This is a genomic window from Streptomyces sp. ISL-87 (assembly GCF_018614095.1).
Lineage (GTDB): Bacteria > Actinomycetota > Actinomycetes > Streptomycetales > Streptomycetaceae > Streptomyces.
The window spans coordinates 1-55,946 of the sequence record NZ_JAGGOY010000048.1 but is presented as its reverse complement, the minus strand read 5'-3'; the positions used below and the strand labels follow the sequence as shown (position 1 = coordinate 55,946).

Below are 55,946 nucleotides of genomic sequence, written 5' to 3'. Positions count from 1 at the left end.
GTCCGTGGCCATGGGGCTGCTCGCCTTGGAGCGGGGGGTCTCGACGCTGGTCCAGCAGATCGGGTTCGCGGCGGAGCTGGAGCGGGTGCTCGCCGTGTATGCGGGGGCGGGGGCGGGGGCGGGGTCGGGGGCAGGGTCTGGCGCGGGGTCGGGGCCGGGGTCGGGCGCGGGGGATCCCGTACTGGAGGACCGCCTGGTACGGCTGTGGGCCGAGCTGCGCACGATGCGGTGGAACGCGCTGCGGACGCTGGGCACTTCCGGCGATCCGGGCGCCGCCTTCGGTGGCGACGGCGCGCCGAGCGTGGCGAAGCTGCTGTGGGGCGGGTGGCACCGGCGGCTCGGGGAGCTGGCGGTGGCCGTGCGCGGCGCGGCCGCCTCGGCCGGGCCGGCGGACTGGTCGCCCGGTCTCCCGTACGAACTCGGGCTCGACGAGGAGCAGCGCCTGTTCCTGTTCACCCGTGCCGACACGATCTACGGCGGCTCGGACGAGATCCAGCGGAACATCATCGCCGAGCGTGTGCTCGGCCTGCCCAGAGAGTCGCGGTGAAGGTATGAGGGGCGTCGTGTTCGACGGCAAGCAGGCCCAGGTGGTCGACGATCTGGAGATCCGGGACCCGGGGCCGGGGGAGGTGCTGGTCGCGATAGCGGCGGCCGGACTGTGCCACAGCGACCTGTCGGTGCTGGACGGGACGATTCCGTTCCCGCCGCCGGTGGTGCTGGGGCACGAGGGCGCGGGGGTGGTGGAGGCGGTCGGCTCGGGGGTCACGCATGTCGTGCCCGGTGACCACGTATCCCTGTCCACCCTCGCCAACTGCGGGGCGTGCGCGGACTGCGACCGGGGGCGGCCGACGATGTGCCGCAAGGCGATCGGGATGCCGGGTCAGCCGTTCTCGCGGGGCGGGAAGCCGCTGTTCCAGTTCGCGTCCAATTCGGCCTTCGCGGAGCGGACGATCGTCAAGGCCGTGCAGGCGGTGAAGATCCCGCAGGACATCCCGCTGACGTCGGCGGCGCTGATCGGGTGCGGGGTCCTGACGGGGGTGGGCGCCGTACTGAACCGGGCGCGGGTCGACCGCGGGGAGTCGGTGGTCGTCATCGGCACGGGCGGCATCGGGCTGAACGTGCTCCAGGGCGCGCGGATCGCGGGCGCGACGACCATCGTGGCGGTGGACGCGAACCCGGCGAAGGAGGCGGTGGCCCGGCAGTTCGGGGCCACGCACTTCATCGACGCCTCGGCCGTCCCCGACTCCTCGGCGGCGGTCCGCGAGATCCTCCCGACGGGCGCGGACCACGCCTTCGAGTGCGTGGGCAACGTGAAACTGATCCGCCAGGCCATCGACCTACTGGACCGGCACGGGCAGGCGATCCTGCTCGGCGTGCCCGGATTCAAGGAGGAGGCGTCCTTCATGGTCTCGTCCATGTACCTGGACAAGACCATCATGGGCTGCCGCTACGGCTCCTCGCGGCCGCAGCGCGACATCGCGATGTACGCGGAGCTGTACGGGCGGGGGAAGCTGCTGCTGGACGAACTGGTGACGCAGGTCTACCCGATCGAGGACTTCGCGAAGGCTGCGGACGACGCCCATCAGGGGCGGGTGGCGCGGGGGGTGCTGACCTTCTGACGGGGGGCCTGACGCGGTGCTGGGCTCTGCCTGGTGGGCCGGCTGGCTGGCTGGCTGGCTGGCTGGGGCGGGGCCCGGCTGCGTGTCGCTCGCCGAGGCGCGGGTGTGGGTGTGTCTTCAGCTTCCGACGATCAGGACGGTGCACACGACCGCGATCAGCAAGCCTGCGCGCACCCGCTGCCGGTGGCCCAGACGGTGGCGAGGAACCGCGTGAGCTGCGCCTCCCGGCCCTGCGCGGGGCCCAGGCGAGCCCGGCTCGGAGAGGTAGAAGGGCCCAGGCAGACGAAGAACAGTGCCTCCATCGCGAATCCAGCAGATGGCGAAGAGCGCGGAGCTGCCGCCGAGCGCGACTTCGGCCGTCAGCGGCGGGTACGGAGGCACTCCGATCAGCGTGCAGAAGACCGCGCCGCGTCTCTCCGTCAGTCGGCCAGCCGCCCGAAGCGGCCCTTGTGGAACAGGAGCGGCTCGCCCTCGCCGGCCGCGCCCATGGCCTCGACCCGCCCGACCACGATGAGGTGGTCCCCGCCGGTGTGCACGGCGTGGATCCGGCAGTCGATCCAGGCGGGCACGGCGTCGAGCTGCGGTGAGCCGGTGGCGGGGGCGGGGGTGTGGGCGACTCCGGCGAACTTGTCGGCACCGCTGACCGCGAAGGACCGGCACAGCTCGCCCTGTTCGGCGCCGAGGATGTTGACGCAGAAGACCCCGGCGCGGGCGATGCGCGGCCATGTGGTCGACGTACGGGCCACCATGAAGGTCACCAGCGGCGGGTCGAGCGACAGCGAGGCGAAGGACTGGCAGGCGAACCCGGCCGGGCCGTCCTCCCCCTCGCCGGGTGGCGCGGTGATCACGGTGACCCCGCTGGCGAAGTTCCCGAGCACGGCCCGGAATTCCGCGGGGCTGACGGGCGCACGCTCATCCTCGCCGACGGCCCGCAACTCGGGACGCGGCAGCGTGGCGTCGAGCACTGGATCCGGCTCCGGCCCGGCGGAGGTGGGGGAGCCGACTGACCTGAGGTATCGGACGACGGTGGCCGCCATCCCTGCGTGTCCCATCACAGGACCGATTGAAGCTGACGGTACGTCAGATAGGAAGGGGCGGAGCGACTGTTCTCCCGACCAGCCGCGGAGGCGGGGGCGAGGTGGAGTCGGAGGCTGAGGCGACGGGACCGGCCGCGCCGACCCGGAGCGGCAGCATGCCCCGTCCCTTCTCCTGCCCCTACTTCGGGTCCGGGTCCGCCAAACGGGTGAAACGCCGTGCCCGACAGGGCCCGTACGCCAGGCTGCCCCGCAGGGGGTCGGCATTGTGGCCCCCGGCCAGATCGCCCCGTCCGTCCCCCAGGAGGACCCTCATGCTCGGCACCGACTTCCGTACCGGCTCGCCCAACTGGCTCGACCTCGGGAGCCCCGACACCACCGCGGCCGCCGCCTTCTACGAGGCGCTCTTCGGCTGGAAATTCGTCTCCGCGGGGCCCGAGGCGGGCGGCTACGGCTTCTTCCAGAAGGCGGGCAAGACCGTTGCCGCACTCGGGCCGCTCACCGAGGAGGGCGCGAAGTCCGCCTGGATGGTGCACTTCCAGGCCGAGGACATCCAGGCCACCGTCAAGGCGCTCAAGGACGGCGGCGGGAAGATCCGGATGGAGCCGATGGACGTCATGGGGGAGGGCTGGCTGGCCCAGGCCACCGACCCGCAGGGCGCCGAGTTCGCCCTCTGGCAGCCGGGGAAGACGGCCGGGCTGGGGATCGCCTCCGCCGAGAACACGCTGTTGTGGGTGGAGCTCCACGTACCGGACCCCGCTGCGGCCATCGCGTTCTACAAGGGGCTCTTCGGGTGGCGACACCAGGAGATGGAGGCGCCCGGGATGACGTACCGCGTGCTGAGCATCGCCGAGGGCGACCAGCAGGAGGGCTCCTTCGGCGGGGTCGCGCCGCTGAGCGGCGAGGGTGAGGAGGCGCGCTGGGTTCCGTACTTCAACGTGACGGACGTCGATGCCACGGTGAGGACGGCCGGGGAGAACGGCGGATCGGTGCTCATGCCGGCCGCGGACGTACCGGACGTCGGCCGCATCGCCTGGCTGGCCGACCCGTCGGGCGCGGTGTTCGCCCTGCTGAAGCCGGCCCCGCGGATGTCGTGACGACGGCCTTGCCGGGGCGGGCCGGGGGCACGGGGTGGCGCGACCCCGGCCCGGCCCGGCCCGGCCCCGGGTTCGGGTTCGGGTTCGGGGTGATTCGGCTTGGTCAGGCGCGACCGGGACTGGTGCGACGTAGCGCCCCGCCCGTCCCTCAGGCCCCCCGGTACTTCGGCGTGCGGCGCTCCACGAAGCTCGCCACGCCCTCGTTCGCGTCGGCCGTGCTCATGTTGATCTCCTGCGCGGTGGCCTCCGCGGCCAGGGCGGTCGCCCGGTCGCTGTCCAGCGAGGCGTTGACCAGTTGCTTCGTCATGGCAAGGGCGCGTGTCGGGCCCTGGGCGAGGCGTTCCGCCCACTCCCGGGCGGTGGTCTCCAAGGCCTCCGCCGGGACCACCTTGTTGACCAGCCCGAGCCGCTCGGCCTCCGACGCCGGAACGGCGTCCCCGAAGAACATCAGCTCCTTGGCCTTCTGCGGGCCGACCAGCCGGGGCAGCAGATACGCGCCCCCGCCGTCCGGGACCAGCCCACGGCGGACGAACACCTCGATGAACCGCGCCGGTTCGGCGGCTATGACCAGGTCGCAGGCGAGCGCGAGGTGGACCCCGATACCGGCAGCCGTGCCGTTGACGGCGGCGATGACCGGCTTCTCGCAATCCAGCACCGCAGTGATGAGGCGCTGCGCGCCGAGCCGGATCATCCGGGCCACGTCCCCGGCGACCCGCTCGCCGGCGGAGGCGGAGGCGGAGGCGGGCGCGCCGCGCAGGTCGGCGCCGGCGCAGAAGCCCTTACCGGTGGCGGTGATGACGACGGCCCGGACGGCGGGGTCGGCGGACGCGTCGGCGAGCAGCGCGATGACGCGTTCGCGCTGATCCCAGGTGACGGCGTTCATGGCCTCGGGGCGGTTGAGGGTGATCCACGAGACGCCGTTGTCAGTGCGGTGCAGTACCAATGAGTGGAGGTCTGGTTCGGCTTGGGGGGAGTCGGTCATGGGGGTTCAGCTCCAGTTCAGGTGGGGTTCGTTGGTGGGCATGGCGCGGCCGGCCGCAGGCGCGGTGTCGCGGGCCGGGCCCCGAAGGCCCTCCGCAGGCCCCTTACGTCCCCCACGCCCCGCATCCCCGCCCAGGGAGCGGGGTGTGGTCCGGGGTCTGGGTGCGTGCCGGGGTCGGCGCCTGGATCGAGTTCCGGGGCGGGGCTGGGGGGAAGCCCGGGGGGTGGCCCAAGGGCTGGGTGTGGGGCCGGGCCGGGGGCCGGATCCCGGTGCGGGGGGTGTGTGCCCAGCGGCAGCGTCATCGGCAGATGGCCAGCGCGTCCAGCGCCACCGCGCCCTGACCGCGGGGGAGGACCATCAGGGGGTTGATGTCCAGCTCCGAGAGTTCGTCGCCCAGTTCCAGGGCCATCCGCTGGACCCGGAGGATGACCTCGACCAGCGCGTCGACATCGGCCGGCGGGGCGCCCCGTACTCCCTCCAGCAGCGCGTGGCCCCGCAGTTCGGTCAGCATCGCCCGCGCCTGGTCCTCGCCGAACGGCGGCACCCGCACCGCCGCGTCGTGCAGCACCTCGACCAGGACCCCGCCCAGGCCCACCGTCACCGTCGGGCCGAAGAGGTCGTCCTGGGTGACGCCGACGACCATCTCCACACCCCGCTCCACCATCTGGCAGACCAGGATGCCGTCCAGCGGGACGTTCTCGCAGCGCGCGATGTCCGTCAACTCCCGGTACGCGTCCCGGATCTGGCTCGCCGAGGTCAGGCCGACCTTGACCAGGCCCAGCTCGGTCTTGTGGGCCAGCTGCGGGCCCGACGCCTTCATCACCACCGGGTAGCCCACCAGTCCCGCCGCCCGCACGGCCGCCGCCGCGCTGGTCACCAGTTGCTCCCTCGGCACCCGGATCCCGTAGGCCCGCAGCAGCTGTTTCGCCGCGTGCTCGCTCAGCTGCTGGCCCGGGCGCATGAGCGCCTGCGCCTTGCGGTACGAGGGCGAGGGCGTCCGCGGCGCGTCCTCGAAGGGGGAGCGGTAGGCCGCGGTGAAGCGGTGGTGGCCGAGGTAGGCGCGTACGGCGGTGATGCAGTTGCCGAAGGTGCGGAAGGTGGCCAGTCGGGAGGAGCCGAGCAGGGTGGTGCGGTAGGCCTCCTCCGTGCCGACCGGGGAGCCCCAGATCACGCAGACCAGCTTGTCGCTCCGCTCGGCCGCGTCCACCAGGTCCTGCGCGAGTTTGTCGCTCATGGGCGGGAAGGGCCCGGTGATCGGGCAGATCAGGACGCCCACCGACGGGTCGGCGAGGATCGCATCGATGATCTTGCGGCCGCGCCAGTCGCCGACCGGGTGGCCGCCGTTGTCGACGGGGTTGGCGACGTTCAGGTACTGCGGTATCCACTGGTGGAGTTCGTCCTGCTTGGCCTGGGAGAGGGTGGGGAGGGAGAGTCCCGCCTCCGTCGCCAGGTCGGAGAAGTGGGCGCCGGTGCCGCCGGAGATGGAGTAGACGACGACCCCGTCGGCCTGGGGCTTACGGGCCCGCGCGAGCAGGGCGGCCGTGTCCTGGAGCTCGTCCAGCCCGTCGACGCGGATGACCCCGAACTGCCGCATGGCGGCGTCCACGACGGTGTCGGCGCCGGTCAGCTTCCCGGTGTGGGAGGCGGCCATCCGCGCGCCGGTCTCGGTGCGGCCGACCTTGACGGCGACGACCGGGACCCCGTTGCGGGCCGCCCGGTCGGCGGCCAGCAGGAAGGACCGGCCGTCCTTGAGGCCTTCCACGTAGCAGGCGATGGCCCCGACCTCGGGCTGCTCGGCGAAGTAGGAGATGAAGTCCGAGGTCTCGAGGTCGGCCTCGTTGCCCGTGGGAGCCCAGTGGGAGAGCCGGATGCCCAGCTCCTGGAGGGTGTAGACGGGCCGGCCCTGGTGGCCGGACTGGGTGATCAGCGCGATCGCCGGGCCGTCGAGGTCGTCCCGGAACTTCTCGAAGGCGTTGAGGTTGGTGTTCGGTCCGAGGAGGCGAAGGCCCGATCGCCTGACCGCGGCGGCCAGCCGGGCCTGGGCGGCCGCGCCCGCGTCACCGGTCTCGGCGAAGCCGGAGGCGAAGGCGACGGCGAACTTCACCTTGGCCTCGGCCAGTTCCTCGATGACGGGAAGCGGGTCCCCTACGAGCAGCACCGCGAGATCCACCTGTTCGGGCAGGCCGGCCACGGAGGTGTGGCACGGCAGCCCGAAGACGGTGGGGCGGGTGGGGTGCACGGGGTGGATCCGGGCGCCGACGCGCTCCGCCCAGGCGATGAGCTGCCGGGTGATGCCGGTGTTGGGTCTGCCCTCGGCGTCGGAGGCGCCGATGACGGCCACGGACTCGGGCCGGAAGAACCGGTCCAGGTCGGGCACGTCGGAGTGCAGGGGCCGTCCGCTGACGTCCAGCGCGGCCGTGTCCTCGGCGGATGGTGCCGCCGTGGAGTGGACCGCCGTCCTGGGGCTTTCCCCGCAGGCCTCGACACGTGCGCGGAAGTCGGTGGTGAGGGTGCCGTGAGTAGATCCAAGCATCGTTCCGCCCGCTCCTGCTCGAAGATCTCCGTGAACTCCATAACTGACGCGTAGTCAGATTACTGAACTGACGCGCCGTCAGGAACAGGCCTGCGCAGGAAAGCTGGTGGAGGTGATGTGGTGAACGGTGTCAGATTCCTCCGAGGGTGGTCCAGGGTGGGATTTCGGCCGAGGGTGCGATCAGGCCTCGGCGGATTGGTGAAGGCGGCGTGCCACCGCCTTGGCGATCTTCTCGGCGTCCAGCGCCATCTCCCGGAACATCCCGCTGATGGGGTTGGTGAAGCCGGTGAAGTACAGGTCGGGGGCCTGTGCCGGGGTGCGGCCGCCGTGCGCGAGGGGCCGCCCGCGCTCGTCGAGTACGTCGAGGTGGCCGACCAGGCCCTCCAGGGCGCGGCGGTAACCGGTGGCCGCGACCACCGCGTCCGGGGTGATCCGCGAGCCGTCGGCGAGAACCACCTCGGCGCCGTCGAAAGACACGACGGCGGCGACGGGCTCGACCTTGCCCGTACGCACGGCCTCGATCAGGCCTACGTCCTGGACGGGGATCGCGCCCTCCTTGACCCTGCTGTACAGGCCGGTCTGCGGGCGCGGGAGCCCGTACGGGGACAGGTCGGGGACGGAGGCCCTGGCGACGAGCGCCCCGAGCCGGTCCACGAGCCGCACGGGCAGCCGCCGTACCAGGATTCCGGTGCGCTGGGCCGGCCATCCGGCGGTGGAGCGGCGAACGATGTGCGGGGCGGTGCGCATGGCCAGCCGTACCCGCGCGGCCCCGCCCTCGGCGAGGTCCACGGCTATCTCGGCGCCGGTGTTGCCGGTGCCGACGACCAGCACGTCCCGGCCCTCGTACGGCGCGGGGTCGCGATAGGCGGCGGCGTGCGTGAGCTCCCCGGTGTACGTCTCCTGCCCGGGCCACTCCGGCAGCCTCGGCGTGTGGTTGAAGCCGGTCGCCACGACCACGGCCCCGGCGGCCAGCACCCGCCCGCCACTGGCGTGCAGCGTCCAGCCGGCCTGCCCCGGGCCTTGGTCTCCGTCGCCGGCCCCGTCTCTGGCCCCGTCTCCGTCGCCGGCCCGCTCGATCCGGGTCACCTCGACGCCGGTGACCAGCTCCAGCTCGTGGAACTCGGCGTACTTCTCCAGGTACCGCACCACGTCGTCGCGCGAGACCCACCGCCCGAACCGGCGCGGCATGGCCAGACCGGGGAGGGCGGAGAGCCGGCGGGTGGTGTGGAGACGCAGCCGGTCGTAGTGGCCTCGCCAGGAGGCGCCGACCGTGTCGGATTTCTCGACGACCACCGCGCGCACCCCGCGGGCACGCAGTGCGGCGGCGACGGCAAGGCCGCCGGGCCCGGCGCCGATCACGTACACGGGGCGGGGCTGGGTGGTCAAGTCGGGTGCTGTGAGGACTCCGGGCATGAGGTGTGAGCGTATCGACACACAGCGTTGATGGGTCTCGGACAAGGAGGGAATCGATTGCGGATCGATCACGGGCGGGGGTCGGGGGGCGCTGGGGGGGCGGGGTGAATGTCGGGGGCCTTGCGGGATCGCCCGGGATCCGCTGAACTGACGTACCGTCAGATCGGGGACCGCGAAAGGGGTGGAGGCTGCCGATGCAGACCATCTGGCTCAGTGGGGCCGAGTGGCTCGCCGTGCTCCGGATAGGCCTCGGCCTGTGGTGGCTGGAGAGCTGGCGGCACAAGGACAGGAAGGGCTGGTTCGAACGCGGCACGGGAATCGCGTGGGCGGCCGACGTCGCGGGCAAGCACCGCTGGCCGTTCGTGAAGGGCGGCTTCGAGAAGGTGGTCCAGCCGCGGCCGCGGCTGATGGCGTACATCGTCGTCTACGCGGAACTCGCGCTCGGGCTGGGCCTGGTGCTCGGCCTGCTGACCCCGGTCGCGCTGGTGGGCGGGCTGCTGCTGAACCTGCTGTACCTGGTGCTGATGATCCACGACTGGGCCGAGCAGGGCCAGAACGCGATGATGGCGCTCATCTCGCTCGTCGCGTTCTTCGCCATGAGCTGGCAGGCCTGGTCACTCGACGCGGCGATGGGACTCTTCCTGTGAGCGCGGTCCGCTACGACCTGCCCGAGGCCGACGACTTCACCCGCCCCTACTGGGACGCGGCGGCGGAGGGCCGGCTGCTGCTGCGCCGCTGCGGGCAATGCGGGAGGGCACACCACTACCCGCGGGAGTTCTGCCCGTTCTGCTGGGCGGGGGAGGACCGGGTGACGTGGGAGCCGGCGAGCGGCCGGGCGACGCTGTACACCTGGTCGGTGATCCACCGGAACGACCTCCCGCCGTTCGGGACGCGGGTCCCGTACGTCGCGGCGGTCGTCGACCTGGCGGAGGGGCCGCGGATGATGACGGAGGTCGTGGACTGCGACGCGTCCGCCCTGCGGATCGGAGCCGAGCTGGAACTGACCTTTCGCGAGGCCGGGGGCTTCGCGGTAGCCGTCTTCCGCCTGGCACCCGCCTGAGCCGCGGGCGGCCGCGATGTCTTGCGGGGGCCTCGGGGCGGCCTGGGCTCGGCCTGGCCTGGGCTATGGCCAGAGGAGGTTGTGGGTCCAGGGGCCGGTGGGGGTGCGGTGGTAGTGGAGGCGGGTGTGGCGGCGCATTGGGTCGCCCTGGAAGAACTCGACCTCGGCGGCCGCTAGGACGTACCGGGTCCACGTCGGCGCCGGGGCATCCGGCTCGGCGCCGGCGCGTTCCCAGGCGGCCGCCGAGGCCTGCGCCAGTTCCTCCGCGGAACCGAGCACCTCGCTCTGCCGCCCCGTGAGCGCAGCGGCCAGCGCCCCGCGCGAGCGGACGGCGAGGTCCGCCCGGCTCTCCTGCGGGCCCGCCGCCGTGACCCGGCCCCGGATGCGGATCTGACGTGCCACGGTCGGCCAGTAGAACCCCAGCGCGGCCTCCGGGTGTCCGGCCAGCTGCCGCCCCTTCGCGCTGGTGGAGTGCGTCGCGAAATGCCAGCCCCGCTCATCGGCGTCGTGCAGCATCAGGGTGCGTACGTCGGGGCGCCCCTCGGCGTCCACTGTCGCCAGACTCATCGTGTGCGGCTCCAACTGCCCCGCCTTGGCGGCGTGCGTGAACCAGTCCCGGAAGAGGGGGAGGGGATCGGCCGGGGCCTTCCGGGCGTCGAAGACGGGGAGCTCGGTGTCCCACACGCGCAGGGAGTGCAGGGTGGTGTGGAACTCGGCTTCGCTGGTAGCCCCGTTGCCCGCCCCGCTGCTGGCCCCGCCGCTGGTGCCGCTGGTCCGGCTTTCGGTCTCGCTGCTGAATTCGCTGGTCATGCCCCCAGGCTAGGGTGCGGGCCATGGACGTACGGATAGGCCCGGCTCGCAGGCGGGCGGCGGGTGGGCTGGTCGCCCTCGCGGGGGCGCTGGTCGGGGCCGCGATCGTGGGCCGGCTGTACGAGCGCCCGGGTGGCCTGGCCGTCCTGGCCGAGCTCAACAGCCCCCTGCTGCTCGGCTCCCTAGCCGTCCTCGCCCTCCTCGTGGCCGGCTTCCTGGCATCCCGCCGTCCCGCCGTCCGCAAGGCGTTGGGGGCGGCCCTCGTGGCGGTGGCCGTCCTCGGCGTACCGGCCGTCCCGGTGCTCCACCTCGCCCGGGACCCCTTCCCGTCCCTCCAGTACGACGTACCGGCGCCCGACGGCTCGCCCCGCCGCCTGGTGGTGGAACGCACCTCGCCGCTGGTCGACTCCGTCTGGCAGGTCTACGTGGACCAGGGCCGCTTCCCCGCGGCCCGCCGCTGGCCGGTGACGCAGTACAGGGACGACGACTGGTCCAAGGGAATCCTCGGCGCGCAGTGGGCCAACCCGGACACCATCCGGCTCATTGACCTGGACCACATGGTTCACGAGATCCCGGTCTCCGCGGAGGGGCGGCCGTTGGCGCCGATGGACTGGTAGCCGTCTCCTGCGAGGCGAGCCCGTTCATCACGCCTGGACGGCAGCCAGCCGCGCTGGCAGTACTGAGGCGGCAGCGGCAGCGGGGGCGGCAGCGGGGGCCGGGGCCGGGCCGGGGCCGGAGCCGGGGCCCGGGCCGCGGCGCCGATCTAGTCCCGACCCAGGATCACCGTGCCCGAGGAGCAGAACCAGCCTCCCGTGCCTGAGGCGAGCGCCACCTTGGGAAGGCGGCCACCGGGTTTGGTGACCTGGCCGGCGCCCGCCTCGCCGCGGAGTTGGCGGACCGCCTCCACGAGGAGGAACAGGCCGCGCATGCCGGGGTGGCAGGCGGAGAGGCCGCCTCCGTCGGTGTTGACCGGGAGTTCGCCGTCGCGCAGGAGGCGGCCCTTCTCCACGAAGGCGCCGCCCTCGCCCTTGGCGCAGAAGCCGAGGTCCTCCAGGGTGACCAGGGTCATGTACGTGAAGGCGTCGTAGATTTCGGCGATGTCCACGTCCGCCGGGGTGAGGCCGGCCCGGGCGAAGGCCTGGCGGCCCGAGACGGCTGCCGGGGACACCGTGAAGTCCTCCCACTCCGACATGGTGGTGTGGGAGACGGAGGTGCCCGAACCCAGGATCCACACGGGGGACTTGGCGGTGTCCGGTACGTAGTCTTCCGCCGCCAGGAGCACCGCGCAGCCGCCGTCCGAGCGGATGCAGCAGTGGAGCTTGGTGAAGGGGTCCGCGATCATCTCGCCGCCGAGGACGTCGTCCACGGTGATGGGGTCGCGGAACATCGCGTCCGGGTTGGTGGCGGCGTTCGCGCGGGCCTGCACGGCCACCGCGGCGAGTTGCTCCAGCGTCGTCCCGTACTCGTGCATGTGGCGGCGGGCGGCCATGGCGTACTTGGAGATCAGGGTGTGGCCGTACGGGACCTCGAACTGGAGCGGCCCGCGCGCGCCGAAGGAGAGGTTCGAGGTGCGGCGGCGCGCCTTTATGTCGGCGCGGGCGGTGGAACCGTAGACGAGGAGCACGGCGTTGGCGTGGCCGGCCGCGATGGCGTCGGCGGCGTGGGCGGCCATGACCTCCCAGGTGGAGCCGCCGACGGAGGTGGAGTCGACCCAGGTGGGGCGCAAGCCGAGGTACTCGGCCACGTCGACCGGTGCGAGTGTGCCGAGGCCGGCCGAGGCGAACCCGTCGATGACGGACCGGTCCAGGCCGGAGTCGGCGAGGGCCCGGCGGGCGGCCTGCGCGTGCAGGGCGTACGGGGTGGGTCCGTCCACCCGTCCGCAGTCCGACAGGGCGACGCCGACGACCGCGACCCTGCGGCGCGGTGGCGTGGGGGCAGATTGGGGTCCAGGCATGGGGCGACGGTATATCTGACGGTACGTCAGACGCTAGTGCGCGGAGTCGGGCGGCGGCCGAGGTTGTGCCGGTGGGTCGACGCGGGGTGGACCCTGTGGACCTGGGGGTACGGCCGGCCCTGCCCTGCGGCCGGCCCTGCCCTGCGGGCGGTCCTGCCGTGTGGCTGGTCCTGCCGTGTGGGTGGTCCTGCCCTGCGGGCGGTCCTGCCCTGCGGGCCAAGGGTGTCCGTCGGGGGCGGTGCAGGGCGGCATGGCGTGGTGCCTCGGGTGTGGCCGTGTCGTGGCCCTGGGCATATGGGCGTCGGCGCCCTAACATGACGGCCCGTCAGATACGGGGAGGAGCCCGACGATGGATGCCGCCTTCACCGCGGAGCAGGACGAGATGCGCCGCACCCTGCGCGAGATCCTGGGCAAACGCTGCGGTCCGGACGAGGTCAAGGCCGCCGTCCGGACCGCCGAAGGATACGACCGCGAGCTGTGGCAGCAGCTCTCCCGGCAGCTCGGCCTGCCGGGCATCGCCGTCGCCGAGGAGTACGGCGGTGTCGGCTGCGCCCCCGCCGACCTGGTGCTGGCCTGCGAGGAGACCGGGCGGGTGCTGCTGCCCTCGCCGCTGCTGGCCACCGCCGTGCTCGCCGTGCCGCTGATCACCGCACTCGGGACCCCGGCCCAGCGCTCCGCACTGCTGCCACCCCTCGCCGCCGGCGGGCTGACCGCCACGCTCGCGATCCCCGGCCCGGCCCTCGCCACGGCGCTCGTGCTGACCGGCGACAACATCCCCGGCGAGTGGGCCGGCGGGGGCCGCGCCGGCGGGGTGCAGGCCCGTTTGGGGGAGGGCGGCGGCTGGCGGCTCTACGGGGAGGCCGCCCAGGTGCTCGACGGGCACAGCGCCGGCCTGCTCCTCGTCGCCGCGCACACCGGCGGGTTCGCCCGCAGCCGGACCCTGCTGTTCCTCGTGCGGGAGGACGCGCCCGGCCTCGTACGCACCCGGCAGACCACCCTGGACGAGACCCGGCCGCAGTCCCGGGTCCAACTTCGGGAGGTGGAAGGCGAGTTGCTGGGCGATGGCACGGCCGACGCCATGCGGGCGCTTGCCGCCACCGGGCGTACCGCCGCCGCCGTGCTCGCCGCCGAGGCGGTCGGCGCGGCGGGGCAGGCGCTGGCCCGCACGGTGGAGTACGTACAGCAGCGCGAGCAGTTCGGCCGGGCGATCGGGTCCTTCCAGGCGGTCAAGCACCGGCTCGCCGACCTCTACGTACAGGTGCAGGCGGCGCGCTCGGCCGCCTACTACGCCGCCTGGGACCCGGAACAGGGCGGCCTCGCCCTCGCCCAGGCCCTGGAGGCGCTACGGGTGACCGCGGGCGAGGCCATCCAGCTGCACGGCGGCATCGGCTTCACCTGGGAGCACGACGCACACCTCTACTTCAAGCGGGCGGCGGCCGACGAGCTGCTGTTCGGCCCCGTGCACCGGCTGCGCGCCCACGCCGCGCACCGGGCCGGCCTGTTCGTACCCCCCGCCACACAGGAGAGGGTGGCCGTCTGATGGCTCCCGGCGTCAAGCTGATGCAGAAGGTCTCCTCGACCATGCTGTTCGCCAAGATCGCGCCGCATTTCATCCCCGCCATGGACAAGGCGGTGCACAAGCTGACCCGCGGCAAGGTCATGCTCAGCGCCCAGATGCTGCCCGGCGTGATCCTCACCGCCAAGGGCGCCAAGTCCGGCGAGCCGCGCACCACACCACTCGCCTGCATGCCGGAGGACGGCGGCGCGAGCTGGCTGCTGATCGGCTCCAACTTCGGCCGCCCCGGGCACCCGGCGTGGACCGGGAACCTGCTCAAGCATCCTGACGCGGACGTGAGTTGGAAGGGGCAGGACATCGCGGTACGGGCCCGCCTGCTGGAAGGTGAGGAGCGCGCGGCGGCGTGGCAGGCGGTGTTGAAGTTCTGGCCGCCGTACGCGACGTACCAGGCGCGCATCGAGCGGGAGATCCGGCTGTTCCGCCTGGAGCGTCGCTGATCGCGGCGGACGAACGGAGACGGTCGTACGGAGACGGTCGTACGGAAACGGTCGTACGGAAACGGTTGTACGGACGCGGCCGGGCACCGCCGAGCCGGGGCGGTGGACCCCTGGAGGAAGTCCCGGGGTCCGCCGCTACTTGGTCGGCTTCTTGCCGGTGATGCCCAGGTGGACGAGCAGGGCGAGGTTCGGCTTGAGCTCCGCCTGCTTCACCCCCCAGGTCTGGAAGCCCTTCTGGTGCGAGGCGACCGCGGCCAGCATCGCGACCAGTGAGCCCGCCATCGCCGCCGGGCTGAGGTCCTTGTCGACCTTGCCCTTGGACTGGAGCTCCTTCATGGACTCCGTGAGGGAGTTGGTGACGGAGTTGAGGATCTTCATGCGGATCTTGTAGAAGCGCTTGTCGCCCTCGGCCGCGCCGAGGTCGACCACCCGCAGGATCGCGTCGTTGCGCCGCCAGAACTCCATGAAGCCTTCGACGAGTTCCTCGGCGGCCGCCCAGCCCGCCTTGCCGACCCAGTTCCGGCCCTCGACGAGCGCCGTCAACTGCGCGCCCTCGGTGGCCATTTCCTCGGCGATCTCCAGGACGGCGCCTTCGACGTCCGGGAAGTACTGGTAGAAGGTCGCGGGGGAGGTGCCGGCCTTGCGGGCGACGTCGATCACCTTGACGTCGCGGTACGGCGAGGAGCTGAGCATCTCGCTGAGGCAGTCGAGCAGCTTCTGCCGCGTCGCCTGGCCGCGCCGGCCGGCGACACGCCCGTCGACGGTACGTACTTGTCCTGTCATGCCGTCAGCTTACCGAGGGGTGATCGGCGCGCGATTCGGCCGCCTGCAAATGGGGTTACCCCGCGGCCGGGCGGGTCTCGGAGGTGGGCCTCGGAGCTGGTCTCAGGGCTGGTCTGGGGGCTGGTCCCGGGGTTGGTCTCGGGGCTGGTTCCGGCCGGTCACCGCGCAGGCCCCCGGTCGGTCCGAAGGCGAATTCAGGCCGAGGGGCAACAAAGCACCCCACCCCCGCCCCGCCCATGCCCCCGCCCCGCCCCCGGCCCACGCCCGGCCCTCGCCCCGCCCCTGCCCGCACGCCGCCCGCATCCAGTACGTATCGTGGCGTATCCCCCGAATAGTCTTATCAACAGGCTGTGGACAAGTTTTCGGGCACATCCTGTTTCAGGGGCACAACGGAAGGAACCGGGCGATATGGCCGCATTCGCGGAAGGCGCACCCTGCTGGGTCGATGCCTCGCTTCCGGACGTCGAGGCAGGCAAGCGCTTCTACGGTGAGCTCTTCGGGTGGACCTTCGGCGACAGCGCCGGCGCCGAATACGGCCATTACACCCAGGCCTACAGCCGCGGCCGCAACGTCGCCGCCCTCGCCCCCAAACCCGACGGCCGGATGCCCACCGTCTGGGGCGTCTACCTGTACACCTCGGACGCCTACGCGTGCGCCGCCCGCATCCGCGCCGCCGGCGGCCAGATGGTGATGGACCCGCAGCCCGTGGGCCCGTACGGCACCGCCGCGCTGGCCGCCGACCCCGGCGGGGCCGTGTTCGGCCTGTGGCAGCCCGGCACCCACCACGGCTTCGACGCGCAGCAGGAGCCGTACACGTACTGCTGGGCCGAGGTCTACACCCGGGCCCGCGACGCGGTCGACGTGTTCTACGCCAAGGTCTTCGGCTACGTCCCGGAGGACCAGGACGACGCGGGCATCGAATACCGGGTCTGGTCCCCGCCCGGCAGCGCGCCCGGCTCCGACACCGCGGTCCTGGGCCGCACCTTGATCACCGACGCCTTCCCGGAGATCATGCCCGCGCACTTCCTCGTGTACTTCGCCGTCCCCGACTGCGACCAGAGCGTCGCCACGGTGCAGCGGCTGGGCGGCCGGGTGACCGCCGATCCGTTCGACACTCCGTACGGCCGGATCGCGGTCGTCGCCGACAATCAGGGGGCGGTGTTCGCCCTGCTGTCGGAGTCGCGGACGAAAGCACACCCTGACCCGGGGCCGGACCAGGCGCGAGCCTGACAGAATCGGGGTTGCGCGACCCCGGGCGGCGCCCGGGAGTGAGACGCTGCACGGGGCCGACCGCCGCGTGCCGGCGCGCGTACCGGTGGAAACGGGCCCGGCGAGGGCCCGTACGGGGAGGTGTGGAGGCGAGTGGTGGAGCAGCTGACGCAGCACGACCCGAGACGGATCGGCCCCTTCGAGGTGCTGGGACGGCTCGGCGCCGGCGGCATGGGGCTGGTCTATCTCGCACGGTCGGCGTCCGGACGCAGAGTCGCTATCAAGACGGTGCGCACCGAGCTCGCCGAGGACCAGCTGTTCCGCGTGCGCTTCACCCGCGAGGTGGAGGCGGCGCGCGCCGTGTCCGGCTTCTATACCGCGGCCGTGGTCGACGCCGACCCGCGGGCCGCCGTGCCGTGGCTGGCGACCGCGTACGTCCCGGCGCCCTCCCTGGAGGAGATCGTCAACGAGTGCGGGCCCATGCCCGCCCAGGCCGTACGGTGGCTCGCGGCCGGAATCGCCGAGGCGCTGCAGTCCATCCACGGGGCGGGCCTGGTCCACCGCGACCTGAAGCCGTCCAACGTGCTGGTGGTCGAGGACGGCCCCCGCGTGATCGACTTCGGCATCGCGAGCGGCGTCTCCAACACCCGCCTGACCATGACGAACGTCGCCGTCGGCACCCCTGCGTACATGTCACCCGAGCAGGCGAAGGACTCGCGCAGCGTCAAGGGCGCCAGCGACGTCTTCTCGCTCGGGTCGACCCTGGTCTTCGCGGCGACCGGGCACCCGCCGTACCACGGGGCGAACCCGGTGGAGACGGTGTTCATGCTGCTCCGCGAGGGTCCGAACCTGGAGGGGCTGCCGGACGAGCTGCGGCCGCTCATCGACTCCTGCATGCAGATGGACGCCACCCTGCGGCCGACCCCGGCCGACCTCCAGGCGCAGCTGGCCCCGCACCTCTTCGACGGCGGCGACGACAGCGGTACCGCCTCGGCATGGCTGCCGGGGCGGGCCGTCGCGATGATCGAGGCCCGGCGGGCGGGGCAGCGTACGCCTGCGGCGGTTCCGGCGCCGGCTTCGGGGCGGTCCTCGGGGCGGGCTTCCGGGCCGGGGGGATCGGGGCCGGGCGGATCGGGGCCGGGCGGAGGACCGGCTTCGGCGCAGGCCTCCGGGCCCGCATCCGGGCCCGCCACGCACCGCCGTCAGCGCGGGGTCGACCCCTGGGTGGACCCGCGCACCGGCCATTCCGCCCCGCCGCGCCCGCACCACCCGCCCATGGCGGCTCCCGTGCCCTCGGGCGAGCCGGTCCGCCTCGGCGGCTCCCCGGTGCCCATCGGACCCGGGCCGCGCGCGACGGCGGCGGCCCCGGCCGGGCACGCCTCGGCGGACTCCGCGTCCGGGTGGGTCCGCCCGCCGGGTGGCGCCGCGTCGGCGGTGGAACCCGTAACCCCGTCGGCGGCAGCGGTACCGTCCCCCGGCCCGTCCCCGGACAGCGGCCGCTGGCGCCCGTGGCGCTTCCGCATGTCCAACGAGGTCTGGGGCACCCCCACCGTCGCCGGGGATCTGCTGTACGTCACCTCCTTCGAAGTGCACGCCCTGGACGTGGCCAGCGGCAGGCGCCAGTTCAAGACCCGCGACGTCGCCTGGTCCATGGCCGTGGCCGACGGCCGGATCCACGCCTCCGACGGCCCCTCCCTCTACGCGCTCGACGCCACCGACGGCTCCGAGCGGTGGCGGCTGTCCACCGACGCCTGGGTGTACGCCCTGCGCGCCGAACGCGGCACGGTCATCACGGCCACGCGCGGTGGAGGCGTACAGGGCTGGGAGGCGTCCAACGGCCAGAAGCTGTGGGAGCTGACCGGCGCGCAGACCGACTTCGAGACCCCGGAGGCGGCCCCCGTCCTCCACGACGGCACGGTGTACGTGTGGCAGGACGCGCGGCTGCGCGCCCTGGACGCCCGCTCCGGCCAGGAATCCTGGTCGTACCCGGTCGGCGACGCCGGCTCCTGCGGAAACGTACCGGTCCGCGTCACCCCGGCCCCGGACGGCAACGTGTACGTGGCCGCCGGCACCCGCGTCCTGTCCGTGGACCGGGCCTCGGGCCGGGTCCGCTGGCACTTCGAGGCCCCGGCGGTCTTCCTGGCCGCGCCGGCCTTCGCGCCGGGCGCCGCCGTCACCGGCGGCGGGGTCTACCTCGCCGACTACCTGGGCACCGTCTACGCCCTGGACGCGGCCACCGGCAACGACCGCTGGCGCATCGCGACCGAGCCCCGCCCCTCGGCGGACCCGGTCCTCGTCGCCAACGGCAACGTCCACCTGGGCGCGGGCAGCGCCGTGTACACGCTCGACGCGGTCACCGGCACGCCGAAGTGGCGGTTCGCGGCGGGCGGCGAGATCACCGGCCCGCCGGCGGTCGCGGACGGCCGGGTGCACTTCGGCTCGGCGGACCACTGCCTGTACACCCTGGACGCGGCGGGCGGCCAGCTCCGCTGGAAGCTGGCCACGGGAGGGGAGATCACGGGCGCCCCGGTGGCCGAGGCGGGCGTGGTCTACGCGTGCAGCAAGGACCGCTGCGTGTACGCCCTGGACGCGGCCAAGGGGACGGGTACCCGTACGGCCGGCTGAGCGAGCCGGGGGCCCCGCCGGGTCGCGCTCCGCACCTGGAGTGACAGGATGGACCCCATGAGCAACGTCTACTTCGACATCACCATCAACGGCGAGGCCGCGGGCCGCATCGTCTTCAACCTGTTCGACGAGGTCGTCCCGAAGACGGCCCAGAACTTCCGCGAGCTGGCCACCGGCCAGCACGGCTTCGGCTACGCGGGCTCGCCGTTCCACCGCGTCATCCCGCAGTTCATGCTCCAGGGTGGCGACTTCACCAACCAGAACGGCACCGGCGGCAAGAGCATCTACGGCGAGAAGTTCGCCGACGAGAACTTCCAGCTGAAGCACGACCGCCCGTTCCTGCTGTCGATGGCGAACGCCGGCCGCAACACCAACGGCTCGCAGTTCTTCATCACCACCGTCCCGACCCCGTGGCTGGACGGCAAGCACGTCGTCTTCGGCGAGGTCGTCGAGGGCGCGGACCTGGTCACGAAGATCGAGTCCCTGGGCACCCAGTCGGGCGGCACCAAGGGCAAGATCGAGATCGCCGCCTCCGGCGTCGTCGACAAGGCCTGATCCCCACCCCGCCCGTCACGGCTGGCCGGCCCCGCCCCCTCCCCGGGGGCCGGGGCCGCCGTCATGTCCGGGCCCGTCTACACCGTGGCCACGGCGAGCATGTGCGAACTCGCGGCGAGCAGGTCCGGATGCGGCTCGGCAAGGCGCGCCGCCGTCAAGGCCGCCTCGAACATCTTCGAGTCGATCAGGCTGTCCCTGGTGTGCTGCTCGGTCGCCTTGAGCGCCGACCATGCCGGGCCTTCTACCCCGTACACCCGAGGTTCGCTCAGGCCGGCTTCGCGCATCTCGGCCGCCAGGCTCTCGCCTGTGTGGAAGTAGGCGCTGGTGAACCCCTTTCGGCCGGGCTCGTGGAGGCCGCTGACGAGGATGTCGGTGACGGCGGCGCGCACCCGGTCGACGGTGAGCATGGTGGTGGCGACGTGCTCGAAGAGGGAGGCGTACCGGCCGATCGCGGCGGCCGCGACGAGACCGCCGGGCCGGACGACGCGTGCCGCTTCGCGCAGGGCCTGGAGGCGGTCGCCGTGTTCGAGCAGGTGGTAGAGCGGCCCGAGGACGAGCGCGACATCGTAGGTGTCGTCGGCGGCCGCCAGAGCGCGGGCATCGCCGAGAGCACTGTGGAACCCGGCGGCGGCAGCTTCCTCGACATGGCGCGGCACCGGGTCGACCAGGTCGACCTCGTACCCGTCCTTGGCGAGCCACCGTGCATGGGCGCCGGGTCCCGAGCCGATGTCGATGACCCGGGCGGGCGCGCCCGGGAGATGGCGCCGCAGCAGCTCTTGGGTGCGAACCATCTCCAGCACCCCGTCCGCGCTGCTGCTCAGCCGGTCGGATTCGCTGATCGTCTCGCTGTAGAAGGCGATGATCTCTGGGCCTACGGAATGTGTCGGCATGGCTCCGATTCTCGGCCCTGGCCGCAGGCGGCGGTACCCCCTAGCCTGACCGGTCAACCGGTCAGCCTCTTGCTTCAAGGAACTCACATGGCACTTCTGAAGTATGAACAGATCGCGGAGAGTCTGCGGCGTCGTATCTCTGACGCCGAGTTCGGCCCGGGAGACCTTCTGCCGTCCAGCCGTGATCTGTGTGAACAATGGGCGGTTTCGCGAGCCACCGCTATCAAGGCCATGGAAGTACTCCGTGTCGATGGCCTGGTGGTACCCCATCAGGGACGCGGCTTCGCCGTGACGGAGGTTCCGGTGGCGCGTCCGGCCGGCGGCCGGGGCTCGGGAGCGACTCGGGCGCAGGGAGGACCGTACCGTCGGCTGGGCGCGCCGGAAATGCTGGTGCCTCCTTCTCACGTTGCGGACGCCCTCGGGCTGGCCGCAGGTCGGCAGGCCCTCCACCGGGCCCGGCTGGTCCTCACGGAGGAGGGCCAGCCTCATTCGTACGTGGTCGCGTGGTTTCCGCCGGAGGTCTCGGATCTCTGCCCGCGCCTGCATCAGAACGGCCCGATCGCCGAGGGCACCACGCATTACGTGCGGCGCGTGACGGGACGCCTGTCGGTTCGGGGCATGGACGCCACATCCGTACGCCTGGCAACGAGAGTGGAGGCCGAACTCCTTCAGGTGAAACGCCCTTGCGCGGTGGCAGTGGTCCTGCACACCGCCTACGACCAGGACGGAACGGCTCTGGTCTGCGAGGAAGGCATCACGCCCGAGGGTTTGTGGGAGCGCACCGACAACTACCCCATGAATCAGCAGGGTTGACTGGACCGGTCCACCGGTCCACCGCTCCAGTCTGAAGGCATGCGTACGCGACCGGTCGCTACGCGTGGTCCTGCGTGAACGCAAAGACCCCCGCGACCGCGCGAACGGTCCGGGGGCGTGGCCAACGCTTTCTGAGGAGCGTCGACATGCTGCATTTTATCGGTCTGGTCTTGGTGCTGTTGGTGCGGTGTCTGGTGCCGCCCACCTGGTGGCGGCGTCAGGTACTCGTGCTGGCGACGTACGGGGTCGACGTCGGGCCCCGGGTCATCCACGGGCGGGCGGTGGCCCGGTGAGCGAAGTCGAAGTGGTGCGGCGGTGGCGGCGGGAGGCGCGGTCCGTGCCGCTCGCGCGGGCGGAGCTACGGAAAGCCCTGGCTGGCTGGGGCCTTTCGGAGCTGGAGGAAGACGCACTGCTCGTCGTCTCCGAGTTGGTGACCAACGCCGTGCGGCACGCGGCGGGGCCGCGGGACCGGGAGATCGAGACCAAGTACGTACGGCTGCCCGAGTGGCTCCGGATCGAGGTCCACGACGCCGGCGCGGGGTGGCCGGAGGCTACGACCCCCGAGGCGGAAGGCGAAGGCGGGCGGGGGCTGTTCCTGGTGGCGGCCGTCGCCGACCGGTGGGCCGTGGGGGAGCGGGCCGGGCCCGGGAAACGGGTCTGGGCGGAGCTGTCCGTGGGAATAGGGTCCAGGCATGGGTGACATGTACGCGGTGGATCTGGCCCTGGACCTTCGTCCCTCTGTGCTGGGCGCCGTACTCGATGATCTGCGATGGCATCTCGGGCTCACGGGCGGCGGAGCCGGCGGTGACGGTGACGGTGACTTCGAGGATGAGGCTGATGGCCCGGAGGGCGCGATGGGGGATGCGTATCCCCTGCTCGCGGAGCGGGGGCCTGCGTGGCGGATCGGCGGCGTGCTGGTGGGTGAGCTGAGCCCGACTGCCGGGGGGTGGTCCCTGACGGTGCGCCAAGAGGTGCATGCGGAGCTGCTGCCCGAGCTGGAGACTCTCGTGGAGCGGCTCGCCCGGCACTCCGGCACCGAGGGTGTCATCGGTCAGATCCGGTTCTACGAGGAATACGTGCCCGAACTCCTGCTCAACAGGGCGGGCACGCTGGTGAGAATGGCGCTCGCGTCATGTGGGTGATCGTGACGGGCGGCGCCGTTCCCGTTTAGAGGTCACGCGTCGGACTGCCGGTCGCGGTCAGGTGTGGTTCTGCGACGGAGGGGGCCCGGGTTCGGGTTCCGGGGGCCTGGGGAGGTCGCGGTCGCGGAGGCGGCGGGAGGGGCGGCCGCTCATGACGGCTGCGGCCAGCAGGATCAGGGCGCCCGCGCCGAAGGCGTTGGCGACGCCGTCGCCGAGGCCCTGGCCGTCGTCGCCGCCCACCGAGAGGCCGCCGACGGCCTGGCCCTGGCGGACCATCCACAGCACGGCGAACGCGAGGACGATGACCCCGGCGGCGGCCATGAGCACCCGCGAGCGGAGCAGGATCGCGGCCAGGGTGAGCACGGCGGTGACGAGGCAGGGGAGGAAGAGGGAGAAGAAGAGGGTGGCCCTGGCGTCGGTGATGCCGGTCCCGGTGAAGAGGTCGCCCAGGCGGTAGTCGCGTCCGTGACGGCCGTCGTACCAGGGACGGAAGGGGCTCCAGACGGCGGCCGCCGCTCCGATGAGACCCATGAGGGAGCCGAGTACGTTGCGGATCATGCCCGGCCCTTCGAGGTAGGGGTCTTGATCCCGACGCTACGCCGGGGGCCCCGGGCCCGCACGCCGGGTGGGGCGTCCGTGGTCAGGACGTGAACACGGTCAGGGCGTGAACGCCTGGAGTACCGGTTCGGCGGCCAGCAGGGACGCGGCGGCGGACCGCCGCCTCACGCCCCGGGAGGGCCTGGAGGCGGGCCCGCCGCCGTGACCGTCGACGTCGTGCCCGCCCCCGGAACCGTCGTGACGGCCGCCTCCGCCGCTACCCCCGTAACCGGCGGGGCGGACGTCACGTGCGGTCCGGCGGGCGTGCTCATCGCGCGGCCGCCTCGATCTTGGTCTTCAGGGCGCCGAGCAGGTCCTGGAGCAGGGAGATCGACGTCTCGTCGGTGAGGTTGCCCTGCTCGTCGAAGCGCTCGTACGAACGGAAGAGGTGCACCTCGGGCTTCACCACCACATTGCTGTCCGTCCACACGAACACCTGCCGCAGCGCCAGCTGGGCCCGCACCGTGCCGAAGTTCGTCGGCGCCGCGCCCGCGATGGCGACCGGCTTGCGCAGCAGCAGCAGGCCCTCCTCGCGGGTCCAGTCGGTGCTGACCCAGTCGAGGGCGTTCTTCAGGGTGCCGGGGATGGAGTAGTTGAACTCCGGGGTGGCGATGAGCACCCCGTCCGCCTCCAGGATGCGCCGGCGCAGGTCGTTGACGGCTGCGGGGCGGTCCTGCGGGGTGTCGAGGTCCTGGTCGTAGGGCGGGATTTCGCGCAGACCCTCGTAGATCTCGATGTCCAGGCCGCCGGGCTGGTGCTTCTGCGCGGCCCGCAGCAGGGCGGTGTTGTGCGAGTCGGCGCGCAGGCTGCCGGAGATGGCGAGGATCTTGAACTCGGCGGACATGGTGTCTCCCCCTGTTGTGGCGTCAGGCCCTATGGCGTCAGGCCCGGTGTGGCGTCAGGCCGTGGCGGCTTGATCGACATGGATGACACTAAACCGTTCAGTTCAGTCATGCAACTACACCGTTTGGTTTAGTTCGCGGGGTAGGGTGGCTCCCATGAGTGACACCACCGATGACGACGGCTGTGACGGCTACGACGCCTACGGGATTCCCGTGATCGCCGAAGCCGTCAGCTCCTCCCAGGCCAAGCGGCGCGCGATCACCGAGGCCGCGATCGCCGAGTTCCTCGCCAGCGGCTATAGCGCCGCCTCCGTCGACGCCATCGCCTCCCGCGCCGCCGTCTCCAAGCCGACCGTGTACAAGCACTTCGGCAGCAAGGAGCGGCTCTTCCTCGCGGTCATCGGCGGCGTTCTCAACAGCGCCTACGCCGATCTGGAGCCCTGCGGCGCCACCCTCACCGGCGCCCCCGACCTGCGCGCCGCGCTCGTCCGCGTGCAGGGCGACTGGATGCGGCTCCAGCTCACCGACGAGCTCATGTCCCTGCGCCGGCTCGTCATCGGCGAGGTCGAGCGCTTCCCGCAGCTCGGCCGGCTCTGGTACCTGCGCAGCTACGCCGCCATGAACACCCCGCTCGTGGACGCCGTGCGCGTGCTCGTCGCGCGAGGCGTGCTGGACGTACCGGACGTTGAGCTCGCCGTACGGCAACTGGTGGCGGTCACCGTGTCCATCCCGCAGCTCGCCAAGACGTTCGACCCCGGATACGCGCCCACGGACGCGGAATTGCTCGCCCAGGCGGCCGGCGGAGTCGACCTGTTCCTGACCCGGTATGCCACGGGTGGCGCTTGATCGCCCTGATAGCGTGGCCCGCCATTGTCCAAGGGGAGGGTTCGGGCCGTGATCGCTGGACGTCGTATCAGGTTCACCGCGGTGCTCGTGGCCGTCGTGTTCGCGCTGACCGGATTCTCGTCCAGCGGCGGGAGCCACGGCGGGAAGAGCAGCGGGAAGAGTAGCGGTAAGAGCAGCGGTAAGAGCAGCGGTAAGAGCAGCGGTAAGAGCAAGAGCAGCGGCAGCAGCGGGGGCGGCTGCTCCAGTTCCAAGAGCAGCAAGCCTAAGAAGAAGAGCTACAGCGTCGGTAGTCGTAGTGGTAGCGGCAACGGCGGAGGAAACGTTCACGCCTCGCCCACCTCGACCACGACCACGCCGGCCGCGCACGCGGAGATCGTCACCTGCGCCGGCCCGGGCAGGCCGAAGGCCACCGTCAAGGTCACCTCCGACGCGGACACCGACCGAACCTTCCGGGTGCCGGTGGTCTTCGAGGGGGCGGTCGGCGGAGTCGACTCCACCTCCGTGGAGGTCAGGCTCAAGGCGCGCGGTAGCCAGACCGTCGACGTGCCGATGGAGGTCCCGGAGAAGGCCGGGGATGTCCAGCGGTGCTACGTCGCACGGATCGAGGCCCTCTCCTCCTCGGGGTCCACGGCCACGGCGACGCCCAGGGCGACCTCCACCGGCGCCCCGGACCCCAACTCCAGCCGCACCCCGGCCGCCAAGCCGAAGCCGAAGCCCACCCGCTGAACGCACCCGCCGAACGCACCCGCTGAACGCCCCCGCTGAATACCCCGCCCGCCCGCCCCCCTCAGCGCACCCGGGGGGCGTCGGGTGCCGCCCGGCGGCCCGTGAACAGCTCGGCCTGCTGCTCCGGCGGCAGATTCCCCAGCGCGATCAGCGCCGGCGCCTGGTCCAGGGCCTGCTGCAACGCGGCCCGCTTCGCCGACCACAGTGCTCGTACGGTGCCCTGCACCCCCTCCGTCGGGAACCCGGCCAGCGTCCGCGCCGCGCGCAGGGCCGCCGGGAGCAGCTCCCCAGGCGCCGTCAACTCCGAGACCAGACCGATCTCGTAGGCCCGCCGCGCCGAGAGCCGTTCCGCATTGCCCATCAGGGACATCCGGGCGACCTCGCCGAACGGCATCCGCTGCGCCATGTACACGGCCTCGTAGGCACTCACCATCCCGTACGTGGTGTGCGGGTCGAAGAACGTCGCCGTCTCCGAGGCGATCAGGAACTCCGCCTCGCCCAGTACGTAGAACGCGCCGCCGCACGCCATTCCGTTGACCGCCGCGATCACCGGCTTCCACAGGTCGTTGGCCTTCGGGCCGATCGCGATCAGCGGGTCGTCCACCGAGTACGGGGAACCCGGCTGCGGGACCTCGACGCCGCGGTCGATGCCGGTGCAGAAGGCGGCCGTCCCGGCGCCCGTCACCACCACCGCCCGTACGTCCTCCTCGTACCGGAACTCCCGCCACACCGCGGCCAGTTCTGCGGCCGTCGCCAGGTCGATCGCGTTGTGCTTGCGCTCCCGGTCCAGGGTGACGACCGCGACCCCGCTCGCCTTGTCCCGCTCCACCAGCACGGTCACGACTTCTCCAGTACCCAGCGCGGCACGGCCATCCCGCCGACCTCGGTGAAGGCGACCTGGACCCGGGCCCCGATGCGCAGCCGGGCCGGGGGCACCGAATTCAGCGGGGCGTCGGCCGAGGTGACGAGATTCCCGGCCAGGCGGATGTGCGGGGCGTCGGCGAGCTCCACGAGGATCACGTTGTACGGGGCCTGCGCGGCGTACGCGGGCAGCAGCGGCGGGTGCGGCTGTACGTAGGACCAGATGCGGCCGCGCCCGCTCATCAGGCGCCACTCGCTGTCGAAGGACTGGCAGTGCGGGCAGCAGGGGCGGGGCGGGAAGCGGAGTCTCCCGCAGGCGGCGCAGGCCTGGACGCGGAGTTCGCCTCGTGCGGCGTACTCCCAGAAGGGGGCGCCGTCCTCGTCCGGGACGGGGAGGAGGAGGTCGTTCTCGGGTGACACGGCAGTCATGATCGGCTCCTCAGGTGTAGGCGTAGGCGTAGGCGGCTCAGGCGGCTCAGGCGGCTCAGGCGGCTCAGGCGGCTCAGGCGGCTCAGGCGGCTCAGGCAGCTCAGGCAGCTCAGGCAGGGCAGGCGGCTCAGGCAGGACAGGCAGGTCAGTCGGCTCAGGCAGCTCACGGCTCAAGGCCAACGGCGTACTCAGGCCCGCAGCAGGATCGCGGACGTAGGGACGCCCTCGCCCGCCGTCACCAGGCAGGTCGCGGCGTCGGGCACCTGGGCGGTGGAGATGCCGCGCAGCTGCTTCACGCCCTCGTTGATCAGGTTGAAGCCGTGCACGTAGGCCTCGCTCAGCCCGCCGCCCCCGGTGTTGATGGGCAGCCGGCCGCCCATTTCCAGCGCCCCGCCCTCGGTAAAGGCGGCGCCCTCGCCGCGCCCGCAGAAGCCGTAGCCCTCCAGCGACAGCGGGATCAGCGGCGTGAAGGCGTCGTAGATCTGGGCGACGTCCACGTCCTGCGGCCCGAAGTCGGCCTGCTTCCACAGGTGCCGGGCGGCGGTCCAGGCGGGGCCGGACAGCGGGTCGTCGTTCCAGTAGTTGACCATGCCGTGGTGCTGGGCGGGCAGGCCCTGGGCGACGGAGTGTACGTACACCGGCTTCTGCCGGCAGTCCCGGGCCCGCTCGGCGGAGACGATCACGCAGGCCAGCGCGCCGTCGGTCTCCAGGCAGTTGTCGAAGAGGCAGAGCGGGTCGCTGATCATGCGGGAGGTCATGTACATCTCGCGGGTCAGCGGCCGCTCGTACATCATCGCGGCCGGGTTCTCGTTGGCCCGGTTGCGGCAGGCCATCGCCACGTTGAAGAGGTGGTCGCGGGTGGCCCCGTACTCGTGCATGTAGCGGCGGGCCAGCATGGCGATCTCGTCGGCCGGGCGCAGCAGGCCGAACGGGCGGGTCCACTGGCCGGGGGTGGGCAGCTGCACGGCCGTGTTCTTCCACGGTCGAGGTCCCGAGCCGCGTTTGCGCGAGCGCCAGGCGACTCCGACCGAGGCCTGCCCGGTGGCGACGGCGGCCGCGAGGTGGCCGACGGTGGCGCAGGAACCGCCGCCGCCGTAGCCGACCTTGGAGAAGAAGGTGACGTCGCCGGCGCCGATGGCTTTGGCGACCTCGACCTCGTCGGTCTCCTCCATCGTGTAGGACGCGAAGGCGTCGACCTCCGAGGGTGCGATCCCGGCGTCGGCGAGCGCTGCGAGGACGGCGCGGCAGGCGAGTTCCTTCTCGCTGCCTGGCAGCCGTTTCGCGAAGGCGGTCTGGCCTATTCCGACAATTGCCGTAGCGTCTTTGAGCGTTGTCGTCATCGCCACCTCCGAGGGGCTACCGGTACTGACAGCGGCGAAGGCTACAGCTAATCTGACGGATAGTCAGCTATTGGTGTCGCAGGGAGGGGCGGGCGATGGGCGAAGGCATCGACGGGCGCGGGGATCTGCGCTGGGGGAGCATCGCCGAACTGGTGCGCGCCGCCGCGGAGCGGTACGCCGGGCACGAGGCCGTCGTCGACGGGCGCGTCCGGATCAGCTACGCGCAGCTCGGCGAACGCGTCGAGCGGGCCGCGGCCGGCTGTCTCGCCGCCGGCGTCGAACCCGGGGACCGGGTCGCCGTCTGGGCGCCCAACACCCTGGAGTGGATCGTCTCCGCGCTCGGGGCCGTCTCGGCGGGCGCCGTGCTCGTCCCGCTCAACACCCGCTTCAAGGGCGCGGAAGCCGCGTACGTCCTCCAGCGCAGCCGGGCCAAGCTGCTGTTCATCACCGGCACCTTCCTGGGGACCTCCTACGTCGCCTCCCTGCGCCGCGCCGCCGCCGACGGGCCCGGCACCGGGCCGCTGCCCGGGCTGGAGCACCTGGAGCAGGTCGTCGTCCTCGCCGAGGACGCCCCGGAGTCCTTCCGCACCTGGAAGGACTTCCTGGCCGGCGGCGACTGCGTACCGGCCGAGGCGGTGCGCGAGCGCGCCGACTCCATACGCTCCAACGCCCCCTCCGACATCATCTTCACCTCCGGCACCACCGGCAGCCCCAAGGGCGCCGTCATCACCCACGCCCAGACACTGCGCTGCTACCAGGTGTGGAGCGAGCTCGCCGGACTGCGCGAGGGCGACCGCTACCTCATCGTGAACCCCTTCTTCCACACCTTCGGCTACAAGGCCGGGATCATCGCGTGCCTGATGCGCGGGGCCACGATGGTCCCGCAGCCCGTGTTCAACGTGGACACCGTCCTCGCCAACGTCGCCGCCGAGCGGATCTCCGTACTCCCCGGGCCGCCGACCCTGCACCAGTCGCTCCTGGACCACCCGCAGCGCGACCACCACGACCTGTCCGCCCTGCGCCTGGTCGTCACGGGCGCGGCCGTGGTCCCGCTCCAGCTCGTCGAGCGGCTCCGCAGTGAGCTGCGGATCGCCACCGTGCTCACGGCCTACGGGCTCTCGGAGGCGAGCGGCATCGTCACCATGTGCCGCCGCGGCGACCCGGCCGGGATCATCTCCTCGACCTCGGGCCGGGCCATCCCGGACACCGAGGTGATGATCGCGGACCCGGAGGGGCGGGGCCGGCCCGCCGGGCAGGCGGGCGAGGTGTGGGTGCGCGGCCACCACGTCATGCAGGGGTACTTCGAGGACCCGGCCGAGACCGCCGAGGCGATCACCGAGGAGGGCTGGCTGCGCACCGGCGACGTCGGCGTGCTCGACGCGGACGGCAACCTGCGCATCACCGACCGGATCAAGGACATGTTCATCGTCGGCGGTTTCAACGCCTACCCCGCCGAGATCGAGCAGCTCATCGGCCTGCACCCGGACATCGCGGACGTCGCGGTGGTCGGCATCCCGGACCCGCGGCTGGGCGAGGTCGGCAAGGCGTACGCGGTGCGCCGCCCCGGCTCCACGCTGACCGGCGACGACCTGATCGCGTGGTCGCGGCGGGAGATGGCCAACTACAAGGTGCCGCGGGCGGTGGAGTTCGTCGCCGAACTGCCGCGCAACGCGAGTGGCAAGGTGCTCAAGACCGAACTCCGGGCCCGCTAGGCCCGCCCGCCGGTTCCGCGGCCAGGCCCGCCGGCAGGCCGCAGACCAGGCCCGCCCCCCGGCCCGTCGGTCCCGCTAGGCCCGCCGCCCTTCCGGGCGAGGACCAGCCGCCAGCGCGGACTGCCGTCGGGGCGGCGCCCGAAGTGCTCCAGCGGGACCGTTTCCACCGTGAAGCCGGCCGCCCGCAGGTCCGCGCGGACGCCGCCCAGCGGGAAGGTCCGGTAGTACATGACGAAGGGCGGCCGCCACACCGCGTTGCGCACCCGCATCGCCGCGTCGAACCCCGCCATCGCCCACCAGGCCGGGGAGCTCAGTGGCAGCGGGGCGCCGATCGGGAAGGCGAAGAGGCCACCGTCGCGCAGGGCGGAGTGGACGCCCGAGAAGAGGGCGGGCCGCTCGGCCGGGAGGAAGTGCCCGAAGGCCCCGAAGCTCACCGCCAGGTCGTACGAGTCCCCGAGCGCGGCCGGGAGCGCCCGTGCGTCGGCCCGTACGAAGTCCACGCCATCGGGGTGGGCGCGCTCGGCCTCGGCCAGCATGCCCGCGCTGAAGTCCACCCCGGTGACCCGGCCCCGGCACAGCCGGCGCAGCATCCCGAGCCCGGCGCCGGTGCCGCAGCACACGTCCAGCCCGGCCCCGAAGGAGCCCTCCCGCTGGGCCAGGGCCTCCTCGACGGCGTCGAGCATCCGGTCCGGGGTGCGGAAGGGGGTCTGGTCGAACTTGGGCGAGAGCAGGTCGTAGCCGCGCTCGATGGAGGAGAGGGCCTGCACGGCCAGCTCGCGGACGCTCGGCCCCTGGGAGGTGAACACCCCTCCAGCTTAGGGGGCGTCCGGCGGATCATGGCCGGGCTCGGGGCCGCGGAGCGCTCCCCGGCGGCACTCGTCGCGGACGGTCCGGCGACGGACATGCGGCGGCGGCCGCGATGGCTCCCCCTCCGGGCCACCGCGACCGCCGCCTTCCCCCGTACCCGGGAACCCCCGTACCCCGGTACCCCCCCCGTGCATCCCCCGTGGTTCTGGATGTGACTCCGCTACGGAAGAGTGCCCGACGCGTGGTTGTCCAGCGTCTGGATCTCCTCGTCCGCGGCAGGGGTCTCCTGCGTCGTCAGCGGCGTACCGCCCGAGGCGTGGTTGTCGAGCGGCTTGATCTCGATGCCCGAGGCGTGGTTGTCGAGCGGCTTGATGTCGCCGTCGGTCGTCAGGATGTTCTCGTTCGTCATCGGATCTCCTGATGGATGGGTAGGGCCCGTTCGGCGATTCCCCCGCGGACCGCCGAACGGGTGGTCCTCCAGCCGACCCGCTCGCTCCCCCGAGGCGACGAGTCGATGTACACATACTGGCGCGTGGCGATAAACGAACGATGAACGTGCCGTTCATCCGTCCCCACGCGCTGCTCAGGCGGCGATCTCCGAGGCCAGCAGGGCGCGTACCTCGGCCAGTTCGGCCGAGCCCAGCTGCGTGAACACGCTCTCCGCGTCCCGCCAGCACGCCCGCGCCCGGTCCGTCTGCCCCAGCCCCCGCAGCGCCTTGCCCAGTACGGTCAGCACGGTGGCCCGGCGCCACTCGCCGCCGATCCCGCGCAGCGCGATGGCCTGTTCGGCGTGCGAGGCGGCCAGGGTGGGCCGGCGCGCCGCCAGGTGGGCCACGGCCAGCCGGAAATGCGTGACGCCCTCCCACAGCGGCTGGCGGTTGTCGTGGAACAGCGACAGCGCCTCGGCGAGCTGGGTGAGGGCCTCGCCGAGGCGGCCGGCCTGGGTGAGGGCGATGCCCAGCGCGTAGCGGCCGTTGGCAAGGCGCAGGGTCAGGCCCATCCGGTCGTAGATGGCGATGCCCTGCTGGGCGAGCTCTATGGCACTGGTGAGCCGGCCGAGCTCCGCGTGGATCCGCGAGAGGTTGCACAGGGCGCTGGCCTCACCCACGTTGTTGCCGTCGGCGCGGAAGTTCTCGATGGCCTCCAGCAGATACCGCTCGCCGTCGGCGTGCCGGCCCTCGTACAGCGCGATGATCCCGCGGTCGTTGGGTGCCCAGCAGCTGGGCAGCGGGTCGCCGGCCTCGCGGGCGAGCGCCATGGCCTGGCGGGCCTCGTCGTCGGCCTCGGTGAACCGGCCGGCGACCAGGTGCGTGTTGGTGAGCGTGGTGCGGGCCCGGCCCTCGGCGTGCGGGTCCTTCGCGGCGTGCGCGGCGTCGCGCAGGGCCAGGGCCACGGACTCGTACTGCTTGGAGTTGGCCCCGGACTCGGCGAGGTCCTTGGCCGCCCACAGCAGGTCCACGGCCCGGCGCAGCACATCCGCCTGCCCGGTGGTGCGTACGGTGGCCTGCCGGACGCACGCCAGCAGCGGGTCGGCCTCGGCGTAGAGCCAGTCGAGGGCGGCGCGCGGCTCGGCGAAGACCAGCCCGGGGTAGTGGGTGGCGGACAGGTGCGCGGGGAGCCGGTCGCCGGGGCGCTCCAGCGCGTACACCCGGGAGGCGGTGGCGAGGTAGAAGTCCAGGAGCCGGTCCAGGGCGGCGTCGCGCGAGCTCGGCGGCTGCTCGTCGCGCTCGGCGCACGCACGCGCGTAGAGGCGTACGAGGTCGTGGAAGCGGTAGCGGCCGGGTGCGGCGGATTCGAGGAGGGAGCAGTCGACTAAAGCCTCCAGGAGGTCCTCGGTGTCGTGCTCGGGCAGGTCGAGTACGGCGGCCGCGGCGGGGAGGGAGATGTCGGGCCCGTCGGCGAGGCCGAGGAGGCGGAATGCGCGCTGCTGGGCGGGCTCCAGCTGGCCGTAGCCCAGCTCGAAGGTGGCCTTGACGGCGAGGTCGCCGGACTGGAGCTCGTCCAGGCGGCGGCGCTCGTCGGCGAGTTTGGCGGCGAGGACGGAGACGGTCCAGGTGCGGCGGGCGGCGAGCCGGGAGGCGGCGATGCGGATGGCGAGCGGCAGGAAGCCGCAGGCGCCGACGACGTCGAGGGCGGCCTGGCGTTCGGCGCCGACCCGCTCGGCGCCGACGATCCGGGTGAACAGTTGCAGAGCCTCATCGGGGCTCATCACATCGAGGTCGACGAGATGGGCCCCGGCGAGGCCCGACATGCGGACCCGGCTGGTGACGAGGGCGGCGCAGCCGGAGGTGCCCGGCAGCAGCGGGCGTACCTGGGCGGCGTCGCGGGCGTTGTCGAGCAGCACCAGGACGCGGCGGCCGTCGAGGGTGGAGCGGTAGAGCGCGGCCCGTTCGGCAGGGGAGTCGGGGATGGCCGTGTCGGGTGTGCCGAGCGCCCGGAGGAAGGAGCCGAGGACCGCCTCGGGTTCGGCGGGGCGCGGCTCGGTGCCCTGGAGGTCGACGTACAGCTGCCCGTCGGGGAAGTGCGGGCGGGCGGCGTGCGCGACGTGCACGGCGAGGGTGGTCTTGCCGACGCCGCCTATGCCGGCGAGCGCGGAGACGGCCATGACCTGGCCTTCGGCACCGGCCAGGATGGCGCCGAGCTCGGCCACGAAGGGGGTGCGGCCGGTGAAGTCGGGGACCGTGGCGGGCAATTGGGCGGGCCTTACGTGGACGGCGGCGGCGGCCGGTGCGGGGTCCTCGGCGCGGGCGAGTTCGGCGTCGGCACGCAGGATGCGCTGCTGGAGGGCGGAGAGCTCGGGGCGGGGGTCGACGCCGAGTTCGTCGGCGAGGAGCCGGCGGGTGTCGGCGTAGACGGCGAGGGCCTCGGCCTGCCGCCCGCTGCGGTACAGGGCGAGCATCAGCAGTTCGCGCAGCCGCTCGCGCAGGGGGTGGGCGGCGGTCAGCGCGGTGAGTTCGGAGACGGCCTCGGCGTGGTGGCCGACCTCCAGGTCGAGGTCGAGGCGGGTCTCCAGCAGCTGGAGGCGCCACTCGGCGAGGCGGGTGCGTTCCGTCTCGGCGTGCGGGCCGGGGACGCCGGCGAGGGGTTCGCCCTCCCACAGGTCGAGGGAGCGGGCGAGCAGGGTGCGGGCGAGGGCGCGGTCACCGGCGGCGCGGGCCTGTTCGGCGTCGGCGGCCAGGGCGCGGGCGACGCCGAGGTCGAGGGCCTCCATGTGGCGCAGCCGGATGGCGTAGCCGCCGGACTCGGTGACGAGCAGCCCGGGTTCGAGGACCTTGCGCAGGCGGGAGGCGTAGGTACGGATGGTGGCGAGGGCCTGCTGGGGCGGGTCCTCGCCCCAGATGGCGTCGATGAGCTCGGGCGCGGTGGCGGTGCGGCCGTCGCGGAGCAGGAGCACGGCGAGCAGGGCGCGCTGCTGGGGGCTGCCGGAGGGCAGGGCCTCGCTGCCGCGCCAGGCGCGGATGGGGCCGAGGACGGCGAAGCGGTTGCCGCCGGGGGAGGGGGCGGGGGCGGCTTGCCGGGCGGGCTGCCGGGCGGGCTGCTCGGCGTGCTGCCGGGCGGGCGACTGGGCGGGCTGCTCGGCGTGCTGCCGGGCGACCGAGGGCGCAGGCGCGGGTTCCGGTACGGGTACTGCCGTGGGTTCCGGTACGGGCGCCGGTGCGGACATGGGTGTGGGTGCGGCCTGCCGGGCCGCACTGCCGGGGGCCGCCTTGGGGTGGTTCCGCTGCTGCGGGATGGCCGGTATGCCGTCCATCAGTCGTCCCCCCTGCCTTCCGTCGGTGTAAGGGTCAGTCTGCCCTGTCTTGCACGTGCACGTCAGCCCGCCGCTGGGCGATCCCCCGCCAACTAGCTGACGGTTCGTCAGATCAGCGCTACGGTAGACCGTATGGAGACCTTCCCGAAGATCATCTCGGTGGACGACCACACGGTTGAGCCCCCCCACGTCTGGCGGGACCGGCTCCCGTCCAAGTACCAGGACACCGGCCCCCGCGTCGTCCGCGCCCCCTTGAAGGAAATGACCTTCCTCGGAGGCAAGTTCGCCCCTGTCATGGGTGCCAAGGGCGACGACGGCCCGATAGGCGACTGGTGGGTCTACGAAGACCTGCACAGACCGCTCACCCGGCTGGACACGGCGGTCGGGTACGACCGCGACGAGATCAAACTGGAAGTCATCACCTACGAGCAGATGCGCCCGGGCTCCTTCTCGGTTCCCGACCGTCTCGCCGACATGGACGTCAACCACGTCCAGTCGGCGCTCTGCTTCCCGACCTTCCCGCGCTTTTGCGGACAGACCTTCACCGAGGCCAAGGACCGCGAGCTCGGGCTGCTCGGCGTACGCGCGTACAACGACTGGATGGTGGAGGAGTGGTGCGGCCCCGAGGCGGCGGGCCGGCTGATCCCCCTCACCCTGATCCCGCTGTGGGACGCCCGGCTGGCCGCCGCCGAGGTCCGCCGCAACGCGGCGCGGGGTGTCCGCGCGGTCGCCTTCTCGGAGATCCCGCCCCACCTCGGGCTCCCCTCCATCCACACGGACGAGTGGGACCCCTTCCTGGAGGCCTGCGACGAGACCGGCACGGTCATCGCCATGCACATCGGCTCCTCGTCGCGGATGCCGTCCACCTCGGCGGACGCCCCGCCGGCCGTCGGCTCCACCATCACCTTCGCCAACTGCTGCTTCTCGATGGTGGACTGGCTGATGAGCGGCAAGTTCGAGCGCTTCCCGAACCTCAAGATCATGTACGCGGAGGGCCAGATCGGCTGGATCCCGTACATCCTGGAGCGCGCGAACGTGGTGTGGGAGGAGAACCGTGGCTGGGGCGGGGTGGCGGACAAGGTGCTGCGCCCGCCGTCGGAGCTGTTCGCCGAGCACGTCTTCGGCTGCTTCTTCGACGACGCCTTCGGGCTGAGGAACCTGGACGCGATCGGTGTGGGCAACGTCCTGTACGAGACGGACTACCCGCACTCCGACTCCACCTGGCCCAAGTCCCGCGAGGTCGGCGAGGCCCAGATGGGCCACCTCGCGGCGGACGTGGTGGACCGCATCGTGCGCGGCAACGCGATCGACCTGCTGGGCCTGACGGCGGAGGGGCTCTGGCCGGGGGCGTAGTGGCCGGCCGTGCCGCGAATACCTGCGGCGCCGCGGCATCCGGCACCAAGCAGCACCGGGCGGGGGTGGAGCCGGGTACACCCCCGCCGGGGTGCCAGGTGCAGTGGCCGGGGCCGCCCCGACCGGCATCGTCGTCTGCGTAGGGACACGAGCAGACGGGCGGGACGGTCATGGGAACGGTGGACGGCGTGGAACCGGCGGGGCGCGGCGGGGTGTGGGGTGCGGCTGGGGTGTTCACCGCGGTGGCCTTCGTGGCGGCCGGGGCACTGGGGGCGGTGCAGCCGGGGACCGGTGTGCCCGCCGAGGTGGTGCAGCTGACCCAGTTCGGGCCGGCCGTGGGGGTGGGTGCGGTCGCGCTGCACCGGTGGCGGCGGACCCGCGAGCTGCTGCGGGGCGGGGTCGGACGGAGCCCCCGCCGCGCCGTGGCCATCCTCGGCACGGCCGCTCTGATCGTCGCGCTCACCGTCCTCGTGCACGGGGTGGCCTCCGGGGGCGCGGGCTTCACACCTCCGGGAGCCCTGCACCACCCCTTCGTGCTGATCGCGGCGGCGCAGCTGGTGGGGGCGTGCGGGGAGGAGATCGGCTGGCGCTGCTTCCTCCAGCCGCTGCTGCGGGCCCGGTTCGGGGCGCTGGTCTCGTCGGTGACGGTGGGTGCGGTGTGGGGCGCCTGGCACGTACCGGTCTTCGCGCAGGGCCCGGCCTGCGCCGCGGGATTCCTCGTCGCAACCGTGGCCATGTCGGTCGTGCTGGGCGTCGCGCTCGACGGTACGGGCGGTCCGTACCGCCTGCTGCTCGCGGGCGGCTTCCACACGCTCGTCAATCTCGGGCTGCTCCTCTTTATGGACGAGGAGTCCGGGGCCGTCCTCCCGATGCTCTGCTTCGGGCTCTCCTGCCTGGTGGTGGCCCTGGCGTGGGCCGGACGGCACGCCTCGGCACCGGCAGCGGCACCCGTACCGGCAGCGGCAGCGGCGCCCGTACCCGCCCCGACTACCCTGCACGGGACATGAGTTCGATCACCTCGCGCGCCCGTAAGGCGTCCTTCCGGGGCCTGGCCGCCGTCGGCCGCTGCCAGCTGGCCGGTCTGCTGGGCCTGGCGGTGGCCGTCGTCGGGTCGGGTGTCGTAGGCGCGTTGCTGTTGCTGCCCGTCGGCCTCGGGCATCGGATGCTGCCGCCGGCCGCGGCCGCGCTGCGCCGGTGCGCTGACCGCGCCCGACAACGGGCGGCGCTGTGGTCGGGGGTGCGGATCAGCCCGCCGGATCCGCTCCCGCGGACGGCGGGGGCCCGCGCGGTCCTGGCCGACGCGGGGTTCTGGCGGGACCTGGCCTGGGCGTGGCTGGAGCCCCTGGTGGGCGGTCTGCTGGTCGCCGGACCCCCGTCCCTCGTCGTCTACGGGGTGTTCGGGGCGCTCGTCCAGCCGTTCGTGTGGCGGCTGATCGACGACGGCAACTGGTACGCGTTCGTCCCCGTGCACAGCACTGGCCTGATGGTCGCGGCGCTGGTGCTGGGCCTCGCCTTCACGGCCGCGGGCCTCCTCCTCGCACCCTGCCTCCTGCGCCTGCACGCCCGCTGGAGCCGGCTGCTCCTCACCGCGCCCCGCAGCGCCGAACTACACCGCCGCATTGAGCAGTTGACGGACACGCGGATGGACGCCCTGGACGGCCGGGCGGCCGAACTCCAACGCATCGAGCGGGATCTGCACGACGGGGCCCAGGCCCGTCTCGTCGCCCTGGGGATGCGTCTCGACAGCGCGACGCGGCTGCTGCAGCACGATCCGCCGGCCGCCCGGGCCGCGTTGCTGGAGGTGCGCGAGCTGTCCGCGCGGGCCCTGGAGGACCTGCGCGACCTGGTCCGGGGCATCCAGCCGCCGGTCCTCACCGACCGCGGTCTGGGTGACGCCGTGCGCTCCCTGGCCCTCGACAGCTTCCTCGACGTGCGCGTCGAGGCGGCTCTGGCCGGGCGGCTGCCGGCCGCGGTCGAATCTGCCGCCTATTTCGCGGTCAACGAGCTGCTGGCCAACGCGGCGAAGCACTCCGGCGCCGATCGCGTCGACGTCGTCCTCGCACACGACGGCGACGGTGTGGGCGACGGCGGCCCGCGGCTGCGCATCACGGTCACCGACGACGGGAGCGGCGGGGCGGATCCCACCCGGGGGACCGGACTGCTCGGCGTCCGGAGGCGATTGGCTACCTTCGACGGCAGCCTCGCCCTGCACAGCCCGCAGGGCGGACCGACCACAGTGACCCTGGAGATCCCGTGCGCGTCGTCCTTGCCGAAGACCTCTTCCTCCTGAGGGACGGTCTGGTCCGCACGCTCCGGGAGCACGGCTTCGACGTCGTCGCCGCCGTGGACAACGGCCCCTCCCTCCTGCGCGCCCTGCTGGAGGACGCGCCGGACGTCGCGGTCGTCGACGTACGCCTGCCGCCGTCCTTCACCGACGAGGGCCTCCAGGCCGCCCTCGAAGCCCGCCGGCACCGTCCCGGTCTGCCGGTCCTCGTCCTCTCCCAGTACGTCGACCAGCTCTACGCGAACGAGCTCCTGGCGAGCGACGACGGCGGCGTGGGCTACCTGCTCAAGGATCGGGTCACCGACACCGGCCAGTTCGTCGACGCCGTCCGCCGCGTCGCCGCCGGCGGCACCGTCCTGGACCCGCAGGTGATCGCCCGGCTGCTGTCGCGCGGCGACGCCCGGGGCACCATCTCCGCCCTCACTCCGCGCGAACGCGACGTCCTGGAACTGATGGCGGAAGGCCGCTCGAACGCCGCCATCGCGGGCACCCTCCACTTCAGCGAGAGCGCCGTCGCCAAGCACACCGCGAGCATCTTCGCCAAGCTCGGCATCGCCCCCTCCACCGAGGACAACCGCCGGGTCCTGGCCGTCCTCGCGTACCTGCGGCGCTAGGCCCCTGTCGTCAGCAGGGTTCCGTACCGGCACGGGCCACACAACGGCCCGCCACCCGCGGCTCGGCAGTCCGAGTTTCGTCAGGCGTCCAGGGGCCGCCAGGCCGGGCCGTCCCCATCCTGCTGGACGTGTCCGAACACCACGTCGGCGAAGTGGACGCCGAAGCCGATCGTGCCGGGCTCCGCCAGCTCGGCGACGAGGCGGCGGCGGTGCCCGGCGGTCCGGACGGGGTCGTGGTCGAAGGCCGAGGACCAGTCGGGGTGGTCGATCTGGATCGGCGAATGCACGGCGTCACCGAAGGCGATCAGACGCCGTCCGCCCCCGGTGATGACGTACTCGGCGTGCCCGACGGTGTGGCCGGGGGTGATCCGCACGCGGACGCCGGGGAAGATCTCCTGCCCGTCCGTGATCGTACGCACGCGCGGTGCGAGCGCCGCGACCTGCTCGGTCATGCCCTGGGCCTCCAGGAGGTCGCGCCGCTCCCACTCCGGCTCGGAGATCAGGTAGTCGGCGTGGGCGAACACGGGCCGGTCACCGCCGGGGGCGGGATGGCAGGCCCAGCCGAGGTGGTCGGAGTGCAGGTGGGTGAAGGCCACCGCTTCGATGTCCTCGGGGGTGCGACCGAGTTCGGCCAGGCTGCGCGGGAGCGCACCGCCGTGGATCACGCCGATCGGGCCGCCCGGAACCTCGAGCGTCCGCGGGCCGAAGCCCGCGTCGATCAGCAGCGCGCGGTCGCCGTGCTCCACCAGCAGACCGCCGACGCTCCCCACGAGGTGGCCCGTGGCGTCCAGGTACTCCGGGTGCGCCGCCCACACCTCGTCGGTGGTGTCCTGGAGCAGCTCCAGCGGCCGGAGCCGCACATCGCCGTCCGGTACGTACGTCACCTTCGTGCCGCCGAGCCGTATCGAGCGGATTCCCGCCGGCCGGCGCAGTCGTTCGCCCTGGTCCATCGTCAAGTCGGCCATGAGTTACCCCTTGTGAGTTGCCATCAGATCGTCGCCGGACTTCACCGTGGCGACGACGGCAACCATAAGCATCAAGTTCGAATCATTCAAGTTGTAAATATTTTGGCTTGACGGACTTGTTAGGGTGGTGGCATGACGACGTCCCCGGAGCGGCAGGCCATCGCCGAGCGACAGCTGTGCGGCCTGGTGAACGGGCTGGCCCAGCGGATCGCCGAGCACGTACGGGAGCGCGCGGCCACCCTGGGCCTCACCGCGTCCCAGGCGACCGCGCTGCGGGAGATGAGCGGGCCGATGACCATGCGGGAGCTCGCCGAACGCATGAGCTGCGAGCCCTCCAACACCACCTTCGTCGTCGACAAGCTGGAGAAGCAGAGCCTGGTCGAGCGCCACCCGCACCCCACCGACCGCCGTGCCAGGCACCTCGTCCTCACCGCCGAGGGCACCGCACTGCGCGAACGACTCCTCGGGCTGCTCGCCGTGGACTCTCCGCTGTCCGGCCTCACCCCGCAGGAGCAGCGCGTCCTGCACGGCCTGCTGGAGCAGGCCATCGCCCGTCCGTGAGCCGGTGTCGGCGCGGCAACTGGAGGCGGCCAGGAGTACGGGGTGCCGCGGCCAAGTCCTAGGCGGCGGCGATACGGGGCCGAACTCGGCCTTGCGGAGGCGGTGGCGCCACGACATGATTCGCCAGAGCAAAGCTGGAGGGGTGTTGTCTGTGGTGGACAAGCGGACCGTGGTGACCGCGGTGTTGTGTGTGGCGGCTGCGCTCGGCGCGTCCGCGGCCATGACGAAAGTGGTGCCGCCGGTGGAGGGCGGGACGTCGGCGCAGTCGAAGGCGGCACCGGGCCGGGCGGCCTCACCCAATCAGTCATCGCGATCGCAAACGCCAAAGGGCCCCCAGCTGTCGACCTCCCCGACCCCGCACCCTTCGCTGTCCCCGCCCAGCTCGCCGCCCGCCTCCGCGCCCACCTCCCCGCCCGGCCAGGGCAGCCCGGCGGCCTTCACCGGTGCGCTGTTCACGGGCGGCCTGGACGGGGGTCACTTCTGCACCGCGACGGTGGTGCGCAGCCCCGGCCGGAACCTCATCATCACCGCCGGCCACTGCCTGCTCGCCGGGCAGTCCGGCGCAGGCGGGGCGATCTTCGCACCCGCATACGCGAACGGCGTGGCCCCGTACGGCACATGGAAGCTCGACGAGGTGTACGAGGACGCCCGCTGGTCCAGCGGCGGCGACGACAACTACGACCTCGCATTCGCCCGCCTCGCCCCGGACGCCTCGGGCCGCGCCATAGAGGACGTCACCGGCGGCGCCGTCCTGGACACCTCCGGCCGCTCGGGCGAGCAGGTCACGGTCACCGGCTACCCCGCCGACCGCAAGGTCCCCCGTACGTGCAAGGCCGTCGCGGTCCGCGAGGGCGCGACGGAACAGCGCTTCGACTGCGCGGACTTCCCGGGCGGCACCAGCGGCAGTGCGTGGATAGCCGACGACGGCAAGATCATAGGAATCCTGACGGGCGGCGACTCGGACGACGTGTCCACGAGCACCATCCTGGGCGACTACGCGGCCTCCCTCTACACGAAGGCCACGTCGAGCCCGCCCCGCTAACCGGCCACCGCCACCGCCACCGCCACCGCCACCGCCACCGCCTCAGCTCACGCCAGCAGCCCCAAATGCACCGGCTCCGCCGGAGGCCTGCCCAGCAGCTCCGCCAGCCGCGGCGGCCACAGCGGCTCACCGAGCGAGACGAGGGCGTCCTGGGAGAGCCAGCGCCAGTGGGCATCCGGCGACTCCGGGACCGGCTCGCGCACTGGACCGCGGGTGACGTAGATGTGCTCGTGCTGGCGCACCGGGATGCCCTGGTGGGTGAAGTCGTGCTCCCACGTACAGAGCAGCCGCTGCGGCACGAGGTCGGTCCACCCGGTCTCCTCACGCAACTCGCGCCGCACACACTCCTCAGGCGTCTCCCCGGGATCGATCCCACCACCGGGCGGCAACCAGTGGATCCCGACCTCGACGTTGTTCTCCCGGAAGAGAAACACTGAACCGCTGGGCGAGAGGATGACAATCCGTGCTGCCTGCCGTGGAGTTCGCATCAAGGCAGGCTACGGCGGCAAGGCCGGGGCGGGGTAAGTTTTTCGAGGTCATGGCGCTCGGCGGGCGGCCCACCGTCCCCGGGCCCGGCCAGGCCGGGCCGGACAGTCGGTGTGGTGGTTGTGGGTCGCTACGCGCTCCTCACCGCTTGGGTCTGCGGCCCGGTGCAAGTACTACACCGTGTATCCCTTCCTGTCAGACGGCGCCGGCCCACTGTGTGAACGCGGTCAACGACACGGCGTCTGCACGCTTCATGCGGCGAATCCTCTCTACGTCGTCGCGCGTCACGGTGCTCCCGAACATGCTGGGGCGCCAGGCTGCAGGCCGCCTTCAGCGACTCGAATGCCGCGTCGGGCCGGCCCGCGCCGCCCGGCTACGCGGCTCCCGCCGCGAGGAACCCACACCGCCATCGGCTACCTCACCGCCAAGGCCGAGTTCCTGCGCTACGACATCGCGTTGGCCGCCGACTACCCGATCGCCACCGGCATCAGGGTGGCCGCACCGCTGGTGGCTGCGACGTGTTGCCCCGACATGTCGACGCCATGATGCGCGATCCGCCGGGGGCGTTTCCACGGGTGCGGGCGACCGGCACCCCGCATTGTTGGCCATCGTCCGCGCGGACGACAATCGCGCTGAGCGCAGCAGTTTGGGCTGTTCATCCCATGGTCGAGCGCGGGCCCCGGTGTCTGGAGAGAGCCGCGCTCGGTCAGGGCGTTGTTGGCTGGTTAGAAGAGTCCGGTGATGTACCGGGTCCATTCGGCGATCTTCAGGGGTTGGCGGTGGGTGGTGGCGCCGCCGGGGTAGAAGAGGAGGCAGCCGGTGGAGCAGGTGGTGGTTGCGGTGGTGCCGGTGCCGTCGTCGTAGCGGACGGAGTAGTTGGGGTCGGCCGGGGTGGTGGCCCAGAAATCGCCGAGGTTGTCGCCGGTCTTGGGCTGGAACTCCTTGTAGGGGATGACGGTGACGCCGTCGTCCACGCTCTTGTTGACCACGGTGCCCTGGGCGTTGCCTGTGCCGGCCATCAGGGGCCGGTTGTCCCAGCCACCTGCGCCGTACACGGCCCTGGTCTGGCCCTCAAGCTGGTAGATGCCGTTGATGAAGCGGCCTGGGTAGAGGTAGAGGTTCCCGTCGGCCTTGTTGCGGGCCAGGACGTCCTTGACGCCGTCGCTGTTCTGGTCACCGATGGCAAGGATGGTGTAGTTCTTCCAGCCCCCGCTGCCGATGACGTTGAGGTCGGATTCCTTCTGGAGCTCGAAGGGATCGGACTGGTCGGCTCCGCCGCCCTCAGTGGTGTGGCCCGGGTATAGACGCAGGCGGGCGTCGGTGCATGCGGTATCGATGCACTCGAGTGCGACCATGTCGCTGCCATTGGCGAAGCCGCTGTCGGTGCGCTGGTCCATGTCGCCGGGCAGGATGATCTGCCGGAGGCGTCCCCAGCCGTTGCCGTCGCCGCTGCCGAGGTCGGAGGGCGGGGCGAGTTCTCGGCGGGTCCAGTACCAGACAGCGCCCTGTCCGTTGCCGGGGTAGAGGTAGAGCCTGTTGTTGCTCAGGCGGGCCAGGATGTCCTCGTAGCCGTCTGGTTTCGCGGTGGGGCTGTTCAAGTCTGCGAAGTCTCCGCCGTGCGCGAGGAGAGCGCCGCTCCAGCCGCCTGTTCCGACCTGCTGCCAGGGCTTGACCTTGCCGGTGCCGTCTCCGGCGAGGAAGCCGAGCTTGCCGTCGTCGCCGGTGGCTAGCATGTCGCTGTAGCCGTCGCCGTTGAGGTCACCGGGCAGGTCCTGCGAAGCCGTCTTGATCAGGGGCGTCTGTCCGTTCGGGTAGACGAACGAGGCCTTGGAGGTCTTCAGGACGGTGGTGTCGACGTTGCCGTCGACTGGGGAGTGGTTACCGGCCAGGTCGTAGGCGAGGACGTGCAGCCGGCTCTCGGGCGAGCCGGTGGGCACGACCTCCAGCACGGTCTCGGTTGCGCCGGCGGCGACGGGTACCCACGTGTCGTCGGAACAGCGGCTGCCGTCGATCGAGATCGGGCGGTCCATGGACCAGCAGAACCCGGCCAGGTCACCCGCCGTGTTCTTGGCCTTGATGCGGAGCTTGGTGCGGGCCTGCGTGGTCGTCAGCGCGGTGCCGTCATCCCTTGTGACGGTGACCGGGTTTGTGGGCCCTACCTTGTCTACGGTGAATCCGCAGTCGGCGGTGAAGGGGCTGTCGGGGCCTTCGCCGTCCTTGGCGCGGACCTTCCACTTGTAGGTGCCGTTGGTGAGGTTCTGGGCGAGGACGGTTGCTGTCGCGGTGCCGCCGCTGGCCACGGTGGTCGTGTTCGCTACGGGTACGGCTGTGCCGCTGCTGGTGGTGACGACGAATTCGGGGACGACGGCGCCGCCGTCCTTGTCGCGCAGGGTTGCGGTCAGGGCGAGGCCGCTGTTGCCGATGACACCACCGCAGGCCACTGCTTTATTGCCGTCACCACCGGGCGCCCAGGTGCCTTCGTATGCCGCGTTGGCGATCACCTCGGGCTTGAAGTTGTAGTGGACTTCGAGTACTGGGTTGTTGCGGAACCGCTTGAAGCTGTTCCTGTTGCCGAGGTAGGAGTCGGGGACGCGCAGGCCGAACACGAGCGGGTCGACGCCAAGGTTCGCGGCATCCTGGACGTAGCCGGTCAGTGCGTCCGACTTGAAGTCGTAGCCTTCAACGCCGGGGCAGAAGTTAGGGTTGCCGTGGGCGAAATTGCCTTGGGCAAGCTTCTTGTACCAGTAGTTGCCGCGAGTGCGCCACGTCGGCGTGGTGGAGATGTCCTGGGAGGTCCACAGTTCGGTGGGGCCGGCCGCGGCAGCGTCGCAGCCCCAGGAGTGGGTCTCTTCGACGGCGAACGTGGCGTCCAGGATGGTGGCGCCCTCCAGCCCGCTGGTGTTCATCGCGAAGAACGACTGGGTGTCACCGCTGCCGTTGTAGCCCACGCGCGGCTCGTCGGCCGGGGTGTCGGACTTCCAGCCCGAGCCGTTGGGGTAGTCGGCGTCCGGGGTTGCCGAATATACGACCGCCCACTTCTCCCTATAACCGCCGGTGAAGATCGGGTCGATGACCAACGGGAACTGTGTGGCCGAGGCCAGCAGTCCCGGATCCGGGGTCAGCGTCAGGGTGCTGCCGGTGACGTCTGCCGCGACGGGCGCCTGCCGCGGCTCCGTTGCTTCCGCGTCCGCAGCCGACAAGCTCATGGCCGTCATGCCGGACTTCGCGACAGGCTCTGCTGCCTCGGTGCTGGCGGGCTGCTCCCACATCTTTGGCGTAGGCGCGCTGAAGACGGTACGGCCAGCAGCGTCCTTGGCCAGCAGTCTGTCCGCGGCGTCGTCGTCAAGAGTGACGCCATCGGCGGTGACGCCGAGTTTGATGGATTTCAGCGCCGGGTTGGCGGCGGCTTCGGGGGTGTTGATGACGAGGTGTTCGGCGAAGCCGTTGACCTCGGCGATCAGCTTCAGGTCGACGCCAGGAAGGACGGACTTGTAGAGCGCGGTGTTCCCTCCCACCACCGGCTCCGGAAGCCTGCCCGGCCAGGTCAGCGCCAGCTTCTTTCCGTCGCGGACCATCGTCACCAGCGGGCTGTCGCCGCCGCCGGAGAAGGTGATGCCGAACGCGGCAGTGGGCCCCAGGGTGCCGTCGGCGTGGCGGGTGACGGTTGGGTCGGTCCTGCGCCAGGTGGAGTCCTGGCGTGTCCAGACGGGCAGGGTGAACTGCCGCTGAGTGATGCTGCCGTCGGGGTTGGCGTAGGTTTCGGAGTACTCAGTACGCCGGTCGATGATCTCGACCTTCTTGCCCGCCTTCCGCGCGAGGCCGAAGGCCTGGATCTCGGACGCGGCGAGCGGAACTGCAGTGTCTGTGCTCCCTGTTGCCGGAGCGTCGGCGGCCGATGCGATTCCGGGCGTTGAGAGGGTACTGATCGCGGTCAGGGGGAACGCGAGCGCGAGAAGTATGGCCAGCGGGCGGGTCAGACCTGCGCCGGCTCTTCGCTGATTCATGGAAGCTTCTGGTCTTTCTGAGAACTTCACGGCAAAGGGTCACCGCAGGGTAAGCGACACCATTCGCATTGGCATAGGGCGACCTGATGCAACGTCACGGGTTGGTGAAATCACGGCATCCGGAATGATCCACTTTAAGGCGCATGGGTGCGTTTTCGCAGGTCAAAGTGTGTCGAAGAAGGGTCTTGCGGAGGATGCTCCGCAACGTGTTGGCTGCGGTTTTATCTGTCTCTTATTCCCGTGGGGGGTTTGCTGTGTCCAACAGAACGGGCCTGATGTCCGAATTGTCCGGAGGTGATCGCTTTCAGAGAAAGCGACTGCTCCGGACCGGAATCGTCGGTGCGATATCAACCGCACTGACCGTTTCGATGCTGACCGCGCCAGCCTGGGCCGGGCCGGAGAAGTTCAAGCTGCGCGAGGTCCAGAAGGCCAAGTCGGTCAAGGGCGCGGACCTCAAACCGGGCAAGAGGAAGACCCTTACGCCTGCACCCGAGTGGAAGCCGACGCCCGTCGCCTGGCCTACGCCGGGGACGGCCGAGGTCACCTTGCCCGCTCCTTCGCCGCTGGCGAAGGCGAATATGTTCACCCAGTCCCAGGCCGGCTCCCTGCCTGTCCGCGTCACGCAGACCACAAAGGCCGCACCTTCACCCAGTGCCAAATCCCTGGCCCCGGCACGGGATCTGACTGCTCCCGGGCGGGTGAAGGTCACCGTCGCCGACCGCAAGGCCACCCAGCAGGCCGGCATCGAAGGCCTGCTGCTGTCCGTCCAGCGCTCCGACGGCTCGACCGCAGCCGGCACCGCCCAGGTCGAAGTCGACTACTCCAAGATCAAGGGCGGCTACGGCGCGAACTGGGCCTCCTCCCTGCAACTCATCGCACTGCCCGCATGTGCGCTGACCACGCCGTCGAAGCCGGAGTGCCTCAAGGGCACCCCGCTGCCTACGCGGAACAATGCAAAGACGGGCACGCTGACCGCCGAGGTGGCTCTGCCCCCGGCGGACACCTCCGCACCCGCCCCGAAGGCGGTGTCTTCCGCGCAGTCCTGGCTCGCCGCTCCGGCCGGAGGCATGACCGTCCTCGCGACGGCTCCAGGCACCAGCAGCTCGGAAGGTTCCTTCAAGGCCACCTCGCTCGCGCCCAGCGGATCCTGGTCCGCCGGCGGGAACTCGGGCGGCTTCGGCTGGAGCATGCCCGTCTCCGTGCCCCCGGTGCCCGGCGCGTTCATTCCCAAGATCGGGCTGTCGTACAACTCCTCCTCCATCGACGGCCGTACTGGTTCCACCAACAACCAGGCGTCCTGGGTTGGTGAGGGCTGGGATTACAACCCCGGCTTCATCGAGCGCAAGTACGTCCCGTGCGAGAACGACAAGCAGGGCGGCAACAACACCGAGAAGGTCGGCGACCTGTGCTGGAAGTCGGAGAACGCGACCCTGTCGCTGAAAGGCTCGAGCACCGACCTGCTCTGGGACGCCGACAAGGCCGTCTGGAAGCTGTCCAGCGACGACGGCTCCCGCGTCGAGCGGATCTACGACTCCGCAGGAAACAATTCCGGTGACGCGGACTCCGAGTACTGGCGCCTCACCACCACCGACGGAAGCCAGTACTGGTTCGGCAAGAACCGCCTCCCGGGCTGGACCACTGGCAAGGAGGTAACGAACTCCGTCAACGTCGTCCCCGTCTTCGGCAACCACACCGGTGAACCGGGACACGAGGCCGACTTCGCCTCCTCCAGCGAGATGCAGGGATGGCGCTGGAACCTCGACTACGCCGTCGACCCCCACGGCAACGCGATGGCGCTGTACTACAACAAGTACAGCAACTACTACGCGAAGAACGGCAAGATCGACGCCTCCGTCGCATATACCCGCGACGGGATCCTGAAGAAGATCGCCTACGGTTTGCGCGCCGGCGAGGTGTACTCCCAGACGCCGCCCCCGGCCCAGGTCGACTTCACCGTCGCCAACCGCTGCACCGCGACGACCTGCACATTCGACAAGGACCACGGCGCCGACTGGCCCGACGTCCCCGTCCATCTGCTCTGCACGTCCGGTGAGCAGTGTCTCCAAGCCTCGCCCACGTTCTGGTCGACCAAGCGCCTGACGTCGATCGACACCCAAGCGCTCGCCGGCACCGCGCTCAGCCCCGTCGATACCTGGACGCTCAGCACCTCGTACCCGCCCACCGGCGACACGAGTACGCCCGCGCTCTGGCTGGACTCCGTCCAGCACACCGGCAAGGCCGGCGCCCTCGCGGACATCACCCTGCCCAAGACAGTGTTCACCGGTACCCCGATGGCCAACCGGGTCGACTCCGCCGAGGGCCGGCCGCCGATCAACAAACCCCGCATCACCAAGATCACCAGCGAGACCGGCGCCGACACCCTCGTCACCTACAGCGCCCAGGAGTGCACCCCGACGAACCTTCCCACTGCCGACGACACCAACACCAAACGCTGCTACCCGTCCTGGTGGACCAGAGACGGCGCCGTGGACGAGGTCAAGGACTACTTCCACAAATACCTCGTCACCAAGGTCCAGGACACCGACACCACCGCCGGCACCGGCTCCCCCTCCAGGACCACCGTCTACCTCTACCCCGGCACGCCGAACTGGCGACGTGACCAGAGCGAATTCACCCTGGACAAGCACCGCACCTGGAGCGACTTCCGCGGCTACCGCACCGTGCGGACCCAGACCGGCATCACCAACCGGACCAGGACCGAGACCGACTACTACACCGGCATGGCCGGCGACAAACTCGCCAACGGCACCGAGCGCACCGTAGCCGCCATCAACGGCGTAGCCGACCGCAGCGACTTCAGCGGCAGGATCGCCGAGACCCGCATCTACACCTCCGTGGCCGGCACCCTCGCCGAGAAGACCACGAACACGCCGTGGGAATCGGAGACCAGCGCCACCCAGGCGGTCACCGGCATGACCGACCCGGACAAGCCGGGTGACGCGGCTCCCATTCTCGAGCCTAAGGCCGCCCGCCTCTCCGGCACCGCCACCACCGTCAGCAGCACGCTCCTGGGTGACGGCACCTGGCGCAACGCGACGACGAGGCGGACCTACGACAAGACGTACGGCCTGCCACTAACCGTTGGCACTGACGGGGCCGGAACCACCGAGGCCAGCTGCACGATCAACGAGTACGTCACGCCCGACACGGCGAACTGGCTGATCGCCTATCCCCGCCAGATCAGCAGCACCTCCAACACGACGTGCCAGTTCGCCCTGCCCAACAGCTCGGTGACCGGCGCGGGCCGCATGTCCTACGACGGCCAGGCCGTCGGCGTGGCGCCCAAGCCCGGCCAGGCCCACCTCACCAAGTCCGAGCAAGCCGCCAAGCTCGGAGCGGACAACGCGTTCGTCTGGGAAACAGCCGGCCAGACCACCCACGACGCGTACGGCCGCGTGACCACCGCTACCGGCCAGGACGGGCAGACCACCAGCACCGCCTACAGCCCGGCCACTGTCGCGCAGCCGACCAGCATCACCGTCACCAACGCCAAGGGACACACCACCACCAGCACCTACGACGGCCTCCGCGGCCTCTCCCTGGCCACCACCGAGGCGAACAACCGCACACTCACCTCCGAGTACGACGCTCTCGGCCGCCTCACCAAGGGCTGGACCGCCGGCCGCACCACCAGCCAGCAGCCCAACGCCACCTTCACCTACAACATCTCCCAGAGCGCCCCCTCGACCGTCACCACGAAGAAGCTCTACGAGGACGGCCTTTGGGGTACCTCGGTAACGCTCTACGACTCCCTGCTGCGCGAGCGCCAGACGCAGAGCGACGCCATCGGCGTGGTCGGACGTACCATCACCGACACCTTCTACGACGACCACGGCCGCGTCAGCCGGACCAACGCTCCCTACTACAACGGCTCGACGGTCGGCACGACGATGCTCGTCGTCGCCGACAACCAGATCCCCAGCGCCACGGCAATCGAGTACGACGCGCGCGACCGCGCAACCGCCTCCATCCTGCTCACCCTCAACAACGAGAAGTGGCGCAGCACCACCACATACGGTCCCGACTGGCAGGCCGTCGTACCGCCGCAGGGCGCCACCGCCACCTTGGTGGTCTCCGACGCACGCGGCCGTGTCACCGAACGCCGTGACTACAAGGACCGCACCCCCGTCATCGGGGCAGCGCCGAGCCAGTACGAGAAGCACACCTACGCCTACGACCCTGCCGGGAAGCTGTCGAAGATCACCGACACTTCCGGCCGGAACTCCTGGACGTACACCTACGACCTGCGTGGCCGCCAGACCTCGGCCACCGACCCCGACAAGGGCCGCAGTACCACCGCCTACGGCGCCGACGGCAGGCCTCAGAGCGTCACCGACGCCCGCGGCATCACCCTGGCCACCACCTACGACGAGCTCGGCCGCCCGGCCAGCCTGCGCAAGGGCACGGTCACCGGCACCAAGCTCGCCGAATGGACCTACGACACCGCCCCCGGCGGTAAGGGCCTGCCCGCGACCTCCACCCGCTACGACGGCACCGCCGCCTACACCAGCACGATCACCGGCTACAACGCCGCAGGGACACCGGCCGGCAGTCAGTTCACCGTCCCCCTCGTCGCGGGTGAGGAGAAACTCGCCGGCACCTACTCCATCACCGGCACCCTCACCCCCACCAACAGCCTTCCGGAGACCTCCGCCTACAGCACCACCAACACCAACGCCACCACAGCCCTGCCCGCCGAAACCGTCACCAACCACTACGGCGCGCAAGACCAGCTCGCCATCGTCGGCAGCAACCTGAACCAGGCCTACCTGCGCGGCGCGAGCTACACCGAGTTCGGCGAGCTGGCACAGGCCCAGCTTGGCAACCTCGGCTCGAATGTCGTCCAGAGCCTGAGCCGCGACCCGGTCACCCGCCGCGTCATCAGGGCCGACGTCGACCGCGATGCCAGCGGACCGGGCAACCTCTCCTCAGCCAAGTACACCTACGACCCCGCGGGCAACATCACCCGCGTCCTTGACGAGCAGGACGACTTCACCATCAAGGACGACCAGTGCTTCGCCTACGACTGGGCCGCCCGCCTCACTGACGCCTGGACCTCAGGTGACGACTGCACCACCAAACCCGTAGGCGGCTCCGGCACCCCGAACCTGGGCACCGTCGACCCGTACTGGACCAGCTGGACCTTCACCGACACCGGCCAGCGCGCCACCGAAACCCAGCACAAAGCCGGCCCCGTCACCGCCGACACCACCCGGACCCACACCTACCCCACAACCACCGGCGCGGCCCAGGCCCATGCCGTCCGCAGCATCACCGCAACCGGTGGAACCACCGGCACCGACACCTACGCCTATGACGCCACCGGCAACATGACGACCAGGACCCCCGCGGTCCCGGCCAGTCCCCAGACGATGACCTGGAACGACGAGGGCAAACTCACCTCCTCCACCACGGGTGGCGCCACCACCTCATTCCTGTACGACACAGCTGGCACCCGGATCCTCAAGCGGGAACCGGCCGCGACCACCCTGTACCTCCCGGGCGGCCAGGAACTCGTCCTCGACAAGACCGTGGGCACCGTCTCGGGAACCCGCTACTACAGCGTGCCCGGCGGCACCGGGATGCGGACCAGCACCGACGGCCGCCTCCGCTTCCTCACCGCGGATCACCACGGCACCAACACACTTTCCATCGCCGCCACCACCCTCACCTTCAACCGCCGCAAGCAACTCCCCTACGGCGCCGAACGCGGCACACCCCCCGCAGCCTGGCCCAGCCAGAAGGGCTTCGTCGGCGGAGACATCGACAAGACCACCGGCCTCACCCACATCGGAGCCCGCGACTACGACACCAAAATCGGCCAGTTCATCAGCGTCGACCCGCTGCTGAGCCTCGACCAACCGCAATCCCTCAACGGCTACAACTACGCCAATAACAACCCCATCACAGACAGCGACCCCACCGGCGAACGCAACGAAGAATGCGGAAGCCTCTACAAGTGCGCCCCGGGGGGCCGTATCACCTTCGACAACACCGATCAAGTAACAGACCGAGGCGGCGAAAACGATCCCGGCGGCGAGGTCTCTAGAAGCCACCATCAGCAGAGCAACAGCGGCAGCAGCAGCGGCGGCAACACCCACTCTGGACCACCAACCGTCACATCCCCCAGCGGCAACGTTTTTGTCTACCCTAAAGAAAACACCCAAGAATTCGCATACAAATTCAGCTCGATCTACAGAAATGAAATTGCAGATTACGGAGGTGCACCCAACGACCCCAAGATCGACTGGTATATAAAAATCGGTGCCCTTTTGGATGCATGCGAACAGATGCGCGACCGCGGATGTAACCCCGCACAGTTCATATGGGCCAACATGACGTCGACCGTCGAAGTAAACGGCCCGTTCGAGGGCGGCGGCATCAGCAGGGGTGCCGTAGGAATCCGAGGCGCGGGCGGTAAGGGCGGCGTGGGGAAGGGGGGCAATTGCTTCCTCGCAGGCACCCAAGTTCTCATGGCCGATGGCACGACTAAAAAAATCGAAGACATCACAGTCGGAGAAGAAGTCCTCGCCACCGATCCAGAGACAGGGAAGACAGAAGCCCGCCAAGTAACCGACCTCATTAGGTCGGAAGGAGAAAAGCACCTCACCGATCTCTCCATCGAGACACCCATGGGAATTAAAAAGCTCACAGCAACTCAAAATCACCCCTTCTGGTCCCCCTCCGCCAACGCCTGGGTCGAAGCACAGAACCTCACGCCCGGCTTCACTCTCCTAACCAACGACGGCATCACCGTCAGCGTCACAGCCAACAAGCCCTACACACAGCACGCCCCCACCTACAACCTCACAGTCGACGACCTCCACACGTACTATGTACTCGCGGGCAACACGCCGATTCTCGTTCACAACAGCTGTGGCGTGACCATTGATGGCGGTAAGTGGGATTATTTCTTCGGGCGCGTCAACTCCAATCCGCACAACGCGGAAAGGTCGGCCCAGAATGCATATCAGCTGGAGTCGATCGGAATCCGCGACAACGCTGCAGGGCGCGAAGTTCTGACCGAGCACTTCAATGAAGCGGCGAGGAGTGGGGTTGTGGAGACCTATGTGAATCCGAAGTCCGGACTCACGAACATGCGAACAGAGTCACTTCTTTATGGACCTCGCGGCTCTCTCCTGATTCGCTCTAACTTCGAAGTGACTGATAGTGGAGTAAGGCTCACTACGATGATCCCGGTTGGAGGTAGAGGCTATGGCAAGTGACGTCATGGAGGTTCCAGATGACCTGGATTTCATTGAGGTGCTCGGCTCGGCCCCTGAGCCTGCGGAGTATGACCCTGATGTGTGGCGTGTCGAAGTTCCGGTCGGAGCTGCCGGGTCAGTGACACTGAGCTTCGATATCGGCGCCAGGTCTGTACGGGTTACTAGAGAGTCGATGGGTGAATGCGATATCGAAATCTATCGCGAACAGGTGGATCGCATTCTCCTGTACTCGCGAGGTGGAGAGCGCGGGATTGTTGTGGAAGTAGGTACTCCTGGCTTCAGGTGTGAGCTTAGGGTCGTCGTGTCTCCTAGATTCCGCCTCGTGGATCCTATGCTGTATTTGGGACGTTGATGGGTGCACTATGACGTGCATTCGCTAGATTGAGGATGCCTCGACTCTGACTTGCTCTTTTGGGGGCAGGGCCGTCGAGCGGGACAGCCTTAATTATCCCATCAAAACTGAAGCCCCGTCAGGTGATGCCTGGCGGGGCTTCGGCGTGCTGTGACGGCAGTAGTTGACGGCAACGTCAGCGGACGGGTGCTGCCCAAGGCGCTGGGTCGTCGCTGTCGTCGGGTTGACCGCCGGCCTCGGCAGGGTTGCGGAGGGCGTGGCCGAGGAGGTCGATTGCGTCGCGCTGGAGGCGCAGGCGGACGTGGGCGTAGACCGTGGCCGTGACGCCGATGTGGGCGTGCCCGAGGAGTTCCTTGATCACGACGAGTTCGACGCCCTGCTCCAGGAGGAGCGTTGCGGTCGAGTGGCGGAGATCGTGAGTGCGCCGTGAGGCGCTGTGGTTCGAGTGGAGGTGAGAGACCTTCGCCGCTGATCCTGTCGCAGCAGGGCGGTGAAGCTGAGGGCAGCCTGATCCGGGTGACGCCGGGGAGGGTAGGAGCAGCCCTGACAAAGCCGGGACGGGCCAGTACTGCCAGATGGTTCGGGTTCGGCGAGCGGGACGGAGAGGAGTACGCGAGGAACCGGCGTGTGACACCCCCTTTATGCGACGCCAGCTCGAATCTGGTGGATCTGGGCTGGAAGCGGCGCGTACCCGTTGACGTGTTGGCGGGGAACTTCCGAGGCGGTGGGCGTGAGCTGCCAGGGAGGCTGCGAGGAAGGTCTGCGGCGTACTCGCAGCGATGCCGCAGGGGCATAGTCGGGCTCCTACTTCGTTGAGCGAACCACAGTGAACACGGGAACCGTCCCGGGTCTCGCCCTGCTTTCCGCGCTGCCGGCGGGGCCGGTGGGGCTGGGCGCGTCGACCGTCGATCGGTCCGGGACGGGGCGGAGCCGCCGTAGTACTCCGAGCCGGGGAAAGCCCGGAACATGGGGAAGGGCGGCAGCGGTTTCGAGAAGGGAAGGATGCTGCAATGCCGAAAGACGCGCCGCCGAATGGCGGTGCCCCGGACCGGGTCCCTGCGGGGTCGTGGTCTGGGGTATCGGAGATGCAGGCCAAGCTTCACCGTTGGGCGGTGGCCGGTCCCGGCCGCCGGTTCGATGACTTGTTCAACTTCGTGTGTGACCCGGCGACGCTGATCGTGGCGTTCGACCGGGTCGCGGGAAACCAGGGTGCGCGCACTGCTGGCGTGGACGGCCTGACGGTCGCCGACGTCGCGGAGCAGGTGGGCGTGCCCGGGTTTCTGGACGACCTGCGGGCCGGTCTCAAGGACGGCTCGTTCCGCCCACTGCCGGTGCGGGAGCGTAAGATCCCGAAACCGGGCGGGGCGGGCAAGGTCCGCAAGCTCGGGATTCCGACCGTTGCGGACCGGGTCGTCCAGGCGGCGCTGAAGCTGGTGCTGGAACCGATCTTCGAGGCGGACTTCCTGCCGTGCTCGTACGGCTTCCGGCCCAAGCGGCGTGCCCAGGACGCGATCGCCGAGATCCACCACTTCGCCTCCCGCGGCTACCGCTGGGTGCTGGATGCGGACATCGAGGCGTGCTTCGACTCGATCGACCACGCGGCCCTGATGGACCGGGTGCGTCTGCGGGTGAAGGACAAACGTGTCCTGGTGCTGGTCAAGGCGTTCCTGAAGGCCGGGATCCTCACGGAACTCGGTGAGCATCAGGACACCATGACCGGCACGCCGCAGGGCGGCATCTTGTCCCCGCTGCTGGCCAACATCGCCTTGAGCGTGCTCGACGAGCACGTAATGGAGCCGTGGAAGCCGGGCGGGGCGATGTCGACCCGCGGCAAGCGCGACTACCGGCACACCAAGAGGCGGCCGACGTGGCGGCTGGTCCGCTACGCGGACGACTTCGTCGTCTTGGTGCACGGTTCGCGTGAGCATGTCGAAGCGCTGCGCGAAGATGTCGCCGTCGCTCTGGCTCCGCTCGGGTTGAGGCTGTCACCGGCCAAGACCCAAGTGGTCCACCTGGGCGACGGGTTCGACTTCCTCGGCTTTCGCATCCGGTGGAAGCGCAAGAGGGGGACGAACAAGTGGTACGTCTACACCTTCATCGCGGTCCGGCCCGTCCGGTCGCTGAAGGTGAAGATCCGTGCCCTGACGCACAAGACATCGCAGCAGGACTTCGCGTCGGTTCTGACCAGGCTCGGTCAGATCATGCGCGGATGGGCCAACTACTTCAAGTACGCCGTGGCCAAACACACCTTCAGCAAACTGGACGACTTCACCTGGTGGAGGCTGGTCCACATGCTGCGGGCGCGCCATGGCTGGAACTGGGGACAGGTCCGCCGACACCTCGCCGCCTCCGGGCGGTGGAGGATCGCGGCCGACGGGATCGAGTACTTCCGGATCGAGGGTGTGACGGTCTCCCGCTACACCTACCGAGGCAACAAGATCCCAGCCCCATGGCCACCTGCGAACCCCGCCTGACGGCAGAAACCGTGGAGAGCCCGTTGCCGAGAGATCGGCACGGCGGGTTCGGAGAGCGGTCCGGGGAAACGGAGCGAGAGCAATCCCGCCACCGCGCCCCGGGCCGACTCACCAAGCGGAT

At 70.9% G+C, this 55,946-nt stretch carries 46 protein-coding genes and 1 pseudogene; 27 read left to right on the top strand and 20 right to left on the bottom strand.

The annotated features are described in order from the left end of the window. Together J7I97_RS19385 and J7I97_RS19380 are read left to right on the top strand one after the other, a co-directional pair. The coding region (locus J7I97_RS19385) for an acyl-CoA dehydrogenase family protein (protein WP_285443899.1) at positions 1-547 on the top strand (547 nt) is incomplete at its 5' end. Between the two features lie 4 nt (positions 548-551). Beyond that, the gene (locus J7I97_RS19380; RefSeq protein WP_214936548.1) at positions 552-1,619 is read left to right on the top strand and encodes a Zn-dependent alcohol dehydrogenase; all 1,068 of its coding nucleotides are present in this window, start codon (positions 552-554) and stop codon (positions 1,617-1,619) included. 419 nt (positions 1,620-2,038) lie between these two features. Here the strand turns inward: J7I97_RS19380 and J7I97_RS19375 are convergent, their stop codons facing one another. Beyond that, on the bottom strand, positions 2,039-2,656 hold the full coding sequence (locus J7I97_RS19375; protein ID WP_214936553.1) for a flavin reductase family protein: 618 nt from the start codon (positions 2,654-2,656) through the stop codon (positions 2,039-2,041). A gap of 311 nt (positions 2,657-2,967) precedes the next feature. Between J7I97_RS19375 and J7I97_RS19370 the strand changes: the two genes are divergently transcribed. Next, positions 2,968-3,750 (top strand): VOC family protein, encoded by a 783-nt coding sequence (locus tag J7I97_RS19370; RefSeq protein ID WP_214936546.1) that lies wholly within the window; start codon positions 2,968-2,970, stop codon positions 3,748-3,750. 148 nt (positions 3,751-3,898) lie between these two features. On the opposite strand, the gene J7I97_RS19365 is transcribed toward J7I97_RS19370, so the two are convergent. From J7I97_RS19365 to J7I97_RS19355, 3 genes are all read right to left on the bottom strand, one after another. Continuing rightward, positions 3,899-4,732: an enoyl-CoA hydratase/isomerase family protein gene (locus J7I97_RS19365; protein ID WP_214936544.1), complete on the bottom strand. Its 834-nt coding sequence runs from the start codon at positions 4,730-4,732 to the stop codon at positions 3,899-3,901. 298 nt (positions 4,733-5,030) lie between these two features. Continuing rightward, on the bottom strand, positions 5,031-7,265 hold the full coding sequence (locus tag J7I97_RS19360; protein ID WP_214936543.1) for an acetate--CoA ligase family protein: 2,235 nt from the start codon (positions 7,263-7,265) through the stop codon (positions 5,031-5,033). Between the two features lie 180 nt (positions 7,266-7,445). Beyond that, complete coding sequence (locus J7I97_RS19355; protein WP_214936542.1) at positions 7,446-8,678, bottom strand: NAD(P)/FAD-dependent oxidoreductase; 1,233 nt, start codon at positions 8,676-8,678, stop codon at positions 7,446-7,448. 194 nt (positions 8,679-8,872) lie between these two features. On the opposite strand from J7I97_RS19355, the gene J7I97_RS19350 reads away from it, so the two are divergent. Beyond that, entirely contained in the window at positions 8,873-9,325 is a 453-nt protein-coding gene (locus J7I97_RS19350) for a DoxX family membrane protein (RefSeq protein WP_214936540.1), read from the top strand. Beyond that, positions 9,322-9,738 carry a Zn-ribbon domain-containing OB-fold protein gene (locus tag J7I97_RS19345; RefSeq protein WP_214936538.1) on the top strand — a complete coding sequence of 139 codons (417 nt, stop codon included), beginning with the start codon at positions 9,322-9,324 and terminating at the stop codon, positions 9,736-9,738. Before J7I97_RS19350 ends, J7I97_RS19345 begins: the two co-directional genes overlap by 4 nt. Before the next feature lie 63 nt (positions 9,739-9,801). Here the strand turns inward: J7I97_RS19345 and J7I97_RS19340 are convergent, their stop codons facing one another. After that, the gene (locus J7I97_RS19340; protein WP_214936536.1) at positions 9,802-10,548 is read right to left on the bottom strand and encodes a pyridoxal 5'-phosphate synthase; all 747 of its coding nucleotides are present in this window, start codon (positions 10,546-10,548) and stop codon (positions 9,802-9,804) included. 23 nt (positions 10,549-10,571) lie between these two features. Between J7I97_RS19340 and J7I97_RS19335 the strand changes: the two genes are divergently transcribed. Beyond that, positions 10,572-11,165 (top strand): hypothetical protein, encoded by a 594-nt coding sequence (locus tag J7I97_RS19335; RefSeq protein WP_214936534.1) that lies wholly within the window; start codon positions 10,572-10,574, stop codon positions 11,163-11,165. 146 nt (positions 11,166-11,311) lie between these two features. Here J7I97_RS19335 and J7I97_RS19330 read toward each other — a convergent pair whose 3' ends face one another. Continuing rightward, positions 11,312-12,502 (bottom strand): acetyl-CoA acetyltransferase, encoded by a 1,191-nt coding sequence (locus tag J7I97_RS19330; RefSeq protein WP_214936531.1) that lies wholly within the window; start codon positions 12,500-12,502, stop codon positions 11,312-11,314. Positions 12,503-12,851: 349 nt separating this feature from the next. Here J7I97_RS19330 and J7I97_RS19325 point away from each other — a divergent pair, with 349 nt between their 5' ends. Then, positions 12,852-14,042, top strand: a complete 1,191-nt coding sequence (locus tag J7I97_RS19325; RefSeq protein ID WP_214936528.1) for an acyl-CoA dehydrogenase family protein — start codon at positions 12,852-12,854, stop codon at positions 14,040-14,042. Beyond that, positions 14,042-14,515, top strand: coding sequence for a nitroreductase family deazaflavin-dependent oxidoreductase (locus J7I97_RS19320; RefSeq protein WP_214936526.1), 474 nt, complete (start codon positions 14,042-14,044; stop codon positions 14,513-14,515). The genes J7I97_RS19325 and J7I97_RS19320 overlap by 1 nt, the downstream gene beginning before the upstream one ends. A 135-nt stretch (positions 14,516-14,650) precedes the next feature. Here the strand turns inward: J7I97_RS19320 and J7I97_RS19315 are convergent, their stop codons facing one another. After that, positions 14,651-15,298 carry a TetR family transcriptional regulator gene (locus J7I97_RS19315; protein WP_214936524.1) on the bottom strand — a complete coding sequence of 216 codons (648 nt, stop codon included), beginning with the start codon at positions 15,296-15,298 and terminating at the stop codon, positions 14,651-14,653. Between the two features lie 408 nt (positions 15,299-15,706). Between J7I97_RS19315 and J7I97_RS19310 the strand changes: the two genes are divergently transcribed. From J7I97_RS19310 to J7I97_RS19300, 3 genes are all read left to right on the top strand, one after another. Then, the gene (locus tag J7I97_RS19310) at positions 15,707-16,528 is read left to right on the top strand and encodes a VOC family protein (protein WP_214936522.1); all 822 of its coding nucleotides are present in this window, start codon (positions 15,707-15,709) and stop codon (positions 16,526-16,528) included. 135 nt (positions 16,529-16,663) lie between these two features. After that, a complete protein-coding gene (locus tag J7I97_RS19305) occupies positions 16,664-19,132 on the top strand; it encodes a PQQ-binding-like beta-propeller repeat protein (protein WP_214936520.1) in 2,469 nt (822 codons plus the stop codon). Positions 19,133-19,189: 57 nt separating this feature from the next. Beyond that, positions 19,190-19,687 carry a peptidylprolyl isomerase gene (locus J7I97_RS19300; RefSeq protein WP_214936518.1) on the top strand — a complete coding sequence of 166 codons (498 nt, stop codon included), beginning with the start codon at positions 19,190-19,192 and terminating at the stop codon, positions 19,685-19,687. Positions 19,688-19,764: 77 nt separating this feature from the next. Here J7I97_RS19300 and J7I97_RS19295 read toward each other — a convergent pair whose 3' ends face one another. Beyond that, the gene (locus tag J7I97_RS19295) at positions 19,765-20,577 is read right to left on the bottom strand and encodes a class I SAM-dependent methyltransferase (protein ID WP_214936515.1); all 813 of its coding nucleotides are present in this window, start codon (positions 20,575-20,577) and stop codon (positions 19,765-19,767) included. Positions 20,578-20,664: 87 nt separating this feature from the next. Between J7I97_RS19295 and J7I97_RS19290 the strand changes: the two genes are divergently transcribed. The 4 genes from J7I97_RS19290 (at position 20,665) to J7I97_RS19275 (ending at position 22,532) form a co-directional block, all read left to right on the top strand. Next, positions 20,665-21,390 carry a GntR family transcriptional regulator gene (locus J7I97_RS19290; RefSeq protein ID WP_214936513.1) on the top strand — a complete coding sequence of 242 codons (726 nt, stop codon included), beginning with the start codon at positions 20,665-20,667 and terminating at the stop codon, positions 21,388-21,390. Positions 21,391-21,536: 146 nt separating this feature from the next. Continuing rightward, on the top strand, positions 21,537-21,683 hold the full coding sequence (locus tag J7I97_RS19285; RefSeq protein WP_214936511.1) for a hypothetical protein: 147 nt from the start codon (positions 21,537-21,539) through the stop codon (positions 21,681-21,683). Continuing rightward, the gene (locus J7I97_RS19280) at positions 21,680-22,090 is read left to right on the top strand and encodes an ATP-binding protein (RefSeq protein WP_308369295.1); all 411 of its coding nucleotides are present in this window, start codon (positions 21,680-21,682) and stop codon (positions 22,088-22,090) included. The genes J7I97_RS19285 and J7I97_RS19280 overlap by 4 nt, the downstream gene beginning before the upstream one ends. Continuing rightward, entirely contained in the window at positions 22,083-22,532 is a 450-nt protein-coding gene (locus J7I97_RS19275; protein WP_214936509.1) for a hypothetical protein, read from the top strand. Before J7I97_RS19280 ends, J7I97_RS19275 begins: the two co-directional genes overlap by 8 nt. A gap of 57 nt (positions 22,533-22,589) precedes the next feature. Here J7I97_RS19275 and J7I97_RS19270 read toward each other — a convergent pair whose 3' ends face one another. Both J7I97_RS19270 and J7I97_RS19265 read right to left on the bottom strand, forming a co-directional pair. Then, positions 22,590-23,090 carry a hypothetical protein gene (locus tag J7I97_RS19270; RefSeq protein WP_214936507.1) on the bottom strand — a complete coding sequence of 167 codons (501 nt, stop codon included), beginning with the start codon at positions 23,088-23,090 and terminating at the stop codon, positions 22,590-22,592. A gap of 307 nt (positions 23,091-23,397) precedes the next feature. After that, on the bottom strand, positions 23,398-23,973 hold the full coding sequence (locus tag J7I97_RS19265) for an NADPH-dependent FMN reductase (protein ID WP_214936505.1): 576 nt from the start codon (positions 23,971-23,973) through the stop codon (positions 23,398-23,400). 154 nt (positions 23,974-24,127) lie between these two features. On the opposite strand from J7I97_RS19265, the gene J7I97_RS19260 reads away from it, so the two are divergent. Next, the gene (locus J7I97_RS19260) at positions 24,128-24,817 is read left to right on the top strand and encodes a TetR/AcrR family transcriptional regulator (RefSeq protein WP_214936503.1); all 690 of its coding nucleotides are present in this window, start codon (positions 24,128-24,130) and stop codon (positions 24,815-24,817) included. Between the two features lie 48 nt (positions 24,818-24,865). Next, complete coding sequence (locus J7I97_RS19255) at positions 24,866-25,543, top strand: hypothetical protein (RefSeq protein WP_214936502.1); 678 nt, start codon at positions 24,866-24,868, stop codon at positions 25,541-25,543. 61 nt (positions 25,544-25,604) lie between these two features. On the opposite strand, the gene J7I97_RS19250 is transcribed toward J7I97_RS19255, so the two are convergent. The 3 genes from J7I97_RS19250 to J7I97_RS19240 form a co-directional block, all read right to left on the bottom strand. Further along, positions 25,605-26,384 (bottom strand): enoyl-CoA hydratase/isomerase family protein, encoded by a 780-nt coding sequence (locus J7I97_RS19250; RefSeq protein ID WP_214936500.1) that lies wholly within the window; start codon positions 26,382-26,384, stop codon positions 25,605-25,607. Continuing rightward, positions 26,381-26,833 carry a Zn-ribbon domain-containing OB-fold protein gene (locus J7I97_RS19245; protein WP_214936498.1) on the bottom strand — a complete coding sequence of 151 codons (453 nt, stop codon included), beginning with the start codon at positions 26,831-26,833 and terminating at the stop codon, positions 26,381-26,383. The genes J7I97_RS19250 and J7I97_RS19245 overlap by 4 nt, the downstream gene beginning before the upstream one ends. 188 nt (positions 26,834-27,021) lie before the next feature. After that, positions 27,022-28,173 (bottom strand): lipid-transfer protein, encoded by a 1,152-nt coding sequence (locus tag J7I97_RS19240; RefSeq protein WP_214936496.1) that lies wholly within the window; start codon positions 28,171-28,173, stop codon positions 27,022-27,024. Positions 28,174-28,268: 95 nt separating this feature from the next. Here J7I97_RS19240 and J7I97_RS19235 point away from each other — a divergent pair, with 95 nt between their 5' ends. Then, entirely contained in the window at positions 28,269-29,885 is a 1,617-nt protein-coding gene (locus J7I97_RS19235) for a FadD3 family acyl-CoA ligase (protein WP_214936494.1), read from the top strand. Here the strand turns inward: J7I97_RS19235 and J7I97_RS19230 are convergent. From J7I97_RS19230 to J7I97_RS19220, 3 genes are all read right to left on the bottom strand, one after another. After that, a complete protein-coding gene (locus tag J7I97_RS19230; protein ID WP_214936492.1) occupies positions 29,882-30,691 on the bottom strand; it encodes a class I SAM-dependent methyltransferase in 810 nt (269 codons plus the stop codon). The two genes, J7I97_RS19235 and J7I97_RS19230, sit on opposite strands and share 4 nt — an antisense overlap. Positions 30,692-30,912: 221 nt before the next feature. Next, complete coding sequence (locus J7I97_RS19225; protein WP_214936555.1) at positions 30,913-31,101, bottom strand: hypothetical protein; 189 nt, start codon at positions 31,099-31,101, stop codon at positions 30,913-30,915. A gap of 174 nt (positions 31,102-31,275) precedes the next feature. Then, the gene (locus J7I97_RS19220) at positions 31,276-34,443 is read right to left on the bottom strand and encodes a BTAD domain-containing putative transcriptional regulator (protein ID WP_251058957.1); all 3,168 of its coding nucleotides are present in this window, start codon (positions 34,441-34,443) and stop codon (positions 31,276-31,278) included. Between the two features lie 132 nt (positions 34,444-34,575). On the opposite strand from J7I97_RS19220, the gene J7I97_RS19215 reads away from it, so the two are divergent. From J7I97_RS19215 to J7I97_RS19200, 4 genes are all read left to right on the top strand, one after another. After that, the gene (locus J7I97_RS19215) at positions 34,576-35,796 is read left to right on the top strand and encodes an amidohydrolase family protein (protein ID WP_214936489.1); all 1,221 of its coding nucleotides are present in this window, start codon (positions 34,576-34,578) and stop codon (positions 35,794-35,796) included. Between the two features lie 170 nt (positions 35,797-35,966). Further along, positions 35,967-36,803, top strand: coding sequence for a CPBP family intramembrane glutamic endopeptidase (locus tag J7I97_RS19210; protein WP_214936487.1), 837 nt, complete (start codon positions 35,967-35,969; stop codon positions 36,801-36,803). After that, the gene (locus tag J7I97_RS19205) at positions 36,800-38,086 is read left to right on the top strand and encodes a histidine kinase (protein WP_214936485.1); all 1,287 of its coding nucleotides are present in this window, start codon (positions 36,800-36,802) and stop codon (positions 38,084-38,086) included. Before J7I97_RS19210 ends, J7I97_RS19205 begins: the two co-directional genes overlap by 4 nt. After that, entirely contained in the window at positions 38,050-38,694 is a 645-nt protein-coding gene (locus J7I97_RS19200; protein WP_214936483.1) for a response regulator transcription factor, read from the top strand. The genes J7I97_RS19205 and J7I97_RS19200 overlap by 37 nt, the downstream gene beginning before the upstream one ends. A gap of 80 nt (positions 38,695-38,774) precedes the next feature. On the opposite strand, the gene J7I97_RS19195 is transcribed toward J7I97_RS19200, so the two are convergent. Next, a complete protein-coding gene (locus J7I97_RS19195; RefSeq protein WP_214936481.1) occupies positions 38,775-39,659 on the bottom strand; it encodes an MBL fold metallo-hydrolase in 885 nt (294 codons plus the stop codon). A 132-nt stretch (positions 39,660-39,791) separates the two neighbouring features. Between J7I97_RS19195 and J7I97_RS19190 the strand changes: the two genes are divergently transcribed. Both J7I97_RS19190 and J7I97_RS19185 read left to right on the top strand, forming a co-directional pair. Continuing rightward, on the top strand, positions 39,792-40,220 hold the full coding sequence (locus J7I97_RS19190; protein WP_214936479.1) for a MarR family winged helix-turn-helix transcriptional regulator: 429 nt from the start codon (positions 39,792-39,794) through the stop codon (positions 40,218-40,220). Positions 40,221-40,371: 151 nt separating this feature from the next. Further along, positions 40,372-41,262, top strand: a complete 891-nt coding sequence (locus J7I97_RS19185) for a trypsin-like peptidase domain-containing protein (RefSeq protein ID WP_308369296.1) — start codon at positions 40,372-40,374, stop codon at positions 41,260-41,262. Positions 41,263-41,309: 47 nt separating this feature from the next. Here the strand turns inward: J7I97_RS19185 and J7I97_RS19180 are convergent, their stop codons facing one another. Beyond that, positions 41,310-41,750 (bottom strand): NUDIX hydrolase, encoded by a 441-nt coding sequence (locus J7I97_RS19180; protein WP_214936475.1) that lies wholly within the window; start codon positions 41,748-41,750, stop codon positions 41,310-41,312. 340 nt (positions 41,751-42,090) lie between these two features. Here J7I97_RS19180 and J7I97_RS19175 point away from each other — a divergent pair, with 340 nt between their 5' ends. Continuing rightward, positions 42,091-42,294 carry a hypothetical protein gene (locus J7I97_RS19175; protein WP_214936473.1) on the top strand — a complete coding sequence of 68 codons (204 nt, stop codon included), beginning with the start codon at positions 42,091-42,093 and terminating at the stop codon, positions 42,292-42,294. 179 nt (positions 42,295-42,473) lie between these two features. On the opposite strand, the gene J7I97_RS19170 is transcribed toward J7I97_RS19175, so the two are convergent. After that, positions 42,474-45,752, bottom strand: coding sequence for a VCBS repeat-containing protein (locus J7I97_RS19170; protein WP_214936471.1), 3,279 nt, complete (start codon positions 45,750-45,752; stop codon positions 42,474-42,476). A 368-nt stretch (positions 45,753-46,120) separates the two neighbouring features. Between J7I97_RS19170 and J7I97_RS19165 the strand changes: the two genes are divergently transcribed. Continuing rightward, a complete protein-coding gene (locus tag J7I97_RS19165) occupies positions 46,121-52,999 on the top strand; it encodes a polymorphic toxin-type HINT domain-containing protein (protein WP_214936468.1) in 6,879 nt (2,292 codons plus the stop codon). A gap of 527 nt (positions 53,000-53,526) precedes the next feature. On the opposite strand, the pseudogene J7I97_RS19160 reads toward J7I97_RS19165, so the two are convergent. Continuing rightward, positions 53,527-53,775, bottom strand: a pseudogene (locus J7I97_RS19160) (tyrosine-type recombinase/integrase); the annotation flags it as partial. Positions 53,776-54,436: 661 nt separating this feature from the next. On the opposite strand from J7I97_RS19160, the gene ltrA reads away from it, so the two are divergent. After that, positions 54,437-55,825, top strand: a complete 1,389-nt coding sequence (gene ltrA, locus J7I97_RS19155; protein WP_251049657.1) for a group II intron reverse transcriptase/maturase — start codon at positions 54,437-54,439, stop codon at positions 55,823-55,825. Positions 55,826-55,946: the final 121 nt, after the last annotated feature.

Bases quoted from the DNA above. Each gene is read 5' to 3' on its own strand.
- J7I97_RS19210 (WP_214936487.1), top strand. From the start codon at position 35,967: ATGGGAACGGTGGACGGCGTGGAACCGGCGGGGCGCGGCGGGGTGTGG.
- J7I97_RS19375 (WP_214936553.1), bottom strand. From the start codon at position 2,656: ATGGCGGCCACCGTCGTCCGATACCTCAGGTCAGTCGGCTCCCCCACC.
- J7I97_RS19165 (WP_214936468.1), top strand. From the start codon at position 46,121: ATGCTGACCGCGCCAGCCTGGGCCGGGCCGGAGAAGTTCAAGCTGCGC.
- J7I97_RS19225 (WP_214936555.1), bottom strand. From the start codon at position 31,101: ATGACGAACGAGAACATCCTGACGACCGACGGCGACATCAAGCCGCTC.
- J7I97_RS19355 (WP_214936542.1), bottom strand. From the start codon at position 8,678: ATGCCCGGAGTCCTCACAGCACCCGACTTGACCACCCAGCCCCGCCCC.
- J7I97_RS19365 (WP_214936544.1), bottom strand. From the start codon at position 4,732: ATGACCGACTCCCCCCAAGCCGAACCAGACCTCCACTCATTGGTACTG.
- J7I97_RS19325 (WP_214936528.1), top strand. From the start codon at position 12,852: ATGGATGCCGCCTTCACCGCGGAGCAGGACGAGATGCGCCGCACCCTG.
- J7I97_RS19265 (WP_214936505.1), bottom strand. From the start codon at position 23,973: ATGTCCGCCGAGTTCAAGATCCTCGCCATCTCCGGCAGCCTGCGCGCC.
- J7I97_RS19220 (WP_251058957.1), bottom strand. From the start codon at position 34,443: ATGGACGGCATACCGGCCATCCCGCAGCAGCGGAACCACCCCAAGGCG.
- J7I97_RS19215 (WP_214936489.1), top strand. From the start codon at position 34,576: ATGGAGACCTTCCCGAAGATCATCTCGGTGGACGACCACACGGTTGAG.
- J7I97_RS19335 (WP_214936534.1), top strand. From the start codon at position 10,572: ATGGACGTACGGATAGGCCCGGCTCGCAGGCGGGCGGCGGGTGGGCTG.
- J7I97_RS19235 (WP_214936494.1), top strand. From the start codon at position 28,269: ATGGGCGAAGGCATCGACGGGCGCGGGGATCTGCGCTGGGGGAGCATC.
- J7I97_RS19175 (WP_214936473.1), top strand. From the start codon at position 42,091: ATGCCGCGTCGGGCCGGCCCGCGCCGCCCGGCTACGCGGCTCCCGCCG.
- J7I97_RS19340 (WP_214936536.1), bottom strand. From the start codon at position 10,548: ATGACCAGCGAATTCAGCAGCGAGACCGAAAGCCGGACCAGCGGCACC.
- J7I97_RS19380 (WP_214936548.1), top strand. From the start codon at position 552: ATGAGGGGCGTCGTGTTCGACGGCAAGCAGGCCCAGGTGGTCGACGAT.
- J7I97_RS19315 (WP_214936524.1), bottom strand. From the start codon at position 15,298: ATGACAGGACAAGTACGTACCGTCGACGGGCGTGTCGCCGGCCGGCGC.
- J7I97_RS19320 (WP_214936526.1), top strand. From the start codon at position 14,042: ATGGCTCCCGGCGTCAAGCTGATGCAGAAGGTCTCCTCGACCATGCTG.
- J7I97_RS19310 (WP_214936522.1), top strand. From the start codon at position 15,707: ATGGCCGCATTCGCGGAAGGCGCACCCTGCTGGGTCGATGCCTCGCTT.
- J7I97_RS19245 (WP_214936498.1), bottom strand. From the start codon at position 26,833: ATGACTGCCGTGTCACCCGAGAACGACCTCCTCCTCCCCGTCCCGGAC.
- J7I97_RS19205 (WP_214936485.1), top strand. From the start codon at position 36,800: ATGAGTTCGATCACCTCGCGCGCCCGTAAGGCGTCCTTCCGGGGCCTG.
- J7I97_RS19170 (WP_214936471.1), bottom strand. From the start codon at position 45,752: ATGAATCAGCGAAGAGCCGGCGCAGGTCTGACCCGCCCGCTGGCCATA.
- J7I97_RS19190 (WP_214936479.1), top strand. From the start codon at position 39,792: ATGACGACGTCCCCGGAGCGGCAGGCCATCGCCGAGCGACAGCTGTGC.
- J7I97_RS19180 (WP_214936475.1), bottom strand. From the start codon at position 41,750: ATGCGAACTCCACGGCAGGCAGCACGGATTGTCATCCTCTCGCCCAGC.
- J7I97_RS19270 (WP_214936507.1), bottom strand. From the start codon at position 23,090: ATGATCCGCAACGTACTCGGCTCCCTCATGGGTCTCATCGGAGCGGCG.
- J7I97_RS19370 (WP_214936546.1), top strand. From the start codon at position 2,968: ATGCTCGGCACCGACTTCCGTACCGGCTCGCCCAACTGGCTCGACCTC.
- J7I97_RS19360 (WP_214936543.1), bottom strand. From the start codon at position 7,265: ATGCTTGGATCTACTCACGGCACCCTCACCACCGACTTCCGCGCACGT.
- J7I97_RS19295 (WP_214936515.1), bottom strand. From the start codon at position 20,577: ATGCCGACACATTCCGTAGGCCCAGAGATCATCGCCTTCTACAGCGAG.
- J7I97_RS19330 (WP_214936531.1), bottom strand. From the start codon at position 12,502: ATGCCTGGACCCCAATCTGCCCCCACGCCACCGCGCCGCAGGGTCGCG.
- J7I97_RS19350 (WP_214936540.1), top strand. From the start codon at position 8,873: ATGCAGACCATCTGGCTCAGTGGGGCCGAGTGGCTCGCCGTGCTCCGG.
- J7I97_RS19240 (WP_214936496.1), bottom strand. From the start codon at position 28,173: ATGACGACAACGCTCAAAGACGCTACGGCAATTGTCGGAATAGGCCAG.
- J7I97_RS19260 (WP_214936503.1), top strand. From the start codon at position 24,128: ATGAGTGACACCACCGATGACGACGGCTGTGACGGCTACGACGCCTAC.
- J7I97_RS19195 (WP_214936481.1), bottom strand. From the start codon at position 39,659: ATGGCCGACTTGACGATGGACCAGGGCGAACGACTGCGCCGGCCGGCG.
- J7I97_RS19275 (WP_214936509.1), top strand. From the start codon at position 22,083: ATGGGTGACATGTACGCGGTGGATCTGGCCCTGGACCTTCGTCCCTCT.
- ltrA (WP_251049657.1), top strand. From the start codon at position 54,437: ATGCAGGCCAAGCTTCACCGTTGGGCGGTGGCCGGTCCCGGCCGCCGG.
- J7I97_RS19300 (WP_214936518.1), top strand. From the start codon at position 19,190: ATGAGCAACGTCTACTTCGACATCACCATCAACGGCGAGGCCGCGGGC.
- J7I97_RS19285 (WP_214936511.1), top strand. From the start codon at position 21,537: ATGCTGCATTTTATCGGTCTGGTCTTGGTGCTGTTGGTGCGGTGTCTG.
- J7I97_RS19290 (WP_214936513.1), top strand. From the start codon at position 20,665: ATGGCACTTCTGAAGTATGAACAGATCGCGGAGAGTCTGCGGCGTCGT.